The organism is Gordonia sp. (in: high G+C Gram-positive bacteria), from assembly GCF_047606305.1.
GTDB lineage: Bacteria > Actinomycetota > Actinomycetes > Mycobacteriales > Mycobacteriaceae > Gordonia.
Genome location: NZ_JASGER010000086.1, coordinates 1 through 56,850 on the forward strand (window position 1 = coordinate 1; position 56,850 = coordinate 56,850).

The window sequence follows — 56,850 nt, forward strand, 5'->3', positions numbered from 1 at the left end:
CGATGGCCGACCCGGCGGCCAGGCCACCGGCCGTGACCGCGGCGGCGACGAGGCGGAGGAGTCGGCGACGCGGGGTCGTCGAGGGGAGGGGCTGGGACATGGGGGCCTCCGGGGGCGTGATCGATGCGTCGATCCTGCCCACCGTCGGGTGCGCCGAGTGTCCAAGAACCGACACACTTCGGGCAGCAGAACGCGCCGGAACCCAGGGGGTGGTTCCGGCGCGCTCGACTGTCGGGGTGGGTTATCCCGACAGGCTGTTGAACAGGCCCTCGGAGATGCCGTAGGCCTTGATCTCGGTGTAGGCGTCGAAACCCTCGACGCCGCCCTCGCGGCCGATGCCGCTGGCCTTGAAGCCGCCCATCGGCGAGGAGAACCCGGCGCCGTTGCCGTTGACCTCGACCGTGCCGGTGAGGATCCGGCGGGCGACCCCGAGGGCGCGCTCGTCGTCGGCGCTGAACACCGAGCCGTTGAGCCCGTACTGGGAGTTGTTCGCGATGGCGATCGCCTCGTCGTCGTCGGCCGCGGTGTGGACGGTCAGGACGGGGCCGAACACCTCCTCCTGGGCAATCGTCGACGCCGGGTCGACGTCGGCGAACACGGTGGTGTCCACGTAGTAGCCACGGTCGAATCCGGCGGGCCGGCCACCCCCGACGAGCAGCCGGGTGCCGGCGGACTTGGCGGCGTCGACATACCCTTCGACGCGCTTGAGCTGGGTCGCGCTGACCAGCGGGCCGAGCTCGGTCGCCGGGTCGAACGGGTCGCCCACCGGCATGGACTTCACCAGTTCGGTGATCCGCTCGTAGAGCTCCTCGCTGCGGGACTTGGCGACGACGATGCGCGTCTTGTTGGAGCAGACCTGGCCGGTGTTGCGCAGGGACAGCGCCCGGATGGACGGGATGACCGCGTCGAGGTCGGCGTCGTCGAGGACCACCGCCGCCGACTTGCCGCCCAACTCGAGGGTGACGCGACGGATGTCGTGGCCGCAGAGTTCGCCGACGCGGCGGCCGGCCGGCGTGGAGCCGGTGAAGGACACCTTGTCGACGCCGGAGTGGCGGACGAGGTGCTCGCCGGCATCGCGGTCGGCCGCGACGATGTTGACCACGCCGTCGGGAAGACCCGCCTTCTCCAGCATCTCGGCGAGCAGGTAGGCCGAGAGCGGGGTGTCCGGCGCGGGCTTGAGCACCATCGTGCAGCCGGACAGGAGTGCGGGGGCGATCTTGAGCATGCTGGTCAGCAGGGGGGCGTTCCACGGCACGATCGCGCCGACGACGCCGATCGGCACACGGGTCACGAGGGCCTTGCCGTTGATCGCCTGGCGGGTCGAGCTCCAGTTCACCAGCGGCGCGTTGTCGATGAAGCTGTCCAACAGCATGCGGGTGCCGATGGACTGCATGCCGGTGGAGAGGGTGATCGGGCAGCCCATCTCGCTGGTGACCAGCTCGGCGACGTCGCCCTGGTGCTCTTCGAGCTGCTTGCTGACCTTGCGCAGCACGGCGATCCGCTCGTCGAGCGACATCCGGGGCCAGGGGCCCGAGTCGAAGGCGGTGCGCGCTGCGGCGACGGCGCGGTCGATGTCCTCCGGGGCGCCCTTGGGAACGGTCGCGATGACCTCTTCGGTCGCGGGCGAGACCACGTCGAAGGTCGCGCCGGTGGCGGGGGCGACCCACTTGCCGCCGATGTAGAACTTGTCGTAATTGCCTTGCCAGACCACGGTCACTCCTTCGTCGAAAACAAACGCTCACGCTATGAGCTGGCTCACAAAATACCGTACAATATAAAATGCGTTATCGGGAGTCCTTGGTGTGACCCAACCACAGCAGCGGGGATCCGACCAACTCGATCGGCGGCTGGCTCAGCGCGCTCGTCGACACCGTTCCGCACGGTCCGTGCCGGTCGAAGACCGTCGCCGTGCTCACCGCCAGCCCGTCGCCTTCCACCCGGCCCACCGACGCCAGTCCGACCGACGGCCCGACCACCGGGCGGGCCAGGAGCAGCGACACGTCGGGGTTGATGAACGCCAGTCCCTGCGGCCCGACATTGGTGGTGGCGTTCACGACGTCGGAGATCGCCGCGGTGTTCTGGAACGCGGTCGGCTCCTCGCCCTCGACGATCGGGATCTCGAAGTGCCAGAGGTTCAGCGGCTCGCGGTCGGTGGGCGGGCGACCGGGCACCCAGGGGCCACCCGGGGTCTGGTACATCCGCTCGACGTCGTCCGGGTGGTCCTGTCCGTCGGTCGTCGGCGGCACCACCGTCGGCCAGTGCGGGGCGATCCCGCTGGGGGCGGCCGCCGGATCGGGGCGCAGGAACAGGGTGCCGGCGCGGGCGACGGCCCGGCCGGCCTGGAGCAGCTCGGCGTCGACGAGCAGGAGCCGCCGCGAGGAGTGCACGACGCGGGTGCGGGTGGTCGTCGGCACCATCTTGGCCGCCCGGAACAGGTCGAGGGTCCAGCGCACCGGCCGCAGGTCGTCACGGCCCACCTCGATCGCCGCCGCCTCGGCGGCCCGTGCCAATGCCCCGCTCACCGCGAGCCCGCGCATGTGGTCGGCACCCCAGCCACTCCCGGCGCGGGGAGTCGGGAGGAGGGCGCCGGAGGGGTCGCGCCGAAAGCAGGGGCTGCGGGCCATGTCTACTGAGTACCACCAAAGTGAGGTAGGACACGCTGGCTTGTGTATTATATATAATCACTGACCGATGGCCGGACCGCCGACTCGGCGCCCGCACGGCCCAGACGACCAACCCGAAGGGAGCGGTGGCGCATGGCGCTGACCAAGGACGAAGAGGAAATGGTCGCGCTCGTCCGCGACTTCATCGATCGGCGGGTCGTCGGCCACGTGCGGGAGTTCGACGAGCCCGACGTCTACCCCGAGGAATTCATCGAGGAGATGAAGGGACTCGGCTTCTTCGGCCTCCTCGCTCCGGCCGAGTACGGCGGCGTCGACGTGTCGATGGCCTGCTTCGCCCGCGTCTGCGAGGAGCTGGCCCGCGGTTGGATGAGTCTGGCCGGTGCGATCGGCGGCCATTCGGTCATCACCTACCTCATCAAGACCTTCGGCACCCCGGAGCAGAAGGACAAGTACCTCGCGAAGATGGCCGAGGGGGCCATCCGCGCCACGATGGCCCTCACCGAACCCGGCGGCGGCAGCGACCTGCAGGCGATGCGCACCTACGCCGCGCCCGGGCGCCACGAAGCTAGCGGAGCTGGCCCATCAACCGACGGGTACACGATCAGCGGTTCGAAGACCTGGATCTCCAACGCCGCCCACTCGGGCCTGTTCGGCCTGCTCTGCCTCACCGATCGCGAGGCCAAGCCCGCTCACAAGGGCATGAGCGTGATCCTCGTCGAGCCCGGTGACGGCTTCACCATCTCCAAGAAGCTGCCCAAGCTCGGCTACCGCGGAGTCGAGGCGTGTGAGCTCGTCTTCGACGGCCTGCAGGTCCCGGCCGACGCGGTGCTCGGCGGCGAGCCCAACAAGGGGTGGGGCCACATGATGCGCGGCCTGGAGGTCGGGCGCATCCAGGTCGCCTCGCGCGCACTCGGCGTCGGCCAGGCCGCACTGGAGGCGGCCACCAAGTACGCCCAGGAGCGCGAGTCCTTCGGCAAGCCGATCTGGAAGCACCAGTCGGTCGGCAACATGCTCGCCGACATGGCCACCAAGCAGCAGGCCGCACGACTGCTCACCGTCGACGCCGCCGACAAGCTCGACCGCGGCGAGCGCGCCGACATGGAGGCCGGCATGGCCAAGCTGTTCGCGTCGGAGACCGCCATGCAGATCGCCCTGGACGCGATCCGCGTGCACGGCGGCTACGGCTACTCCAAGGAGTACGACGTCGAGCGGTACTTCCGCGACGCCCCGCTGATGATCGTCGGCGAGGGCACCAACGAGATCCAGCGCAACGTCATCGCGGCGCAGCTGATCGCCCGGAACAAGATCTGAGGAGCCCGATGAGCACGCAAGGACTGCGTCGCGCGGCGATCGTCGCCCCGCTGCGCACCCCGGTCGGCACCTTCGGCGGCGCCCTCAAGGACCTGCCCGTCGAGGATCTGGGCGCCACCGCGGTACGGGCGGTGGTCGAGCGCTCGGGCATCGACACCGCCCGGATCGACGACGTGGTGTTCGCCCAGTCGTATGCCAATTCCGAGGTGCCCTGCGTCGGGCGGTGGCTGGCGCTGCACGCCGGTCTGCCCATCGAGGTGCCCGGCATGCAGCTCGACCGCCGCTGCGGCGGCGGCCTCCAGGCCCTGATCACGTCGGCGATGATGGTCCAGACCGGTGGCGCCGACGTGGTGCTGGCCGGCGGGGTCGAGTCGATGAGCCGGATCGAGTACTACTCGACGACGCAGCGGTGGGGGTCACGGGCGGGCAATTCGATGCTCTACGACCGCCTCGACCGCGGCCGCGAGCGTTCCCAGCCGGAGGAGCGGTTCGGGAAGATCTCCGGGATGATCGAGACCGCCGAGAACCTTGCGCAGGACTACGACATCAGCCGCGAGGCCGCCGACGCCTACGCCGCGCGCAGCCACCAGCGGGCGGCCGCCGCGTGGGATGCCGGGAAGTTCGACGAGGAGGTCGTGCCGGTCACCGTGCCCAAGCCCAAAGGGGATCCGGTGACCTTCACGCGCGACGAGGGCATCCGGCCCGACACCACCGTCGAGTCCCTGGCCCGACTGCGCACCGTCACGCCGGGCGGCACCGTCACCGCCGGCAACGCCAGTCAGCAGAACGACGCGGCCGCCGCATGCCTGGTCGTCGCCGAGGACAAGCTCGACGAGCTCGGCCTCACCCCGATCGGCTTCCTCACCGGCTGGGCCGCCGCGGGCTGCGACCCCGCCCGCATGGGCATCGGCCCGGTACCCGCCGTCACGCGACTGGCCCAGCGGGCGGGCACCACCGTCGGCGAGCTGCTCGACGGCACCGACCTGGTCGAACTCAACGAGGCCTTCGCCGTCCAGGTGCTCGCCGTCCTCAAGGGCTGGGGGTGGGACGACCAGGACAGGGTGAACGTCAACGGGTCGGGCATCTCGCTCGGCCACCCCATCGGTGCGACCGGCGTCCGGATGGTGACCACGATGCTGCACGAACTCCACCGGCGCGGCGGCGGCACCGGTCTGGCGACCATGTGCATCGGCGGCGGGCAGGGCCTGGCGGCGACCTTCGAGGGCGTCTGATGACCGACCAGCCCCTGCACGGCATCCGCATCCTCGAAATCGGCGGCTACATCTCGCTGCCCTTCGCGACGTCGCTGCTGTGCTCGCTCGGCGCCGAGGTGGTGAAGGTCGAGAAGCCGATCAGCGGCGACGACTTCCGCCGCCACGACAACGAAGAGGGCTTCTACTTCCGCCAGTTCAACTCGGGCAAGCGCAGTCTGTCGATGGACCTCAAGCGACCCGAGGCCATCGAGGTCCTCAAGGCGCTCATCCCGCACTACGACGTGGTCCTGGAGAACCTGCGTCCGGGCAAGCTCGACGCCATGGGGTTGTCCGAGGCGGAGATCCGCCGGATCAACCCGGGCATCGTGTTCGGCCAGGTCAACGGGTTCGGCGACACCGGCCCGCTCGCCAACCGCCCGGCCTACGACACCATCGGCCACGCCTACGGCGGCCTCTACTCGCAGTTCGGCGACGAGGGCCACCCGACGCTCGCCGGCGGCTTGTCCGCCGACCAGGTGTCCGGCCTGGTCACCGCCTGCGGCGTGCTGGCCGCGCTCGTCGGGAAGATGAAGACCGGTCGGGGGCAGAGCATGCAGACCTCGATCCTGGAAGCAGTCACCACGCTGACGACCGACAGCATCACCCAGTACTTCGACACCGGCAAGAACCCGCACCGCACCAGTCGGCACCCGCAGGCGCAGAACTTCTGCGTTGAGACCGCGTCGGGCGAATTCGTCGCGATGCACCTGTCGTCGTCGCAGAAGTTCTTCGAGGCGCTGTGTCGCGCGATGGACCGCCCCGCCCTCGCCGTCGACGAGCGGTTCACCCCGTACCGCCACCGCGAGGCGAACTACGCGGCCCTCGCCGGTGAGGTCGCCGCCGTCTTCCGCACGCAGCCGATGAGCCACTGGGTGCAGGTGCTCACCCGCGAGGACGTCCCCTTCGCACCCGTGCTGCGCATGTCCGACTTCGTCGACAACGAACAGGTCAAGCACCTCGAGCTCCTCGAGGACAAGAAGGACGGACTGCAACTGGTGCGGCCCCCCTGGCGCTTCGACGGCAGCCGCCCCCATCGCGACCCGCACACGCCGCGGGTCGGTGAGGACAGCCGCGAGGTCGTGGCGCAAGCCGTTCCCGCCGAGCGGATCGACGAGCTGGTCGCCGCCGGCGTGATCTACGTCGACCCCGAGCACGACACCCCCAAGGAGAAGAAATGAAGCCGTACCGTTCGATGCTGTTCGTCCCGGGCCACAAGGGATCGTGGGCCGACAAGGGCGTCGCCTCCGGCACCGACGCCGTCATCCTCGACCTCGAGGACTCGGTCCCGCCGGCCGAGAAGGTCGCCGCCCGCGACGTCGTCGCCGAGACCATCGACCGGCTCACCGAGCAGGGTGTGCGCCCGGACCTGTGGGTGCGCGTCAACCCGGAGGAGACCGGGCTGATGGCCGGCGACCTGGAGGCGGTGGTCCGCCCGGGCCTGACCGGCCTGTTCCTCGCCAAGATCTACAACGCGCGCGACATCGTGCGCCTCGACGCGGTGCTGAGCCACGTGGAGAAGCTGCGCGGCCTGCCCGACGGCCACGTCAAGCTGCTCGCCTGCTTCGAGACCTCCGAGGCGATGGGCACGTGCGAGGCCGTCGTCGCCGCCAGTGACCGGATGGTCTCCGCACTCGGCGCCACCGGGCCCAATGCCGATGCCGGACGCTCGCTGGGTGTCGAGTTCACCCCCGAGGGCCGCGAGACGCTGTACATCCTGAGCCGGATCAACCTGGCCGCCCGCCAACACGGCCTGAACCACCCCGTCGTGGGCGTGTGGCAGGACATCCGGAACCTCGACGGGCTGCGCACCTTCTGCGAGGACAACCGCCGTCTCGGTTATCGCGGACTGGTCGCCATCCACCCGTCGCACGTCGAGGTCGCCAACGAGGTCTTCGGACCCAGCGACGAGGAGGTCGCGACCGCGCGTCGCCTGATCGCCGCCTATCGCGAGGCCGAGGCTTCGGGCAGCTCGGCCGTCGACTTCGAGGGCCAGCACGTCGACATCGCGCACGTGAAGACCGCCGAGGAGGTGATCGCCCTGGCCGATGCCATCGCCGGTGTGGCGTGACGGCATCGGCCGATGAGGTCGGCATAATGTATTAAGTTCGCTAACGCGGGAAGGTGAAGGCGATGGCAGAGATCAACGGGACGGCCCCCCGGCCCTCGGGCGCACGGCAACAGCTGTCCGAGGATGTGGCGGCCTACGTCCGCGAGCTCATCATCTCCGGCAACGTCCTGCCGGGCGACTTCCTGCGCACCGAGCCGATCGCGGCCGCCGTCGGCGTCAGCAACACCCCGGTCCGCGAGGGTCTGCTGATCCTCGCCGGCGAGGGATTCGTCGAACTCGTGCCCCGCCGCGGGTTCGTGGTCAGCGCCTTCAGCCCGCAGGACGTCCGCGACCTGTTCTGGGCGCAGGCGGCCTTCGCCGCGGAGCTGACCCGACGGGCCGCCGAGAACGTCACCGACGAGCAACTCGACCACCTGCGCGCGGTCCTCGCTGAACACGAACGGGCACTGAAGGACGGCGACGACGAGGCGACCGTCCGCTGCGGCCACGACTTCCACCGGACCATCAACATCGCCGCCGATTCGCGGCGTCTCGCGATGATGCTCGGCGGCATCGTGAAGCAGTTGCCCAACCGCTTCTACAACGACATCGAAGGGCACAACGACGACACGATGGCGGCGCACCCGCGGATCATCGAGGCGCTCGCCGAGCGCAACGGTGATCTCGCGGCCGAGCTGATGCGCGCACACATCATGTCCGGTGCCGATGAACTCATCGCCCAGCTGGCCAAACAAGGACTGTGGGCGGAGAGTCACTGACCCAAACGGAGTCAACCGTGACCGACCACCAACGCCGACCGGATTCCGGCGGCGCCCTCGACGACTGCCCGCCCCTGGAACGGGCGGTGGTCTCCTTCATCCAGGACCTGACCTACGACGACCTCGACGCCGCGGCGCTGACGGGAGTCGGACGGCTGTTGCGCGATCAGCTGTCGCTGCAGATCGGCATCTCCCACATGCCGTGGTCGGCGCAGATCCTCGCCTACATCGAGGCCCAGCAGCGCCCCGGCACCAGCAGTGTGGCGGCGTCGACGGAGACGATGAGCGCGATCGACGCGGCTTTCGTCAACGGGTCCTACGGCCACGGCTTCGAATACGACGACGCCCACGGCCCGAGCGAGAGCCATCCGGGCAGCTGCGTCATCCCGGCCGCACTGGCGATCGGCGAGGAGCTCGGCTCGACGATGCGCGAGGTCATCACCGCCATGGTCGCCGGCTACGAGGTGTATGCCCGCCTCGGCGTCCTCGCCTCGCCGGAGTTGCTGAGCCGCGGCTACCAGCCGCACGCGGTGCTCTCGGTCTTCGGCGCCGCGACCGTCGCCGCGAAACTCCGCGGGCTCGACGCGGAGACGACGCTGCACGCGTTGGCGATCGCGCTCAGTTACGCGTCCGGCACCACCGAATACTCGTCGACCGGCGGCTCCATCAAACGCGCCCACGCCGGAATCGGCACCCGCGGCGGCATGTCGGCCGCCGACATGGCGATCGCCGGCATCACCGGTCCGCGGGCCTTCCTCTCCGGGAACAAGGGCTTCTTCCGGGTCTTCTGCGGTCGACCGGCCGCCGACGACGGGCCGGAGCGCTTCACGGTCGATCGGCGCTTCGAGATCGCCGACAACTGGCTCAAGGCCTACTGCGCCTGCTACTGCACCCACGCGTACATCGATGCGCTGCGACCGTTCAGCGCCCGCGCCGCCGACGTCGCCGACGTCCGACTGCGCATCCACCCGGCCTTCGACGTGGTGGTCGGCAACAAGAACGCCAACGCCTTTGCCCCGCGCAACATCGAGCACGTCCAGTACAGTCTGCCGACCCAGGCGGCCTTCGCCCTGCTGGGCATGGGCAACGGCTACCGGGTCCACCGCGATTACCTGGCCGGCGACGTCGACATGACGCCGGTGCTGGCGCTCACCAAACGCATCACCATCGAACCGTCGGAGGAGCTGGCGCAGCGGGACGGGAGCCGCTTCGTCGGCGACGCGACGGTGACCTTCGCCGACGGGTCGCACGAGGACGTGTTCGTCCCCGGTGCGATCGGCACGGACACCAATCCGATGCCCGAGGACGAGCAGGACGCGAAGTTCCTGGAGCTGACCGTCGACACCCTCGGTGAGGCGGGGGCGCGCACGCTGCTGTCGACGTTGCGCGAGTTGGACCCGGCGATGACCGCCGCGCAGGTCATGGCGCTCTGCCGTCCGACCGCCTGACCACCGGCGCGCCGCACCAGCGCGCCGCGGGCACGTGCGACTAGCGGCGTGCGGTCAGAACCGTCTCGGCGCGCCGCTGCGCCTTGGCACACCGGGCGACGGCGCGCGCCCGCTCCGGGCCGTCGGTCGAGGCGAGATGGGCGTGCAGGCGCGCCTTGGCGGCGTACCAGGCGGACACCACGTCGGGCGGGGCGTCGGGGCCGGGGCGTGCGAGGGCCAGCTGCGTCATCTCGCTGACTATGTTCACCACTCGCCTCCGATTACTGTGACCAGTTTCATATAAAATATTATCCATAATCAGAGTTGTCAACCCCTCGCTCGCACCGAAAACCATGCCCGAGCTGGCGCCTCGGAAATGTCCACAAACCTGGACAGTGATTCCAATCGGCCGAGCCTAGGTTGTAAGCCAGATCACCACACGACTGAAGGAGACCGTCCATGGCCGACCAACTCAACCCGATCGTCGACGTCCACAACCGTGGCCTGGAGGCGCACGACAAGGACCTGTTCCGCACCGTCTTCGCCGACGATGTGAAGGTGGAGATGCCCGGGTCGTCCTTCGAGGGCGTCGACGGGTTGCTGCAGACCATCGAGGTCTTCTACACCGCCTTCCCCGACATCAAGCTGACCCCGCGCCAGGTGTGGGCCGACGAGAACGGCGTCGTCGCCGAGCAGGTGTTCACCGGCACCCACACCGGCCCGCTGGCCACCGCCGAGGGCGAGGTGCCGCCGACCGGCAAGCCGGTCACCTTCGGCCTCATCGACACGTTCCTGGTCAAGGACGGCAAAGTGACCGACCACCGTGTCTACTACGACAACCTCTCGTTCCTGAGCCAGCTCGGACTCGCCGGCGGCTAGGCCGCCGGCCCACAGACATCGGTCCCCCTGCCGCGGCCGCGGCAGGGGGGACCGATTCCATTCGTCGCCGGGTCAGTCGTCGAAGACGATCACCCCGCGCAGGTTCTTGCCGGAGTTCATATCCGCGTAGCCCTGGTTGACCTCGTCCAGGCGGTAGCGCGACGTCACCAGCTCGTCCAGGTGCAGGTAGCCCTGCTTGTACAGGTCGAGCTGGGCCGGGATGTCGGCGAGCGGATTGCTGGAGCCGAACAGGGAGCCCTGCAACCGCTTCTGCATCAGGATCAGGTGGTGCAGGTCGATGTCGCCGTCCTTGACGGTGGCGTCGCCGATGCCGGTGGCGACGGTCGTGCCGCCCTTGCGGGTGGCCTCCAGTGCCTGGCCGATGTGCTTGCCGGTGGTGATGCCGACGGTGACGATCGTCTGGTCGGCGCCCTGGCCGTTGGTGATCGATCGGGCGTAGTCCGCGGCGGCGTCGATGTCCTCGAAGGCGTGGGTGGCCCCGAGCTTCATCGCCCAATCCCGCTTGAACTCGACGGGGTCGACCGCGATCACCGCGCGGGCCCCCGCGTGAGCGGCTCCCTGCACGGCGTTGATGCCGATTCCGCCGATGCCCATGACGATGGTGACGTCGCCCGGCTGCACCTCACCGGAGTTGACCGACGCGCCCCATCCGGTGCCGACGCCGCAACCGGCCAGACAGGCCACCTCGAAGGGGATCGACGGGTCGTACTTGATCGCCGAGATGGCCGACACGGTGACGTGCTCGGCAAAGGTGCCCAGGCTCGCCAGCGCGCCCACCGGCTGACCGTCGAGGGAGAGTCGGTAGGTGCCCGGATCCTCGAAGCGCGACCCGGTGGACAGGAAGGCGCCGAGGTCGCACAGGTTTTGCATGCCCTGCGAGCACCACTTGCACCGCCCGCAGACCGGGAGGAAGGAGAAGACCACGTGGTCGCCGATCTCGAACCCGTCGGTGTCCGGGCCGATGGCCTCGACGACGCCGGCACCCTCGTGACCGAGCACGATCGGGAAGACGCCGGGAGTCTGCGTGCCCTTGGCGAAGTGGTCGTCGGAGTGACACAGGCCGGCGGCGCGCATCTTCACGCGGATCTCGCCCTTGCGCAGGTCGTCCATCTCGAGCTCGAGGATCTCCAGCTCGCCCGGTGACGTCTTCAGCACCGCCGCTTTCGTCTTCATCTCTTACCTCCACTTTCGCGAGGCGGTGTTGGCGCCTCTGTTTATCGGGTTCTCACGCGCGTCCGTTCAGGGTGCGATCACCACGAGAGACTCGGCCACGCACGCGGGCTTGGCGGCGCCCTGTGCGGTCACGACGTACTTGATCGTCGCGACGGCACCGGACGGGTTCTCGGTCACGTCGAGCAGGGTCGCGGTCGCGCTGAGCGTGCTGCCGACCGGGACGGGGGAGGGGAAGCGGACCTTGTTGACGCCGTAGTTGATCCGCGCGCCGCCGAAGGCGAAGTCGAGCAGCCCGGCGCCCAGGACGGGGAGCAGCGACAGGGTCAGGTAGCCGTGGGCGATCGTGGTGCCGTACGGACCGTCCTTGGCGCGCTCGGGATCGACGTGGATCCACTGGTGGTCGCCGGTGGCGTCGGCGAACAGGTTGATGCGCTCCTGGTCGACGACGAGGGATTCGCCCGGGCCCACCTCCTCGCCGATCGCCGCGCGCGCCTCGTCGACGGATCCGAATGTGCGTCCCATGGGTGGTCCTTCCTCAGCGGGGTGTCAGTTCGAGAACGGTGCCGGCGCCGCCGTCGATGCCGCGCGGGCCGAACAGTTCCACAGTCTTGCCGGTCTCGGTGGCGCGCGAGCGCAGTGTGGCCGATTGCCCGCAGAACAGGGGCGCGGCGTTGCGGTGCGCCAGGGAGGCCAATGGGGCATCGCCGGCGAGGCGATGGGTCTGCGCGAGTGCGAGGGTCATCAGCGGACCGTGGACGACGAGGCCGGGATAGCCCTCGACCCCGGTCGCGTACGGCCAGTCGTAGTGGATCCGGTGCGCGTTCGCGGTGGCGGCGGAGAACCGCATGAGCAGCGTGGGGTCCGTGCGGAAGTCCCACTGGTCGACGCCCGACGCGACGATCGGCGGGCCGACCGGGGTGGCTTTCGATGCCGGGCCGGGGTCCGCTTTCGGGCCGTCACCGGGTGCGGCGGCCTCACGGTAGATGATGTTCTGCTTCTCGACGACCCCGGGCGAGCCGTCGGGGGCGAAAAGCGTCGTCGACGTCACGACGACGACGAGCTTGCCGCTGCGCCCATCCTTCTCGGTGACCGACTCGACGGTGGCCTCGCGTCGGATCTCGTCGCCCACGCGCAGGGTGCCGCCGAACTCCACCGACCCGCCGGCGAACATGCGGCGCGGGAGCTCGACCGGTGGCAGGAAGGAGCCGCGGAACGGGTGGCCGTCGACGCTCAACTGCGACGAGGGCGACCACCGGGGCAGGGCCACCCAGTGCCACAGCGGCGGCAGGGGGTCACCGGGGGCGGGGGCCGGCAGACCGTCGTCGAACAGCGCCGCGAGCGCGGCCACCGGACCGGGGTCCAGGTGCTCGACGGTGGTGACGGTGTGCGGCTCCCAGGTCATCACATGTACCGCCCGCCGGTCACTTCCAGGACCGTGCCGGTCATGTAGGACGACAGGTCGCTGGCGAGGAACACCGCGACCTTGGCGATCTCGTCGGGCTCGCCCGCGCGGCCCATCGGGATCTCGGCCATCTTGGAGTCCCACGCCTCCTTGGGCATCGCCTCGGTCATCGCGGTGCGGATGAGGCCCGGTTGGATCGAGTTGATGCGCACCCCCTTGGCGGCGACCTCCTTGGCCGCGGCCTTGCTCATGGCCGCGATGCCGGCCTTGGCGGCCGAGTAGTTCGTCTGGCCGAAGTTGCCGACCTTGCCCGAGATCGAGGACATGTTCACGATCGCGCCGCTGCCCTGTTCGCGCATGATGTCCGCGGCGAGCTTGGTGCCCAGCCAGGTGCCCTTGAGGTGCACCGAGATCACCTGGTCGAACTGCTCCTCGGTCATCTTCCGCATCGAGGCGTCACGGGTGATGCCGGCGTTGTTGACCAGGACGTCGAGCGACCCGAAGCGGTCGACCGCGGTCTTGAGCATCGCGGCGACGTCGTCGGCGGAGGTCACGTTGGCGGCCACGCCGACGGCGACGTCGGGTCCGATCGCGGCCGCGGCCGTCGCGACCTGGTCGGCGTTCATGTCGGCGAGGACCACCTTGGCGCCCTCGTCGACGAAGCGCTGGGCGATGGCCAGGCCGATGCCCTGCGCCGCGCCGGTGATCACCGCGGTCTTGCCTTCGAGAAGTCCGGTCATTGTCGATGCCTTTTCTGTCGTGTGTTCGTCAGGTCATTCGGCGCGCGCGAGGATTCGCTCGGCGCGGTCCAGGACGGGTTTGTCGACCATCTCGCCGTCGACTGCGGCCACGGCCCCGGCGGTGGCGAACGCGTCGACGATCTTGCGGGCCCACGCGATCTCGTCGGCGCCGGGGGCGAAGGCGTCGGCGACGACGGCGACCTGGCGCGGGTGGATGCAGAGCTTGCCGGCGAAGCCGAGGCGGCGGGCCTGGTGCGTCTCGGCGGTGAGTCGGGCGGCGTCGTCGACGGCGGCGGTGACCCCGTCGATCGGGCCCGCCAACCCGGCGGCCGCGGCGGCCAGCACCAGATTGCCGCGGGTCGCCGCCAGCGCCTGCTGATCGGTGGGGTCGATGCCGAGTTCGGCGGCCAGGTCGAAACTGCCCAGCGCCAGGCGGCGGATCCCGGGCAGGGTGGCGATCTGCGGGGCGCTCAAGACGCCGCGGGCGGTCTCGATGAGCGCGATCATGAGTGGGGCCAAGCCGCGGGCGTCGCCGATCCGGCGCAACTGCTCGGGGTCCTCGGCCTTGGGGACCATGATGGCGCACCGCAGGTCGTGCAGCGCCGCCAGATCCGACCGCAGCAGCCCGGAACCGGGGGCGTTGACGCGCACCACGGCGTCGTTGCCCTCGGCGATCCAGCGCGCGACGTTGCGTCGGGCCGTCTCCTTGTCCCCGGCGGCGACCGCGTCCTCCAGGTCGAGGACCACCAGGTCGGCACCGGCGGCGGCCGCCTTCTCGAAGCGCTCGGGCCGGTCACCGGGGACGAACAGGAAGGTCGCCGCGGTGTGCACCGCGTCGGCCAGGCGCTGGTCGGCCGAGGCGGGTCCGTCGATGTCGTGGTTGTGCTTGCGCGGGGGCATCAGCCGCGGGCCTCCTTCTTGGCCTGCTTGACCAGCCCGCCGCCGATGATGAGGCGCTGGATCTCGCTGGTGCCCTCGTAGAGGCGGAGCAGGCGGACGTCGCGGTAGATGCGCTCGACCGTCGTCTCACGCATGTAGCCGCTGCCGCCGTGGACCTGGACCGCCTTGTCGGCGACCTGCCCGACCATCTCGGTGCAGAACAGCTTGGCGACCGACGGCGCGATGCGCCGGTCCTCCTCGCCGACCCATTTGGCGGCGGCGTCGCGGACCAGTGCGCGACCGGCCATGATGCCGGTCTGCATGTCGGCGATGTGGCCCTGCACGAGTTGGAAGTCGCCGATCGGGGTGCCGCCCTGGGTGGTGACCGCGACGTGGCGCAGCGATTCGTCGAGGGCGCGCTGTGCCGACCCGACGGCCAGCGCGGCGATGTGCACCCGACCGCGGGCGAGCGAGATCATCGCGGCCCGGTAGCCGGTGTCGACGTCACCGCCGACGACCGCCGAGTCGGGCACCCGCACACCGGAGTAGGCGACGTTCGAGGTCCACGCGCCCTGCTGACCCATCTTCGCGTCGTGTGGGGCGACGGTCAGGCCCTCGGTGTCGGCGGGGACGAGGAAGACCGCGATCCCCGGGCCGTTCGCATCGGCCGGGCGGGTACGGGCGAAGGTGACGAAGAGGTCGGCGTTGGGGGCGTTGGTGATGAAGCACTTCTCACCGTCGATCACCCAGTCGTCGCCGTCGCGGACCGCCTTGGTGCGCAGGCCGGCGGGGTTGGACCCGGCGCCGGGCTCGGTGAGGGCGAAGGAGGCGACCACCTCGCCGGAGGCGATCTTCTCCAGCCATTGGGCCTTCTGCTCGTCGGTGCCGAAGTTGACGAGCACCTGGCCGGCGATGCCGTTGTTCGTGCCGAACATCGAGCGCAGCGCGAGACAGGTGTAGCCGAACTCCATCGCCAGCTCGACGTCCTGGGCGAGGTTGAGCCCCAGGCCGCCCCACTCCTGGGGGATGGCGTAGCCGAACAGGCCCATGTCCATCGCGGCCTGCCGGATGTCGTCGGGCATCTTGTCCTCGTCGGCGATCTCCTTCTCCCGCGGGACGACCTTGGTCCGGATGAAGTCGCGCACGGAGGCGTGGATGGCGGCAAAGTCCTCGGCGTCGACCTCGGGGCCGGCGACCGCCGGGCTCGTCTCAGGCATTCATCGTCTCCTCGTCGGGGGTGTGGGCGGTGCAGCGGATCGGTTCCCGCTGATCATCCCTGGTGGGCCGGTCAGTTTGTGTGATGGCCCCCACTATGTGTAAAGCATAATATACAATCTGGCGACAAGACCAGAGTGAGAACCGACCAATCCCGAGAGGACGACCATGCCAGGGCTGTATTTCGAAGAGTTTGAAAAAGGACAGGTCATCGACCACGAGGTGCGCCGCACAGTCACCGAGGCGGACAACATGTTGTTCTCCACGATGACGCTGAACATGGCGCCCCTGCACCTGGACGCCGAGTACTCCGCGCACTCGATCCACGGCCAGCGCCTGGTCAACAGCCTGTTCCTGCTGGGCCTCGTCTGCGGCATCTCGATGCACGAGACGACCTACGGGACGACCCTGGGCAACCTGGGCTTCACCGAGACGAAGTTCCCCAAGCCGACCTTCCACGGCGACACCATCCGGGTGCGCACCGAGATCGTCGACAAGCGCGAGTCCAAGAGCCGCGACGACTCGGGCATCGTCACCTTCCGCCACCAGGGCATCAACCAGCGCGACGAGGTCGTGTGCGACACCCTGCGCGTCGGCCTGATGATCAAGAAGTCCTCGCTCTCCGACGAGGACGCGTAGTCACATGTCCGACGAGCTCGATTGGGTTCCCGGCCCTGACGTCGTCGCGCGCAGCCGCCTCTTCGCGGCGCTGCGCAAGTGGGGCTACGGCGACGACCGGTCGGGCTTCGCCCAGCTGAACCGGCGGGCCATCGACGACCCCGAATGGTTCTGGCGCGTCGTCGTCGAGGACCTGGGCGTCGACTTCACCGCGCCGTTCGACAAGGTCCTGGACGAATCCGACGGCAAGCCCTTCCCGAAGTGGTTCACCGGTGGGCGGATCAACCTCGCGCACCTGTCCAGCCACCGCCACGCCCAGGGCCCGCTGCGGGACAAGACCGCGGTCGTCTACGAGGGCGACAACGGTCAGCGGCGCACGCTGACCTACGCCGAACTGGACCGGAAGGTCCGCGAACTCGCCGCCAACCTCGCGCAGTTCGGCGTCGGCAAGGGCGACCGGGTCGTGCTGTTCATGCCGGTCGTCCCGGAGGCGCCGGTCGCCTTCCTGGCGATCGCCATGCTCGGCGCCGTCGCGGTCCCGACCTTCAGCGGATACGCGGCCGATGCGCTCGCCACCCGCATCCAGGATTCGGAGGCCAAGGTCCTCATCACCGCCGACGGGACGACCCGGCGCGGCAAGACGGTCCCCATGAAGGCGACCGCCGACGAGGCGCTGGCGCTCTCGCCGAGCGTGACCGACGTCGTCGTGGTGCGCCACCTCGGCGAGGACGTGCCGATGACCGAGGGGCGCGACCACTACCTCGACGACTTGCCGGCGGCCCCGCCGGTGACGACCGCGGCGACCGAGTCGAACGACCCGCTCTGCCTGGTCTACACCTCGGGCACCACCGGCCGGCCCAAGGGCATCGTGCACAGCCACGGCGGCTTCGCGGTCAAGTGCGCGGTCGACTTCGCCTACGGGTTCGACGTCGACTCCTCGGACACGGTCAGTTGGATCACCGACCTCGGCTGGCTCGTCGGCCCGATGATGTTCTGCGGTCCGCTGCAGCTGGGAGCCACGATCGTCATGATCGAGGGCCTGCCGGTGTACCCGACGGCCGACCGCATGTGGGATGTGCTGAACCGCAACGAGGTCACCGTCACCGGCATCGCCCCGACCGCCGCCCGCGCGATGCGCGCGGCCGGCGCGGAGGCGATCCGCGAGGTCCCCACGCTCAAGTCCTTCGTCTCGACCGGTGAGGCGTGGGACGAGCCGACGTGGTGGTGGCTGTTCACCGAGATCGGCCAGGGCACCCGCCCGATCATCAACTTCAGCGGCGGCACCGAGGTCGGCGGCGGCCTCATCATCGGTTACCCCGGCATGGCGGCACCGGCCGCGGCCTTCACCGATCCGCTGCCCGGGATCGACGTCGCGGTCCTCGACGATCAGGGCCGACGGGTCGTCGACCAGATCGGCGAGCTGGCCGTGCTCAACACGTTCCCCGGCATGACCCACGCCTTCTGGGGCGATCGGGACCGCTACCTCGCGACGTACTGGGACCGGTTCGAGGGCGTGTGGATCCACGGCGACCTGGCCAGCGTCGACAAGGACGGCTACTGGCGCATCCACGGCCGCTCCGACGACACCCTGAAGCTGTCCGGCCGTCGCGTCGGGCCCGCCGAGATCGAGGCGGCCGTGCTCAAGGACAACCGGATCGCCGAGGTCGCGGTCATCGGCGTCCCCGATGACGCGCGCGGCATGCGCGCGGTGGCCTTCGTGGTGCCCCGCGGGGCCGATGCCGACGTCGAGGATCTGCAGGCCACGGCCGCCCAGAACGCCGGCAAGGGCTTCGCGCCCGAGATCGTCGCCGTGCCGACCCTGCCGAAGACGAAGAACGGCAAGATCATGCGGCGCCTCATCCGTTCCCGGTTCCTCGGCGAACCGACCGGAGACCTGTCCGCGCTCGACCCGGCCACGCCGATCGACAACATCCCCACCCGATAAACCGACGACCCGACCGCCCGACGACCAGGAGACCACCATGGCGACCGACACCGATGCACCCGACCTCGACCTGATCCGCAAGACGGTCAGCGAGCTGGCCCGCAAGTACGACAACGACTACTGGCTCGACTGCGACCGCAACCACAAGTACCCGTGGGAGTTCGTGAAGGCCTTCGCCGCGGGCGGCTGGCTGGGCGCGATGATCCCCGAGGAGTACGGCGGCCTCGGCCTCGGCCTGCAGGAGTGCGGCGTGATGATGGAGGAGATCGCCGCCTCCGGTGCCGGCATGTCCGGTGGCTCGGCGATACACTTCTACGTCTTCCCGCCGGCCCCGATCATCAAGTACGGCTCGGAGGAGATGAAGAAGAAGTACCTCCCGCAGATCGCCTCGGGCGAGATGCTGCTGGCCTTCGGCATCACCGAGCCGACCGCCGGCGTCGACACCTCGCGCATCAAGACCAAGGCCGAGAAGGTCGACGGCGGCTGGAAGATCAACGGGCAGAAGGTGTTCATCACCAACGCCCAGAACGCCCACCGCATCCTGCTGCTGGCCCGCACCTCCCCGCGCGACCCGGAGCACCCGCTGCGCGGTATGACGATCTTCTGCGCCGAGATGGACCGCGACAAGGTGACCGTCCGCGAGATCGACAAGATGGGCCGCGCGGCGATCGACACCAACGAGCTGTTCATCGACGACCTCTTCGTCGCCGACGAGGACGTCGTCGGCGAGGTCGGCCGCGGCTTCAACTACATCATCGACGGTCTCAACCCCGAGCGGATCGTCGTCGGACTCGAGGGCGTCGGCATCGCCCGCGCCGCCCTCGAGATCGCCACCGAGTACGCCAAGAACCGCGTCGTCTTCGACCGGCCGATCGGCCAGAACCAGGCCGTCGCGCATCCGCTCGCCGACTCCTGGATCCGCATCCAGGCGGCCCGCCAGGTGGCGATGAACGCGGCGAGGCTGTTCGACGAGGGCAAGCCGTGCGGGCCGGAGGCCGCGGCCGCCAAGTACCTCGGCGCCGAGGCGGGCTTCGAGACCGCCAACCGCGGATTCTCCACGTTGGGCGGCTACGCGTACGCGAAGGAGTACCACATCGAGCGGCTGCTGCGCGAGGTCCGGCTGCTGCCGAATGCCCCGTTCTCCCAGGAGATGGTCCGCAACTTCGTCGCCCAGAACGTGTTGGGCCTGCCGCGGTCGTACTGATGCCCGGGCCCCTCGACGGTGTCCGCGTCCTCGTCCTGGCCGGGATGGGGCCGGTGCCCTTCGTGTCCATGCTCCTGTCGGACATGGGCGCCCACGTGGTGCGCGTGGACCGGCCGGCCAACCGCGCGGCCCGTGCCCTCGCGACCACCGAGGGCCTGACCCCCGACCGCGACGTCGTCAACCGGGGCGTCGACTCGATCGTCGTCGACCTCAAGTCCGACGAGGACAAGGCGCGGCTCCTGGCGCTCGTGGAGAAGGCGGACGTCTTCATCGAGGGGTACCGCCCCGGGGTCGTCGAGCGCCTCGGCATCGGCCCGGAGGCGGCGCTGGCGGCCAACCCGCGACTCGTCTACGCCCGGCTCACCGGCTACGGGCAGGACGGCCCGCGTTGCCGCGACGCCGGGCACGACATCAACTACGTGGCGCAGACGGGTGCGCTGGCCGCGATGGCCCGCCACGGGGAGGCCCCGCGACCGCCCATCAACCTGCTCGGCGACTATGCCGGCGGCGGCGCGATCGGCGCCTACGGCATCGTGTGTGCACTGCTGTCGGCGCGTGAGACCGGTCGCGGCCAGGTCGTCGACGCCGCGATGGTCGACGGGGTGGCCCTGCTGACCGCGCGCCTGCACAGCCTGCGCGGGTGCGGCCTGTACTCCGACGAGGCGGGTACCAACGACCTCGACTCGGGTGCGCCCTACTACGAGACCTATCGCTGCGCGGACGGTCGCTTCCTGGCCGTCGGGGCGCTCGAGCCCGACTTCTACGCGCTGTTCCTGGACGGGCTCGGCGTCGACACCTCGCGGTGGCCGGCACAGGACGACCGCTCCCGGTGGGGTGAGCTGCGCGGGCTCATCGGCGACGTCGTGGGGACCCGCACGCGCGACGAGTGGGCGAAGGTCTTCGACGGCACCGACGCCTGCGTGACACCGGTGCTCGACTTCGACGAGGCCGTGCACGCCGAGCACAACCGGGCGCGGCGCATCTACTCGAGCGTGGACGGGGTCCAGCACCCGCGTCCGGCGCCGCGGTTCAGCGGTACTCCTGCGCGGGAGCCGACGCGACCGCCGACGCGGCCCCTGGAAGTCGACGCGTTGGCCGCACGCTGGGCGTGACCGGTCAGGTCGCCTCGGGCCGGGTGGTGGCGGTCAGGGCGCCGGTCATCAACCGGAAGATGGTGTCGATGTCGTCGGCCGTCGACCGCCGCGGCCGCCGGGGCCACCGGCTGAGCTGTTCGGAGGTGTAGACGATGAACAGGTGCAGGTCGAAGGGGTCGATGTCCTCGCGCACCGCGCCGGCCTCCTGCGCCTGCACGACCAACCGGTCCCACAGCTCGGAGAACTCGGTCAGTTCGGGCCGCAGGCGCCGGCGGACGGCCTCGGGCAGGTTGCGGTAGTTGCGGATGTGGGCGGGGGAGACGCTGCCGATCTCGAGGCGGGCCTCGATGAAGGCGCGGATCGCCGTGAAGAGGCGCTCGCGCGGGTCCGCCGCCGCCGGCAGGTGGTCGAGCGCGCCGCGCACCCGTTCGTGGATGTGTGAGATGCCCCAGCCCAGGGCTTCCTCGACGAGCTGGTCACGGGAGTCGAAGTAGTAGTAGAGGCTCGCCCCGCGCAGCCCGGCCTCGTCGGCGATCGCGGTCAGCGTGGTGTTCTCGTAGCCCTGTTCGGCGAGGACCCGGCCGGCCGCGGCGATGATGCGGGCGCGCGTCGACTTGGACTTCGGGGTGGCTTGCTCGGCGCCGCTGCGCGTCATAGCGTGTAGTTCTCCAACAGCCGCCGCCCGATGATCATGCGCTGGATGTCGGCGGTGCCCTCGCCGATCAGCAGCATCGGCGCCTCGCGGTAGAGTCGCTCGATCTCGTACTCCTTGGCGAAGCCGTAGCCGCCGTGGATGCGGAAGGCGTCCTCGACGACGTCGCGGCAATACTCCGACGCCAGGTACTTGGCCATGCCGGCCTCCAGGTCGTTGCGCTGCCCGGCGTCCTTGATGCGCGCCGCACGCACGACCATCTGGTGGGCGGCCTCGACCTTCGTGCCCATCTCGGCGAGGCGGAAGAGCACCGCCTGGTGCTGGGCGATCGGCTTGCCGAAGGTCTCCCGCTGCTGGGCGTAGGAGGCGCCGAGCTCGAAAGCCCGGTGGGCGACGCCGACACCGCGGGCGGCGACGTTGACGCGGCCGACCTCGACGCCGTCCATCATCTGGTAGAAGCCGCGGCCGGGGGTGCCGCCGAGGATCTCCTCGGCACCGATCCGATAGCCGTCGAAGAGGAGCTCGGTCGTGTCGACGCCCTTGTAGCCCATCTTCTCGATCTTGCCGGGGATGGTCAGGCCGGGCGCGACCTCGCCGAAGCCGGGGGTCTTCTCGATGAGGAAGGTCGTGAGGTTCTGGTGGGGCCGGTCTTTCCCCAGGGGTGTGCGCACCAGCACCGCGACCAGCGACGAGCTGCCGCCGTTGGTGAGCCACATCTTCTGTCCGTCGATGGTGTAGCCGCCGTCGTCGTCGGGGGTGGCGGTCGTCGAGATCGCGGCGACGTCCGAGCCCAGCGCCGGCTCGGACATCGAGAACGCGCCGGTCAGCTCGCCGGCGGCCATTCGCGGCAGGTACTTCTGCTTCTGTTCGTCGGTCCCGTGTTGGAGCAGCAGGTAGGCGACGATGAAGTGCGTGTTGACGATTCCCGAGACGCTCATCCAGCCGCGGGAGAGTTCCTCGACGACCAGGGCGTAGGTCAGCAGGGACTCACCGAGACCGCCGAACTCCTCGGGAATGGTGATGCCGAAGATCCCCATCTCCTTCATCGCCGCCACGATCTCGGTCGGGTACTCGTCCTTGTGCTCGAGGTCGGTGGCGACCGGCAGGATCTTGTCGTCGACGAAGGCCCGGACGGTGGCGAGCATGTCCCGCTGCACGTCGGTGAGGTCGGCGGTCTCGCAGAGTCTGCTCATCGGTCGGGTGGTCCTTCCGGCTCGGGGTTCGGGGGAATGGCCCCGAGTATCGTCGATATTATATATTCTAGGCTAATCGTAGAAAAGTTGTCGTGAATCGATGGAGATTGCCATGCGCGAGGCCGTGATCTGTGAACCCGTCCGCACGCCGGTGGGGCGCTACGGCGGGATGTTCGCCTCGGTGCCCGCCGCCGACCTCGCGTCGACGGTGGTCAAGGCGCTCGTGGAGCGGACCGGGATCACGAGCGGGGACATCGACGACGCCCTGTTCGGCCAGTGCTACCCGAACGGGGAGGCGCCGGCGATCGGCCGTGTCGCGGTCCTGGACGCCGGGCTCGACGTCTCGGTTCCCGGCCTGCAGCTCGACCGCCGGTGCGGCTCGGGCCTGCAGGCGGTGATCGACGCGGCCATGCGCGTGCAGACCGGGATCTGCGACCTGGTGTTGGCCGGCGGCGCGGAGAGCATGAGCCAGGCCGAGCACTATGCGCTGGGCCTGCGCTTCGGTCTGCGCGGCGCCGACACTGCCCTGTCCGACCGCATCAACCGCGGTCGCGTGACCGCCGGCGGCAAGTTCCACCCGGTCGACGGCGGCATGCTCGAGACCGCGGAGAACCTGCGCGCCGAATACGACATCTCTCGTGCGGCCCAGGACGAGTTGGCCTACCACTCGCACCGCCGTGCCATCGCCGCACACGAGGAGGGCCGCTTCGCCGACGAGATCGTGCCGGTGACCGTGTCCACCCGCAAGGGGGAGGTCGTGCACGACCGCGACGAGCACCCGCGCGCGGACATCTCGATGGAGACGCTCGCCGGGTTGAACCCGGTGCGCCGCAAGGCGGACCCGGCGTCGACGGTCACGGCCGGCAACGCCAGCGGGCAGAACGACGGCGCCGCGGTCTGCATCGTCACCGCGCCGGAGAAGGCCGAGCAGCTCGGGCTGCGCCCGCTGGCCAGGCTGGTCACCTGGGCGGTGGCCGGCGTCGAACCGTCGCGGATGGGCATCGGCCCGGTGCCGTCGACGAACCTCGCGCTCGAGCGCGCCGGGCTGACCTTCGCCGACCTGGACCTCATCGAGCTGAACGAGGCCTTCGCCGCCCAGGTGCTGGCCTGCACCACCGCGTGGGGGCTGGGGGAGGGCGACTTCCAGCGACTCAACGTCAACGGCTCGGGCATCTCGCTGGGCCACCCGGTCGGTGCCACGGGTGTGCGCATCCTGGCCACGATGCTGCGCGAACTCGATCGTCGCGACGGGCGCTACGCGGTCGAGACGATGTGCATCGGCGGCGGCCAGGGGCTGGCGGCGGTCTTCGAGCGAACCGCCTGACGGCACGATCCGAGACAAGTTAGCATTATATTTTATTCTCCGATTGCGGCTCGTGCCGCACCTGAAAGGACAGCCGTGGCCGCCTACGACGATTTCGAGACCCTGGCGATCGATCGCCCCTCCGACGGGGTGCTGCGCATCCAGCTCACCGGTCCCGACCTGCACGCCGTCGGCCCCAAGGGGCACGCCGAACTCGCCGACGTGTGGCCGGTGATCGCCCGCGACGAGTCGGTGCGCGCGGTGCTGATCCGGGGCGAGGGGGAGCGGGCCTTCTCCGCCGGCGGCAGCTTCGACCTCGTCGAGCAGATGGCCGGCGAGTACGCCGACCGCACCCGGGTCCTGCGCGAGGCGCGCGACCTGGTCCGCAACCTCATCGACCTCCCCCAGCCGCTGGTCGCGGCGATCAACGGCCCGGCCGCCGGCGCCGGTCTGGTCACCGCGATGCTCGCCGACATCACCGTCGTCGGGCGCAAGACCAAGATCGTCGACGGCCACGTGCGCCTCGGCGTGGCCGCCGGGGACAACGCCGCGCTGACCTGGCCGCTGTTCGCCGGGATGCCCAAGGCGAAGTACCACCTGCTGCTCAACGAGCCGCTCACCGGCGAGGAGGCCGAGCGGATCGGCATGGTGTCGATGTGCGTCGACGACGACCAGGTGCAGGACAAGGCGATGGCGATCGCCGAGCGCCTCGCCGCCGGTTCGGTCCCCTCGATCCAGTACACCAAGCACGCGATCAACAACTGGTACCGCCAGAACTGGTCGATCTTCGACGCGTCGCTCGGCTACGAGTTCTACGGCTTCGGCGGTCCGGACGTGGCCGAGGGAGTGTCGTCGCTGCGCGAGAAGCGCGACCCGAACTTCCCCGACGGCCGATAGGCGCCTCGATGAGCAAGCCGCTCGACGGCATCACCGTCGTCTCCCTCGAGCAGGCGATCTCCGCGCCGCTGGCGACCCGCCACCTCGCCGACCTCGGGGCGCGCGTGATCAAGGTCGAACAGCCGGGCACCGGCGACTCCACCCGGCACTACGACTCGGTGGTCCACGGCATGAGCGCCCACTTCGTCTGGCTCAACTACGGCAAGGAATCGGTCGAGCTGGACCTGCGCACCGACGACGACCTCGGACTCCTGCACAAGATGCTGGCCGCGGCCGACGTGGTGGTGTCCAACCTCGGGCCCGGCGCGCTCAACCGGTTGGGCATCGCCCCGGACGAGCTGGCACGGGTCTATCCGCGGCTGATCATCGTGGACATCTCCGGCTACGGGAAGGGCGGGCCGCTGGACCACAAGCGCGCCTACGACATGCTCGTGCAGTCCGAGGGCGGGTCGTGCACGATCACCGGCACCCCCGGGCACCCGGCCAAGCCGGGCATCCCGATCGCCGACTGCGGCACTGCGATGTACGTCTACTCCTCGGTGCTCGCCGCGCTCTACGAGCGGGAGAAGACCGGTCGCGGGGCGATCATCGAGATCTCGATGCTCGACGTCGTGGCCGAGTTCATGGGGCCGGTGATCAACCAGTACATCCACGCGGGCATCGACGCCGAGCCCGTCGGCATGGGGTCGCCGATGATCGTCCCCTACGGCGCCTACCCGACCGCCGACGGCCAGACCGCGGTGCTGGGAACGACCAGCGACCGCGAGTGGCAGCGGATGTGCACGATGATCGACCGTCCCGACCTCGCCGCCGACGAGAAGTACGCGCACAACGCAGACCGGGTCGAGCACCGCGCCGCCCTCGACGAGGCCGTGGCGCAGTGGTCCGCGACGCGGACCCTGGACGACATTCGGGCCGCCGCCGACGAGGCGGGGATCGGCAACGCGCGACTCAACCGAGTCGGCGACCTCGTCGACCATCCGCAGCTGCGCGAGCGCGACCGCTGGCGGGACGTGCAGACCCCGGGCGGTCCGGCCCCCGCACTCAAGCACCCGGGGCTGGCGCGGGGCTGGGAGGCGACCGCCGGATCGGTGCCGGCCCTCGGCGCCGACACCGCGGCGGTGCGCGCCGAGTTCGAATGAGGTGAACCACTCCAACCACTGGCAGTGATCCAGCTAACAATATATTATATTGTCACCCCCCCACCGTAGGACTGACAGGACGACAGACATGACCGACGACCGCTACCACCGCTCCGAGCACTTCATCAACGGAGAGTTCCGACCTGCTCATTCGAACGCAAGGATCGAATTAGTGGACCCGGCGACGGAGGAGGTCTTCGGGTCGACGGCGTTCGGTGACGCCGCCGACGTCGACGACGCGGTCCGGGCGGCCAAGGCTGCGCTGCCGGCGTGGTCGGCGCTCGAGCCCAAGGAGCGCGGGGACTATCTGCGCAAGCTCGCCGATGCCATGGAGAAGCGCATCGACGTGATCGCCGAGACCGTCTCCAAGGAGAACGGCACGCCGATCTCGCTCTCCAAGGCGATGCAGGGGATGCCGCCGGCCAACTACCGCTACTTCGCCGGGCTGGCCGACGCCTTCGTCCCCGAGGAGCACCGCGAGACGATGGCGGGGGATGCCTTCATCCAGCGGATGCCGGTGGGGGTCGTCGGCGCGATCGTCCCGTGGAACGGCCCGCAGCCGTTGATCGCCTGGAAGATCGGTCCGGCGCTCGCCGCCGGCTGCACGGTCGTCGTCAAGCCCGCCGCCGAGACCTCCCTGGATGCCTTCTACTTCGCCGAGGCCGCACAAGAGGCGGGCTTCCCGCCGGGCGTGGTCAACATGATCACCGGCGGACGTGAGACGGGCGCCAAGCTGGTCGAGCACCCCGACGTCGCGAAGATCGCCTTCACCGGCTCGACGCGGGCCGGCCGACAGATCGCCGAGCAGTGCGGCAAGGACTTCAAGCACGTCACCCTCGAACTCGGCGGCAAGTCGGCCGGGATCCTGCTCGACGACGTCGTGCTCGAGGATTTCAAGCCGTTCGTCATGTCGGCGCTCACGCCCAACACCGGGCAGACGTGTCGCGCGCTGACCCGCATTCTGGCGCCGCGCGAACGCTACGACGAGATCGTCGACTTCATCGCCGACACCATGAAGTCGACGCCGCTCGGCGAGCCGTCCAACCCGTCGAACTTCTACGGGCCGCTGGTGAACAAGTCCCAATACGAGAAGGTCATGTCCTACCTCGACCTGGGCAAGTCCGAGGGCGCCGAGATCGTCACCGGCGGAGGTCGTCCGGAGGGGTTCGACAAGGGCTACTACGTCGCGCCGACCGTCTTCAAGAACGTCACCAACGACATGCGCATCGCCCGTGAGGAGATCTTCGGCCCGGTGATCGTCGTCATGCCCTACGACTCGATCGACGAGGCGATCGAGATCGCCAACGACTCCGAGTACGGCCTGGGCGGCGGGGTCTTCTCGCCCGACGAGGACCGGGCGACCGACGTCGCCCGCCGCATCGTCAGCGGTACCGTGTCGGTGAACGCCGCGTCCTGCCCGATGGACGTGCCGTTCGGCGGCATCAAGAACAGCGGGATGGGGCGCGAGCTCGGACCCGATGCGCTCGAGCCGTACACGGTGACCAAGACCATCTTCCGGACCCCGGTCGCCTCGGCCTGACGGGTCGACGACAGAGAGGCCGACCTTGTCGGAAAACGCATCGCGTCCGCTCGCCGGACTGCGGGTGGTGGAGTTCGCCAGTTTCGTGGCCGGCCCGTCGGCCGGGATGACGCTGGCCCAGCTCGGCGCCGACGTCATCCGGATCGACCCGCTCGGCGGCAACTCGGACTATCGTCGCTGGCCGGTCGACGCGGGGTCGCCCAACAGCCTCTACTGGTCCTCGCTCAATCGCGGCAAGCGCTCGGTGGCGATCGACGTCCGCACCCCGGCGGGACAGGAGCTGGTGCTGGCCCTGGCCACCGCCCCCGGTCCCGACTCGGGCCTGTTCGTCGACAACAACGTCGGGCGACCGTGGCTGTCGTACGAGTCCCTCGCCGCGCGACGGGCCGATGTGATCGCCGTCCACTTCGAGGGCCACTCCGACGGCCGCGGTGCAGTCGACTACACCGTCAACACCGAGGTCGGCGTCCCCGATCTGACCGGGTCGCCCGACGGTGCGCCGGTCAACCACGTGCTGCCGGCGTGGGACATCATCGCCGGGCAGAGCGTGACGACGGCACTGCTCGCCGCCCTGCACCGGCGCGAGCGGACCGGGCAGGGCTCGCAGGTCAACATCGCGCTGGCCGACGTCGCCGCGGCGTGGGTCGCGAACCTGGGTTGGCTGACCGAGGTCTCCCAGCGCGGCGACCGCGTGCGCCACGGCAACTACATGTACGGCAGCTTCGGCGTCGACTTCACCACCTCCGACGGCGGTCGCGTGATGGTCGTGGCGCTGACGCCGAGGCAGTGGAAGAACCTCACCGAGACGACCGGCACCACCGAGGTGCTCGCCGCGCTCGCACAGGCGCTGGGCACCGACTTCTTCACCGACGAGGGTCGGTACACCCACCGCGAGGCGATCGCCGCGATCCTGCGGCCCTGGTTCAGCGGCAAGACGCTCGACGAGGCGAAGGCGGCCCTGGACGCCGGCGGTGTCCTGTGGGGCCCCTACCAGTCCATGCGCGACTTCGCCGACGGCTTCCGCGCCGACCCCGCGTCGGCCCCCGTCCTGGTCGACCTCGACCAGCCGGGCATCGGCTCCGTCATCTCGGCGAGCGCGCCCATCCGGGTGGACGAGCAGTACTCCGGCGCGGAGCCGGCCCGCGAGCTCGGTGCCGACACCGTCGAGGTGCTCTCCTCCGTGTTGGGTCTGTCCGTCGGCGAACTGGCCAAGCTCAAGGACACCGGCACCATCTAACCTTCGCCGAGTGTGCGGTGATTTCCGCCGAGTGTGCGCAGAATTTCGCCGAGTGGGCGGTGATTTCCGCCGAGTGGGCGGTGAATCCCGCCGAGTGGGCGATCACATCGGCCTAGGGTCGAGTCATGGACGTGTTGATCGCGGTCTGCCTGATCATCGCGGCGGTCATCCATCTGCTGCCGTTGCCGGGCGTGCTGGGTGCGGGCTGGCTGGAGCGCCTGTACGGCATCGCGATCGACGATCCCGATCTGCTCGTCATGATGCGGCACCGCTCCCTGCTGTTCGGTGTCCTCGGTGGTGTCCTGATCGCCGGTGCGGTCCACCAGGAGTGGCGGGGTCTTGCGATCGTGGCCGGGCTGGTGAGCGCGGCCGGCTTCCTCGTCATCGCGACGATGGTCGGCGGTTACAGCCGCGGGGTGCGGCGAGTGGTGCTCGCCGACGTCGTGGCGGTGGTCGCGCTGGTCGTCGCGGGAGTGGTCCTGCTGCTGCGTTGAGCTGCCTTGACGGACCCTCGAGCGCGTGAAAACCTAACAACAGACCGAGCGATCGCTCGGTAGAAAGCGGAGCGAGTTCATGCCGATCGACCTGTCGTACTCCCCGGAGGTCACCGACCTCGTCGCGCGGACCGAGGGCTTCATCGCCGAGCACGTGTTGCCGGTGGAGATGGAGTTCCACGGCGACATCGAGGCGGCCGGCGGCGACGACCTGCGCCGCGACCTGAATGCCAAGGCCAAGGAGGCCGGACTCTTCGCCCCGCACGCGCCGGTCGAGTACGGCGGCCTCGGCCTCAACATGGCCGACCGGTCGCCGGTCTTCACCGCGGCCGGGCACTCCGTCTTCGGGCCGGCCGCCCTACACATCGGCGCGCCCGACGAGGGCAACATCCACATGCTCGACCACATCGCCAGCGCCGCCCAGCGCGACAAGTACCTCGGACCGCTCGCGACCGGCGAGATCCGGAGTGCCTTCGCCATGACCGAGCCCGCCCCCGACGGTGCCGGCGCCGACCCCAACTGCCTGTCGACGACGGCGGTGAAGGTCGACGGCGGGTGGAAGATCAACGGCCGCAAACGGTTCATCACCGGCGCCGACGGCGCGGGTTTCTACATCATCATGGCCCGCACGGCGGGCAAGGTCGGCGACCGCGGCGGCGCCACGATGTTCCTCGCGCCCGGCGACACCAAGGGCATCAGCGTCGACCGTCACCTGGACACCATCGACAAGGCGATGATCGGCGGCCACTGCGAGATGACCTTCGCCGACGTCTTCGTTCCCGACGAGGACGTCCTCGGCGAGGTCGACGAGGGCTACCGCTACGCGCAGGTGCGCCTCGGCCCGGCCCGCATGACCCACGTCATGCGCTGGATGGGTGTCGCACAGCGCGCCCACGCGATCGCCGTCGACTACGTCCGCGAGCGCGACGGCTTCGGCGGCAAACTCGCCGAGCTCGGCATGATCCAGCAGATGATCGCCGACAACGAGATCGACCTCGCCGCCGCGCAAGCACTGCTCATGCGCGCCTGCTACGAACTCGACCAGGGCGAGCACGCCTCCGACTCGACGTCGATCGCCAAGACCTTCGGCGCCGAGGCCTTCTCCCGGATCGTCGACCGTTGCATCCAGATGTGCGGCGGCCTCGGCGTCTCCGCCGACCTTCCGCTCGCCCGTCTCGCCAACGAGCTGCGCCCTTTCCGCATCTACGACGGTCCGTCCGAGGTCCACCGCTGGGCGATCGCCAAGCGCGCCGTCGGCCGTGCCCGCAAAGCCGCCGAGCGGAAGGGCTGACCCGTGGCCGACCACCCCGGGCTCACCGCCGCGTCCCTCCGCAAGCTGTTGGCCGCCAATGGCGTCGACGTCGTCGGCGACCTGAGGATCGCGCTGATCAGCGGCGGCCGGTCGAACCTGACCTTCGACGTCCGCGACGACGAGCACCACTGGGTCGCGCGCCGACCGCCGATGGGCGGACTCACCCCGTCGGCGCACGACATGGAGCGGGAGTGGGCGGTGACGTCGGCGCTCACGGGCACCGACGTCCCCGTCGCGCCGACCGTCGCGATCGACCGTGCCGGCGAGGTCATCGGTGCCCCGTGCACCGTCGTCGACTTCGTCGACGGGCTGGTGATCCGCTCGACCGACGACCTCGACGTGTGGACCGACGACCAGGTCGCGGCGAACTTCACCGCGCTCGTGCAGACGCTCGCGAACCTGCACGCCGTCGACTACTACGCCGTCGGCCTCGGCGACTTCGGGCGGCCGGAGGGATTCGCCGGCCGCCAGGTGAAGCTCTGGGCCCGACAGTGGGGCCTGGTCAAGACCCGCGACCTGCCCGACGTCGACACCCTTGTCGCCAAGCTGAGCGACCGCGTGCCGTCGCAGGCGCGCGCCGCGATCGTCCACGGCGACTTCCGCGTCGACAACACGATCATCGCCCGCGACGACCCGGCGAAGGTCGACGCCGTCGTCGACTGGGAGATGGCCGCGCTCGGCGACCCGCTCACCGACGCGGCGCTCATGTGCGTCTACCGCCAGCCGGTCTTCGCGAAGGTCCTCGGTTTCGAGGCCGCCTGGACCAGCGACCGCTATCCGAGCGCGGACGACATGGCGCAGGCCTACGCCACCGCCACCGGCATGGACCTGGGGGACTGGGACTTCTACCTGGGCCTGGCGAACCTCAAGTTGGGGGTCATCGCCGAGGGCATCACCCACCGCGCGCTCGCCGGCGGCTCGTCGGGGGCCGAGGGCGCCGAGAAGGCCGCCGAGGCCACCGCGACCTTCATCGCATCGGGGCTGGACGCGGTCTCGTAGTCGCGGCTACCGGAAGGTCGCGATCCCGCCTTCGCGGTCGGACAGGTGCAGGTGCTCGTTGATCGAGAGCACCGTGACCCCCGACCGTCCCACCAAGCACTTGGTGATGGAGGCGTTCATCATCGACGCGGCCAGCTTCGGCCAGTGCTCGGCGCCGATGCCCAGGTGCTGGGCCAGCCACAGCGTGATCGACCCGGCCGACGACACGACCAGCACCGTCTTGCCCGACCCCGCCTCGTCGACCGCCCGCCGCCCGGCCTCGGCGATCCGGCGGGCGTAGTCCGCGAACGACTCGGGGGCCGCGAGTTCCCCGCGCACCCACGCGAGCAGCGTCGCGTCCAGGGACTGCTGGAAGGCGCGACCGTCCGCGTAGTCGGCGGTACTCGTCGAACCCATCAGACCCGACAGGTCGTACTCGTCCCACGCGTCGTCGACCCGCGCCTGCGGGCGTTCGTCGAAGGCGTCGAGCACCCCGGCGAGGGTCTGCCGCTGGCGCGCGAGACCGCCGCTGATCGCCGACGTGAAACCGGGGACGAGCCCGGCCAGCACGGTGCCGGTGACCCCGGCCTGCATCTGCCCGGTCGCCGTGAGGCTCCCCGGCTCGCGACCGTCGTCGACCCCGTCGACGCCATAGGCCGACGGCGACGCCTGACCGTGTCGTACCAGGTAGAGCGAACCCATGACCCCCAGCGTAGGGCCCGGGGCCGGTCGACCCGCGCCATATGCCCGGCGGGTGACCTGTACCACGATCGACCCCGATTGAGGCGTCCCCGTATTGCGCGCCCGACGTTCGCGCTGCTAGCTTGGCCACCATGTCGTCGCATGCGAGCCGCGCCCCGGAGGTCACCTACGTGACCACCGCTTTGGGCTGCCGTCTGCCGCTTGCGCGAATGCTGTGTTGTTGCCGAATGCACTGAGCTCGACCTCATCCCGCCCGATTCCCGGGCACTGAACCGCATTCACCCCCCGACGCTTGAAGCGCTGCCGTGCGCGCGTCGGCACCCCAAGGAACAACCATGACCAGCATTCTCGATCGCCCCACGACCACCCCCGCGCGCCTGGCGCCCGGCCAACGGATCCCGCACGCCCGCTCGCCGCGGCCGATCGGCGTCCCCGTCCCGGCGCGGACCCGCCGCGAGGAACTGCACATCGCCACCCCCGACCTCGCCCTGTCGGAGAAGCCCGCCGCCCAGGTGCTGCGCGCCATCCGCCTGGCCGCCCCCGTCTTCCGCGACGAGATCGCCGACAGCACGGGGCTGTCCATCTCGACGGTCAACCGACAGGTCGGCGCCCTCCTCAAGGCCGGCCTGATCCGCGAGCGCAGCGACCTCGCACCCGCCGGCGCCGTCGGCCGTCCCCGCCTGCCGGTGGAGATCGCCGTCACCGAGCACCTGACCATCGGCGTGCACATCGGCTACAAGGTCACCTCGATCACCGCGCACGACCTGCTGCACCGCGTCGTCGGCGCCATCTCGGTGCCCACGCCCGCCGACGCCGAGGCGGAGAACGCCCTTACCGCCCTGGCGCACAGCGTCCGCGGCTTCCTCGCGCGCTGGCGCGGCCGGGAGATCCGCTGGGTCGGCATCACGCTCGGCGGCCGTGTGCACGACGGCGGCGTCGTCGACCACCCGCGCCTGGGCTGGTCGCAGGCGCCGGTCGGGCAGGTCTTCGCCCAGACGCTCGGCTTTCCGGTGTCGGTGGCCTCGCACGTCGAGGCGATGGCGGCCGCCGAGCTGGTCGCCAACCCCGCGCAGCGGTCCAGCTTCCTGTACTTCTACGCCCGCGAAATGGTCGGCGTCGCCTTCAGCGTCGACGGTTCGGTGCACACCCCGAGCGGTGGCCCGCCGGTGATCGGGCACTTCCCGATCGGCCAGACGGTCCTGCTCGACCCGCACCGCACCGGGCAGCTCGAAGCGGCCACCAGCGACACCGGCATCGTTGCCGCCGCGCGCGCCGCCGGACTCGACGTCACCGAGATCGCCGACGTCCATGCGGCCGCCGGCGACGGGAACGAGCTGGCCCGCGACATCCTCACCGAGCGTGCCGAGGTCCTCGGCCGCGCGGTGGCGCTGATCGCGGACATCTTCAACCCCGACCACGTCGTCCTCGGCGGGCAGGCGTTCACCGACGCGCCGCAGACGCTGCCCGTCGTCGCCCGCGTCATCCGGGAGACCAGCGTGACGGCCAAGCGTGACGTGCGCGTCTCGCGAGCCGGGGTCACCGTGCAGCAGCAGGCCGCGGGTGCGACCTCACTCGACGCGCTCTACTCCGACCCGCTTGGGGCAATCGGCATCACCGGGTAGCGCCGCTGGGCACGCTCGGCGGAAAACTGGGCACGCTCGGCGAGAATCTGGGCACGCTCGGCGGAAAACTGGGCACGCTCGGCGAGAATCTGGGCACGCTCGGCGAGAATCTGGGCACGCTCGGTCAGGTCAGTCGGTGGTGCGGCGGTAGTACGCGCGGATGGCGATGGGCGCGATGATCGCGGTCAGCACCAGCGACCAGATCAGGGTCGCGAGCTCGGGGTGCTGCAGCGGCCACGGCGCGGTCGGCGGTGCCGCCGGGCCGTTGCCCCACAGCACGCGCATCGCCTGCACGAGCGCCGAGATGGGATTCCACTCGGCGATCGTGCGCAGCCACGTCGGCATGCCGGCGGTCGGGACGAAGGCGTTGGACAGGAACGTGATCGGGAACAGCGTGGTGAACATGAAACCGTTCACCGCCTCGACGGTCTTGAGCCAGGACCCGACCCACAGGCCGAACCAGATCATCGCGAAGCCGAAGAGCAGGACCAGCGCGAAGCCGAGCAGCGCCTCGGGCACCGACGTGCGGATGCGCCAGCCGATCAGCAGGCCGGTGATCGCCATGACGACGATGCCGATCGACGAGTGCAGCAGCGCGGCGATCGCTCGGCCGACGATGACCGACGACTGGTGGATCGGCAACGACCGGAAGCGGTCGATGATGCCCTTGTCCAGGTCGGAGGTGACGCCGTTGGCCACGATGAACCCGGTGAAGGCGATGGTCTGGCCCATGATGCCCGGCAGCAGGAACTCCTTGTAGTTGCCGCCGTTGGGCATGCTCACGGCCGAGCCGAAGACGAAGGCGAACAAAAGCACGAACATCACCGGTTGGAAGGTGACGTCGGCCAGCATCTCGGGCATGCGCTTGGTGTGGATCAGGTTCCGCTTGACCATGATCCAGGACTGGCGCCACAGACTGGTGGGCGCGATGTCGAGGGGGACGGTTGCGGTCATGACGGGGACTCCTCGTCCGATTCGGTGCGTTTGCCGGTGAGTGAGAGGAAGACGTCGTCCAGGCTCGGTCGGGCCAGGCCCAGGTCGTCGACCTCGATGCCGGACTCGTCGAGCCAACCGGCCGCGGTGGTCAGGTCGCCGAGGCCGTCGGCCGCGACCGTCAGCCGGCGCGGACCCTCCTCGACGTGGACCTCGTGGCCGGTGCGCTTGAGCACGTCGGCCGCCGCGCCCAGGTCCTCGGCGCGGGAGACGGTGAGCACCAGGCTCGCCGCGCCCGCCCGCTCCTTGAGCTGCAGCGCGGTGCCGTGCTCGATGATGCGGCCGTGGTCCACCACGACGATGTCGTCGGCGAGCTGGTCGGCCTCCTCCAGGTACTGGGTGGTGAGCAGCAGCGTCGTGCCGTCGTTCACCAGGTCGCGCAGCACCTCCCACAGCTCCGATCGCGCATGCGGGTCGAGCCCCGTCGTCGGCTCGTCGAGGAACAGCACCGGCGGGGCGGCGAGAAGGCTGACCGCGAGGTCGAGGCGTCGTCGCATGCCGCCCGAGTAGTCCTTGACCGGCTTGTTCGCGGCGTCGGTGAGGGAGAACTGCTCGAGCAGCTGGTCGCCCCGCGCGGTCAGCGCCTTGCGGCCGATGCCGTACAGCCCGCCGATCATGTTGATGTTCTCGCGGCCGGTGAGGATCTCGTCGACGGTCGCCGCCTGACCGGTCAGGCCCATGCTGCGGCGCACCTCGTCGGGGTGCTTCAGCACGTCGTAACCGGCGACGCGGGCGGTGCCGCTCGTCGGCTCGGACAGCGTCGTCATCATGCGGACGGTCGTCGTCTTGCCGGCGCCGTTGGGACCGAGCAGTCCCAGGACGGTGCCGCGCGGGACCTCGAAACTGATCCCGTCCACGGCGGTGAAATCGCCGAATCTCTTGACCAGGTCGATGGCCTCGATGGCGATGTCCGAACTCGGGGTGGCGGTCATAGCTCCCGACCGTAGGCGAGCCCCCTGACAAGCGCCAGAGATTTACTCAGCGGCCGCGCGCCGGCTTCGACGGGTTCTTGGGCGGGCCGAGCGTCGACGCCCGCAGGCGCCGGTACCCGCGCACCGCCAGCGGCGGGATCGATCGGACCCGGAACCGGTCGTCGCCGGACAGGGCGTTGGCGAGGTCGTGGTCGACGAGGATGGTGCCCGGACGCGCCGAGCCGCACAGCCGGGACGCGATGTTGACCGGTTCGCCGAAGACGTCGCCGTGCCGGGCCAGCACCTCGCCGCGGGCCATCCCGACGCGCAACTCGGGCACCGGCGGGACGCCCGCGATCGTCGCCTGGATGTCGATCCCGGTCTGCGCCGCAGCGGCGGGGTCGGGGTTCACGAACATCACCGCGTCGCCGAGGGTCTTGACGACCTGTCCGCCGTGGTCGGTGATGACGGCGTGCGCCCGGTCCTCGAAGGCGGCCAGCAGCTTCTCCAGCTCGTGCATGTCGATGCGCCGGGACAGGCTGGTGAACCCGACGATGTCGGCGAACCCCACGACCTCGGTGGTGCGCACGCCGGCCAGCCGCTGCGACTCGGCGTCGGCCGGGTCGATGTTCTCGAAGTCCCGCTCGAGGTCGAGGTGCATGTGCCGCCGCCACACGAGCTGCTGGATCGCGCCGATGGCGCGCACCATGTCCTCGAGCGGCCAGGTGATGGCCTCGTTCTTGGACAGTTCGAGCAGGGTGTCGGCCTGCCAGTCGGCCAGCCGGGCCATCGTCTGGCCGATCGCCCGGGCCATCGCCACCTGTTCGTCCTCGGGGATGACCTTCGACGACTCGATGAGCAGTTTGAGCGAGTCGACGTCGCGCTGGGTGAAGATCTTCTCGTCGGTCTGCCGCCGGGCGAAGCCGAAGGCGTTCCACAGGCGCTCGACCCGTTCCGGCGGGGCGTCGAGCTCGGCGATCAGCTCGTCGCGGCTGTAGCGGGGCTCGTCGGTCATGGCTCAAACGTTAGCCATCTGTGCCAGGCAGCAACACACCCTTCATTAGGTAGGCCATCTGCGCGGCGAACTCCGGGCGCGACGTCCCGCGGCGCAGGCGCACCGCGTCGTTCACGATCGACAGCGCCGCGTGCACCCCGACCGCCGCCTCGGCCGGACCGGTCGGATCGGGTCCACCGGCGAGCGCCGGGTCGGCCTGCGGCAGCAGGTCGATCCAGCGGGCGACGTAACGGCGCTGGTTCTCCAGCAGCTCGCGCGCCGACGGGTCGGTCGCCAGCGCCGGGGCGTTGTTGAACGACACCGACAGGTCGGGGGTCGCGGTGATCACCGTGACGTAGGAGTCGACGAGGGCGGCGAGGATCTCACCGGGCTCGTTGGAGGAGGCGTAGGCGGCCATCACCCCGGCCTCCAGGCGGGCGGAGCTGCGCTGGCCGATGCCGACGAGGATCGCCGCCTTCGACGGGAAGTGGTTGTAGACGCTCGGCCCGCTGATGCCCACGGCCGCGCCGATCTCGTCCACCCCGACGTCGGCGTAGCCGCGCTCGGCGAACAGGTTCGAGGCGGCGTCGAGGATCTCGTCGCGGCGGGTCTCTGACGGCATCGGCGGCACCTCCGGCGGTCGGGGAGGCGCCTGCGACGGCCGCAGCCGCAGCAGTCGCTCGCCGCGTCCGACGAGCTCGTCGATCTCGCGCGCGGGGGAGAGCCGCGTCTTGTGGACGGCACTCGAGCCGGCGACCGACAGCAGGGCCCAGGTGAGCTGGGAGCGCTCCCACCCGGCCAGGTCGGGGTCGTCGCCGAAGAGCACCTCGGCCCAGCGGCGCAGCACCGCCCGGGTGCGCAGCGCGACCTCGCGGTTCTGCTCGTCGCTCAGATAGGCGCCGGTCCAGCGCCACAGCGACGCCGAGTCGGGCCGCTTGCAGATGGTTTCGACGAGGGCGCGCAGGGCGTCGTCGGATGGGGCCATTCGGCCGGAAAGCGCCCGGTCGGTGCAGATTTCCAGGTCGTCGACGCCGGACAGGACCGCCGCCCCCAGCAGGTCCTGTTTGTCGTCGAAATGTCGGTACAGCGATGGTGCGGTGACCCCGGCGGCGCGGGCGATGTCGGCCATCGAGACGTGCGGGTACCCGCGCTGCACGAAGAGCTCGGCAGCGTGGTCGATGAGCTGTCGACGGCGGTCGGCCGGACGGCTCGCGCGGGGGGATTGCACGGTCATGGTGAACAGACCATAGCCCACAGAAGCCACAAGATGAACATTTTGACCAGCAGGTATAGCCAAATAAGTTATTGCGCGTTAGTCTCCTTGCGTAACCAACGATGGTTCGTGTGAAAGGAACATCCGTGCCTGAGCAAGCATTCATCTACGAGGCGGTCCGCACGCCTCGTGGCAAGCAGCGCGGCGGCGCGCTGCACAGCGTTAAGCCGGTCGACCTGGTCTCGCGCCTGATCGACGAACTCCTCGCCCGCCACGGCAGCCTCGACCCCGCCGACGTCAACGACGTCGTCCTGGGCTGTGTCGGCCCGGTCGGCGAGCAGGGCGCGGTCATCGCCCGCACGGCCGCCCTCGTCTCCGGTCTGCCGGAGTCGGTTCCGGGCACCCAGATCAACCGCTTCTGCGCCTCGGGCCTGGAGGCCGTGAACCTGGCCGCGGCCAAGGTGGCGTCGGGCTTCGACGACCTGGTCCTGGCCGGCGGCGTCGAGTCGATGTCGCGCGTTCCGATGGGCAGCGACGGTGGCGCCCTCTTCATGGACCCCACCACCGCCTACGACAACTACATCGCCCCGCAGGGCATCGGCGCCGACCTGATCGCCACCATCGAGGGCTTCTCCCGTGACGACGTCGACACCTACGCGGCCGAGTCGCAGGCCCGTGCCGCCAAGGCGTGGGAGTCGGGCTACTTCGCCAAGTCGGTCATCCCGTTCAAGGACATCAACGGCGTCGTCCTGCTCGACCACGACGAGCACATCCGCCCGGGCACGACCGTCGAGTCGCTCGGCAAGCTGAAGCCTGCCTTCCAGGGCCTGGCCGACATGGCCGGCTTCGACGACGTGGTCATGCAGAAGTACCCGAACGTCGAGAAGGTCAACCACGTCCACACCGGCGGCAACAGCTCCGGCATCGTCGACGGCTCCGGCCTGGTGTTGATCGGCTCCGAGGAGGCGGGCAAGCGCAACGGCCTGACCCCGCGCGGCCGGATCGTCTCCTACGCCGAGATCGGCACCGAGCCCTCGATCATGCTCACCGGCCCGACACCGGCCACCGAGCTGGCCCTGAAGAAGGCCGGCCTGACCGTCGAGGACATCGACGTCTTCGAGCTCAACGAGGCCTTCGCGTCGGTCGTCATGAAGTGGATGAAGGACCTGAAGATCCCGCGCGAGAAGGTCAACGTCAACGGCGGCGCCATCGCGATGGGCCACCCGCTCGGCGCCACCGGCGCCATGATCCTGGGTACCTGCCTCGACGAGCTGGAGCGCACCGGCGGCCGCTACGGCCTGGTGACCCTCTGCATCGGCGGCGGCATGGGCGTCGCGACCGTCATCGAGCGCGTCTAAGCGCAGACCAGACCTGAAGAGAGAAGAACCATGAGCGACAACATGTTCAACTGGGAGAAGGACGCCGACGGCGTCGTCATCCTGACCATGGACGACCCGAACCAGGGCGCCAACACGATGAACGACCTGTTCGTCACCTCCATCGCGGCCACCGTGGACCGCCTCGAGGCCGAGAAGGACGACATCACCGGTGTCGTGCTGACCTCGGCGAAGAAGACCTTCTTCGCCGGCGGCGACCTCAAGGACATGAGCGCCGAGCGCAAGGAGAGCAAAGAGGAGATCGCCACCGCGATCACCGAGCGCGCCAACGGCATGAAGGCCGTCATGCGCCGCCTGGAGACCCTCGGCAAGCCGGTCGTCGCGGCCATCAACGGTGCCGCCCTCGGCGGCGGCCTCGAGCTGGCGCTGCACTGCCACTACCGCGTCGCGGCCGACACCAAGGGCTCCAAGATCGGCCTGCCCGAGGTCACCCTCGGCCTGCTGCCCGGCGGCGGCGGCGTGGTCCGCACCGTGCGCCTGCTCGGCATGCAGAACGCCCTGATGGGCGTCCTGCTGCAGGGCACCCAGTTCAGCCCGGCCAAGGCCAAGGAGACCGGTCTGGTCGACGAGGTCGTCGGCACCGTGGAGGAGCTGGTCCCGGCCGCGAAGAAGTGGATCAAGGCCAACCCCGAGGCCCAGCAGCCCTTCGACGTGAAGGGCTACAAGATCCCGGGCGGTGCCCCCACCAACCCGGCGGTCGCCGCCAACCTCCCGGCCTTCCCGGCGCTGCTGCGCAAGCAGATCAAGGGCGCCAACATGCCGGCTCCGCGCGCCATCATGGCCGCGGCGATCGAGGGCGCCTACGTCGACGTCGACACCGCCGACCTCGTCGAGACGCGCTACTTCGTCTCGCTGGTCACCGGCCAGGTCGCGCAGAACATGATCAAGGCGTTCTTCTTCGACCTGCAGCACATCAACGGCGGCGGCTCGCGGCCCAAGGGCTTCGACAAGTACACCGCCAAGAAGGTCGGCGTCATCGGCGCCGGCATGATGGGCGCGGCCATCGCGTACGTCAGTGCCAAGGCCGGCTGTGAGGTCGTGCTGAAGGACATCAACATCGACGCCGCGAACAAGGGCAAGGACTACTCGGTCAAGCTCGAGGAGAAGGCACTCTCGCGCGGCAAGACCACCGAGGAGAAGTCCAAGGCGCTGCTCGACCGGATCCACCCGACGGTGGACGCGGCCGACTTCAAGGGCGTCGACTTCGTGATCGAGGCCGCCTTCGAGTCGGTCGAGGTCAAGGAGAAGGTCTTCCAGGAGATCGAGGACGTCGTCGAGCCCGACGCCGTGCTCGGGTCGAACACCTCGACGCTGCCGATCACCATCCTCGCCGAGGGTGTCAAGCGGCCCGAGGACTTCATCGGCATCCACTTCTTCTCGCCGGTCGACAAGATGCCGCTGGTCGAGATCATCAAGGGTGAGAAGACCTCCGACGAGGTGCTCGCGAAGGTCATCGACTACACGCTGCAGATCCGCAAGACCCCGATCGTCGTCAACGACAGCCGCGGGTTCTTCACCAGCCGCGTCATCGGCACCTTCATCAACGAGGCCGTCGCGGCCGTCGGCGAGGGCGTCGAGCCGGCGTTCATCGAGCAGGCGGGTTCGCAGGCCGGTTACCCGGCGCCGCCGCTGCAGCTGATGGACGAGCTGACCCTGACCCTGCCGCAGAAGATCCGCAAGGAGACCGAAGCGGCGGCCAAGGCCGAGGGCAAGGAGTTCCCGGAGCACGGCTCGTACGCCGTCATCGACTGGATGGTCGACCAGGGCCGTACCGGCAAGAAGGACGGCAAGGGCTTCTACGACTACACCGACGGCAAGCGCGGCCTCATCTGGCCGGAGATCCGCACTCACTTCAAGTCCGGCAGCAAGGAGATCCCGCTGGAGGACATGAAGGAGCGCATGCTCTTCGCCGAGGCCCTCGAGACCGTGAAGTGCTTCGACGAGGGCGTGCTGACCTCGGTGGAGGACGCCAACATCGGCTCGATCTTCGGCATCGGTTTCCCGCCGTGGACCGGTGGCGTGATCCAGTACATCAACCAGTACGAGGGCGGCGTGCAGGGCTTCGTCGACCGTGCCAAGGACCTGGCGTCCAAGTACGGCTCGAACTTCGAGCCCCCGGCCTCGCTGGTTGATAAGGCCAAGAAGGGTGAGAAGCTCACCAACGAGACGCTGACCAAGGTCAAGGCCAAGGCCTAAGCGTCCCGCAAGCCGAGAAGGCCCCGCACCGTTCGCCGGTGCGGGGTCTTTTCGTTGCGACGAAACCCCGACTGTCGAATATTCGATTGCCCGCCCGCGTCGACGGTGGGAGAGTTCTCGCCCGGAAGCAGTCACGCGCACGCGGCCCGGCCGGGGTACCGCAACCGGGTCCCGCACGTCGCGCAGCTGAATCCTCCAAGTGGCACGGCTCGCCAAGAGCCCAGAAGGTTCGAGTCCTCTCAAGACTGGAGCGCCGTCCGCGGGGGCACGAGGACCGAGGGTCCTGCGGTGCCCGGCTGCTGCCGGACACCCCACCGTCGGCCTCGCCCGCGGGCGGTGCCCGCCGCTGTGCCTCGACAAACCGAATACAGCAGAACTTTGCGCACACGAGGAAAGGAGGCGCGCAATGTCCATCTTCAACCGAAACCGTTGGGTCGTGAACCCCGGCGAGACCGCCCTGGAATACCGGGACGGACGGCTCGAGCGCGTCCTGAACCCGGGTGCGCACCGCGTCGATGCGCGCAGCACCGTCGTGCGCGTCGACACCCGCGAGCGCATCGTGCGCGTCGCGCCGCAGGAAGTGCTGACCGCCGACGGCGTGCCGGTGCGCGTATCGCTGGCGATCCGGCTGGCGGTCGTCGACCCGGTGCGGTACGCCGAGCGGGCCGAGGACCCGATCGACGCGGTGTACGTGGCCGCGCAGATCGCCCTGCGCACCGCGTGCGCGTCGGTGGCGGTCGACGACCTGGTCGGGCGCAGCGACGTCGTCGACGGTGACGCCCTGACCGCGGCCGCGGCTGCCGCCGGTGAGCCGGTCGGCATCGCGGTCCGTGCCGTGCTGATCCGCGACGTGATCCTGCCGCACGAGATCCGGGCGGCGGCCATGGAGCTGATCACCGCGAAGTCGCGCGGTCAGGCAAAGCTGGAGGCCGCGCGGGCCGAGACCGCCGCGCTGCGCAGCCTGGCCAACGCCGGCCGCATGCTGGACCAGCACCCGGCGCTGGCGCGCATGCGCCTGGTCGAGTCGGTGCCCTACGGCACCAAGGTCGTGCTGTCGGTCGGCGACGCCGCCGACGACGTCGACTGACGGGACCGCTGCGCCCGAGGAGGACGGGCCCGCACCGAAGGGTGCGGGCCCGTTTTCCGTCGGGCACCCCCGGGCCGGTCTACCGTGCGGGAATGGACCGACGGGACTTTCTCACGGCGCTGGTCGGCGCCGGGGTACTCGCCGGGTGTTCCCCGTCGCACAGCGCGACCCCCCGACCCCGCCTGCCACTTGCCGGCCGGCCGCCGGCCGTGCGGGTGCCGGTCGCCGAGCTGCCCGTCACCCGGCTGCCCGGCCCGGGTCGCTACCTCGCGCTGACGGTCGACGACGGGGCGAGCCCGGAGGTCGTCGCCGCCTACTGTCGCTTCGCCCGCGACACCGGCGCGCGGTTCACCTTCTTCGTCACCGGCCACTACGCCTCGTGGCGGGAGAACCGCGACCTGCTGCGCCCCCTCGTCGACACCGGGCAGGTCCAACTCGGCAACCACACGTGGACCCACCCCGACCTGACGTCGCTCACCGAGCAGGCGTGCGCCGACGAGCTGCAGCAGACCAAGGTCTTCCTGCGCAACGAATTCGGCGTCGACGGCACCCCGTACTACCGCCCGCCCTTCGGCTACCGCAACGACGCCGTGGACAGGGTCGCCGCCGACCTCGGCTACACGGTGCCGACGCTGTGGGAGGGTTCGCTGTCGGACTCGGGACTGATCACCGAGCAGTTCCTGGTCGGCCAGGCGCGCGAGTACCTACAGGCGCAGCACGTGGTCATCGGCCACGCGAACTTCCCGACCGTCACCCACGTCTACGACGAGATCATGCACATCATCGTGCGCCGCGGGCTGCAGATGGTGACGCTTGCGGACTACTTCCTGCCGCCACCAGCGCCGCACACGCCGTCGTCATCACCGTTGCCGACGCCGTCGCTATGAGCACCAGCGACGTCACCGAGTGGGCCCAGAGCAGGATCGCGCCTGCTTCCAGCGCCGCCGCCACCCACACCGTCACGCCGATGACCGTGCGCGACGCTGCGATCACCGCCAGCAGGAGCAGGGCCAGGACCGACAGGATCGCGCCGCTCGCGGCGAACAACCAAAGGTTCCCCGTCAACGGCCGGTACTCGTCGCCGACGATCCGCGGCACGAGCGGGGAGACGAGCCACGTCGAGGCGACCGTCACCACCCCGATGGCCGTCACCACCGCGAGCGCGATCCGCAGCGACCGGCCCCGACCGGGCGCGGCCAACCGCGGGTACACGACCGTCCCGATGGCCTGCGGAAGCCAGAACGCGGCCTTCGTCGCGACCGCCCCCAGCGCATAGACCCCGGCGTCGGCGTCCGACAGCACGACCCGGGCGAGCAGGAGGTCGAGGGAGACGGCGAGCAGCAGGGCGAGCTGGACCTGGGAGGCGCCCAGTACCTGCCTGACATTTTCTGCCGCTGTGGAGACGGTCGACGGGATATTCCCATCCCTCCCGCCGTGGGCCGCAGAAATTGTCAGGACAGCCGCCACCAACGTCCCCGCGGCACCCACCCACAGCGCGACGGTCGCCGACGCGCCGGCCAGCAGCGCGACGATCATCGGCCCCGACCGGAGCACCCCGACCATCCCCAGCACCCAGCCGAGGCGCCGGAACTCGCCGCGACCCTGCAGAAAGCCCTGGGCCGCCGCGGTCAGCGTGATCAGCGGAGCCATCACCAACCCGGCGGCCGCGGCGGCCACCGGGATGCGGGTCAGCGGCACCAGCACCGCCCCCGCGACCACCGAGATCAGGGCCACCAACAGTGCCGTCTGCCAGGCCAGCCGGGTCAGGCCGGTGCGCCCGTGCACGACCTCCCGCGCGATGACCGCCTGCACGCCCATCGACGGTGCCGCGACCACCACCATGGCGGCCATGACCACCCCGAAGACCCCGTAGTCGACGGCGCCGAGCGACCGGCTCGCCGGGATCGCGACCAGGTAGGCCGCCACGTTCGCGACCATCGACCCGACGGTCACCGCGCCGACCGATGCCGCCGCAGAACCACCGCCCGTCTTCACGCCTTCAGTGTGCCTGGTCACCAACCCGCGGCCGCGCTTTGGCATCGCCCCCGTCGATAGGCGACGATAGTGGGCGTGTACGACCAGGAATTCGTGACGAACCCCGACTCCGACGACGTCGGATCGCGCATCGACCCGGTGCTCGCGCGCAGCTGGCTGCTGGTGAACGGCGCCCAGTACGAGCGCTTCGAACCGGCGTCGCGCTCGCGCGCCGACATCGTCGTCCTCGACATCGAGGACGCGGTGGCGCCGAAGGACAAGGTCACCGCGCGCGACAACGCCGTGCGCTGGATCAACGAGGGCAACGCGGACTGGGTCCGCGTCAACGGTTTCGGCACCCCCTGGTGGGCCGACGATCTGGCCGCGCTGTCGAAGACCAAGATCGGCGGCATCATGCTGGCGATGGTCGAGTCGATGGACCACGTCACCGAGACCGCCAGCCGGGTGCCGGGCGTGCCGATCGTCGCGCTGGTCGAGACGGCCCGCGGGCTCGAGCGCATCGGCGAGATCGCGTCGGCCAAGGGCACCTTCCGCCTGGCCTTCGGCATCGGCGACTTCCGCCGCGACACCGGCTTCGGCGAGAACCCGCAGACCCTCGCCTACGCGCGGTCGCGGTTCACCATCGCGGCGAAGGCCGCGCACCTGCCCAGCGCCATCGACGGCCCGACCGTCGGCTCCAGCGCGCTCAAGCTGTCCGAGGCGACGGCGGTCAGCGTCGAGTTCGGCATGACCGGCAAGATCTGCCTGACCCCCGAGCAGTGCGCCCCGGTCAACGAGGGGCTCTCCCCGTCGCAGGACGACATCTCCTGGGCGCGCGAGTTCTTCGCCGAGTTCGACCGCGACGGCGGCGAGATCCGCAACGGCTCCGACCTTCCCCGTATCGCCCGCGCGACCAAGATCCTCGACCTCGCGCGCGCCTACGGCATCACCTCGAGCAGCTACTCCACCGACGAGTCCGGTCACTCGGCCGCACCGTCGGACACCTACCACTACTAGGGGCCGGTCGTGTCGCGCCCGCTGCTCGCGACCAGTGCGGCGAGCAGTGCACTGGTCATCGGGGCCGGGCTGCGCGGCGGTCCGCTGCTGATGCGCGACGCGGTGTCGACGCCGCGCTCCTTCCTCACCGACGCCGCGTTGGGCCTGGGCGAGACCCCGGCGCGCGCCGTTCCCCAAGACGCGCTGATCGCGCTGGCGAGTCACGTCGTGCCGGGCACCGTCGTCGTCATCGCGCTCACCTGGCTCGCGCTGGTGCTGGCCGGTGTCGGGGCGGGGCTGCTGGCCGGGCGGGTCGTCGGCGGCGGGTGGGGGCCGTCCTGCGCGGCCGCCCTCGTCGCGGTCTGGAACCCGTACGTCGCCGAGCGCCTCATGCAGGGGCAGTGGAGTCTGCTCGCCGGGTATGCCGTGGTCCCGTGGATCGTGCTGGCCGGTGGGCGTATCCGACGATCCGAACGGTCGGGGTGGGCGCTGCTGTGGGCCGCGGTCGTCGGTGCGGGGCTGACCCCGACGGGGTCGTTGCTCGCCGCGGTCGCGGTGCTCGTCGCGGTGATCGCTCCGGCGGTGTGGGTCAAGGATGGTCGACGGTCCGCCGCGGCGCTCGCACCGGTCGTCGTGGGGGCGCTGCCGTGGCTCGTCGCGACGGCGGCGAATACGACGTCGGCGCCCGCGGACCCCGGTGCCGCCGGCGTCTTTGCGCTGCGCGCCGAGCCTGGATTGGGCCGGGTCTTCACCGCGCTCGGGATGGGCGGGATCTGGAACGCCGATGCCGTTCCCGCGAGCCGCACCACCTGGTGGGCGGCGGTCGCGACGGTGCTGTTCCTGGGGGTTGTGGGGGTGGGTTGGTATGTCGTCGTGCGGGGTTGCCGGCACACGGCCACCGAATATCGGTGGTCGAGTGAATTCGAGCGCAGCGAGAATCTGTATCGAGACCCCGCAACCCGAAATGCCGGCGCACTGCTCGCCCTGGCCGCCGCGACCCTGGTCGTCCTCGCCTCGACGGCGCCCGGACTGGCGATGATGCGCGCGCTGATCGAGCACGTCCCGGGCGCCGGACTCCTCCGCGACACCCAGAAATTCCTGGCCCTACTCCTGCCCGCAGTCGCGATCGGCGCCGCCGCGGCGGTCCGCGGACTGACCAAGCTGATCCCCGGCGGATTCGCCGTCGCGGCAGTCGCGCTGTTCGTCGTCGCCCCCCTGCCCGACGCGGCGCTGCGCCTGCACCCCGTCGACCTCCCGAAGGATTGGCAAACGGTCGCCGACACGGTCCCTGCCGACCGGGGTGCTGTCGCGCTCTGGCCGACCGGCATGACGCGCGACTACTCCTTCGCGCCGACGCAGAGCCTCGATCCGGCCCGCCGACTCCTGCGCGCACCGGTGCTGGAGACCGGTGAACTGACCGTCGACGGGAAGCGGGTCGACGCCGATCCGTCGAGCCGCGCGGCGCGGGTGCAGCGCGCGCTCCAGCGCGGCGCAGGGTCGGCGGAACTCGCCGGGATGGGCGTCGGCTGGGTGCTCGTCGAAGAGCCCGATCGCAACGGGACCCCCCGCGGAATCACCTCCGTCGCCCCGGTCTTCACCGGTGACTGGCTCCAGCTCTACCGCGTCGAGAACCCGGTGATCGTCGACGGGGCGTCGGCGGCGCGGCGGGCGATCGTGCTCGGTGCGCACCTGCTCTGGTTGGCGGCGCTGGTGGCGGCGGTCAGCGCAGCCGCGCGAAGACTCGCTCGAAGCCGTCGGCGGTAGCCGACCACGAGTACCCGGCCGCCCGTTCGCGCGCGGCGGCACCGAGCTCGACGGCGAAGCCGGGATTCTCCAGCAGCTTGCGCGTCGCGGCGATCAGCTCGTCGCGACCGTCCACCAGCATGCCGGTCACCTCGTCGTCGATGGAATCGGTGAGCCCGGCCGATGCCCGGTAGCCGATGGTCGGCACACCGTGTTGGGCGGCCTCGACCACCGCGATGCCCCAGCCCTCCTTGCGCGAGGGCATGAGGTGCACGCGCGCGCCGGCGAGCAGGCGGTGTTTGCGCTCTTCGGAGACGTGGCCGTGGAAGGTGACGCGGTCGCCCACCCCGACCTTCCGCGCGTGCTCGCGCAGCTCGTCGGACCACCAGCCGCCGCCCACGACGTCCATCGTCACGTCGGGCATCTCCTCGGCGAGCGCGGCCAGGACGTCGAGGGCGTGCTCGATCTGCTTGTGCGGGACCAACCGGGAGAGCACGACGATCCGCCCGCCCGGATCTTGGGCACGGTCGGCGGGATTATGGGCACGGTCGGCGGATTTCTGGGCACGGTCGGCGGGATTCTGGGCACGGTCGGCGATGGGGGGCGGGTCGATCCCGGCGCGCACCACGTCGATCCGGTCGGCGTCGACGCCGAGGTCGACCAGCTCCGCGCGCGACGGCTCGGACACCGTCACGTACCGCCGTCGCCGATGAACCCACGGGGACAGGCGCGACTCGATCCACCAGCCCAGTCGGGACAGGACCGGACCGGCGACCGGCCACTGCTCGCGGTGGCAGTGGTGCACCAGCACGACCGTCCGCCGCGACAGCAGCGAGGCGAAGAAGGGCACGCCGTTCTGGGTGTCGACGACGGCGTCGGGGGCGAAGCCGCGCAGCGGCCCCACCCCGAGGCGCGCGCCCGCCAGTGTCAGCAGGGCCCGCGGGTAGACCGTCAGTCGTCCGCCGCGCCGGATGATGCGCACCCCGTCGACGACCGTCTCGTCGTCGCACCCGGGGAAGGCCGCCGTGAGCAGCGCGACCCGCATGCCCCGAGCGGCCAATTCGGCGCCGACGCGCTGCACGTAGCGCTCGCTGCCGCCGCCCTGCGGGTGGTCCAGGTCGCGCCAGCAGAGCAGGGCGACGGCGGGGGCGGTGGAGGTCGGCATAACGCCGACCAGGATACGCGGGGGTCGGCGGTACCCTCGTGGTCGTGACCGACGACGCCGACCTCGTGCCGGGCTCCCCGAGCTGGTGGGCGCGCCGCGAGACGCCGAAGACGCCGTCGACGAGCCGTCGGGGGCGGCCGTCGCGCCCGCTGGACGAGATCTGCGACGTCGCACTGCGGCTGCTCGACGAGGGCGGCGCCGAGGCGCTGTCGATGAGGACGCTGGCCAAGGAGCTCGACTCCTCGACGGCCACGCTCTACCGACAGCTGCCCGGCGGCAAGGAGGAGCTCGAGGCGCTGATCGTCGACCGTCTGATGGGCGAGATGATGCTCGAGCTCGCCGAGGACCTGAAGGGGTCGTCGGCGCGGCCGGGGGTCGAGCACCTGGCCGAGCGCATCCGCATCGGTGCGCGCACCAGCTACCGCGTGCTGCGGCGTCACCCCGCGGCGGCGCGCCTGTTCCTGCTGCGCCGGCCCGCCGGCCCGGTCGCGATCTATCGCGCCGAGATGGGCATCCGGCAGATGATCCGCGACGGCCTGTCGCCGTCGGATGCCGCCGACACCTATACGACGCTCGGTCGGCTCGTCGTCGGTGCCGCGGTGCAGGGGACGCCCGAGGACAAGGCCGAGGTCGAGGAGATGCGCGAGTACAACGCCGCCCTCGACCCCGCGCACTTCCCCGCGGTCGCGCAGGTGCCCGACTATCCGCGCGAGATCGACGTGGAGTTCGAGTACACGCTCGGCTTGATCGTCGACGGTGTGGTGGCCCGGGTGGGGCGGGGTTGATGCGCGTCGACGCACCGATGCGCCGGCTCGCGACCTTCCGTCGCGCGCGCGGGCTGCTGCGCGACTTCCGGTACGAGCAGTCCGACCCGGCACGGTTCTACGGTGCGCTGGCGCGGGACACCGCCGCGATGGTCGACGCGGTCGTCGACGGCGGGATCGAGGGAGCGGTCGTGCTCGACGTCGGCGGGGGACCGGGGTATTTCGCCGACGCCTTCGCCGAGCGGGGTGCGCGGTACCTGGCCGTCGACCCGGATGCCGGGGAGTTGCACGCCGCCGGGTTGGCCCACCGCACGACCGTCCGCGCGGCGGGGGAGGCGCTTCCCTTCGCCGACGGCTCGGTGGACGCCTGCCTGTCGTCGAACGTCGTCGAGCACACGCCCCGACCGTGGGAGATGGCCGACGAGATGATCCGCGTGACGAGGCCGGGCGGGACCGTCGTCATCAGCTACACGCTCTGGTGGGGTCCGTTCGGCGGCCACGAGATGGGGCTGTCGCACTACCTGGGCGGTCATCGGGCCGCGGCGCGCTACGCCCGGCGGCACGGGCACCCGCCGAAGAACCTGTACGGGGAGTCGCTGTTCACGGTGACGGCGGCGGACGGTCTGGCCTGGGCGCGCCGGGCCCGGGGGGCACGGTTGGTCGCGGCCTTCCCGCGCTATCTGCCACGCTGGATGTGGTGGGTGCTGCGCGTGCCCGGTCTGCGCGAGGTGGCGGCGACGAACCTGGTGATGGTGTTGACGGTCGACTGAGATCTGCACGCTGGTGGGTTGTCGGCGCGATAGTCACGTCGGCGGTGTGGAATCGTGCGGATCTCAGCAGCCAGGCCGGGTAGCGTGGCGGGCATCACAACCGCTAGGCTGAGCCTTCAGACAACGCGTGTAGTCAGAACGAAAGGTCCCCATGTCCAAGCTGAGCGACATCCGCGATCAGGTCTCCGACACCTTCGGGGCGGTGAAGGTGCTGCAGTCCTCCGGCGCCATCGACCTGAAGAAGCCGAAGCAGTTCGCCGAGGCGGTCAAGCTGGGCAAGCTCATCGGACCGGTCGCGACCGTCGTCGGGCACGTCGCCAAGGAGGACCCGAACCAGCCGGCGATCGTCGACGAGGCCGGCACGATCACGTTCGCCGAGTTCGACAAGCGCGCCAACGCGATCGCCAACCAGCTGCACGCCGACGGCCTCAAAGAGGGTGACGTCGTGGGCATCATCGCCCGTGACCACCGGGGCCTGCTGACCGTCATCGCCGGCTCCGGCCGCGCCGGGGTCCGCCTGGCCATGATGAACACCGGCTTCTCCAAGCCGCAGTTCAACGAGGTCGCCAAGCGTGAGGGCCTCAAGGCCGTGTTCTACGACGAGGAGTTCAGCGAGCTCGTCGAGGACTTCCCCGCGGACAAGCGCTACCTGACGTGGAAGGACTCGAAGAAGAAGCCGCCGAAGGGGGTGCGGGTCCTCGAGGAGATCGTCACGACCGGCGACACGTCGGCGGTGCCGCTGCCCAAGGAGTTCGCCGGCTTCGTGATCCTCACCTCCGGCACCACCGGCCTGCCCAAGGGTGCGCATCGCGCCAAGCTGTCGCCGTTCGCCAGTGCGCTGATCCTCGACCGGATCCCGTTTCCGCAGCACAGCGCCGCGGTCATCGTCAGCCCGATCTTCCACGCGACCGGCTGGGCCATGTGGGGCGTCTCGACGGCGCTGGCCAACACCGCGGTGCTGATGCGCCGTTTCGACCCGGAGAAGACGCTCAAGGCGATCGCCGACAACAAGGCCCAGGTCCTCGTCGCGGTCCCGACCATGCTCTACCGGATCCTCGCCCTGGGCGACGACGTCATCAAGAAGTACGACACCAGCTCGCTCACGACGGTCGTCGTCGCGGGGTCGGCGCTGCCGCCGGCGCTGTGCGAGCGGTGGCAGGACACCTTCGGCGACACGCTCTACAACCTGTACGGCTCCACCGAGGTCGCCGTCGCGTCGGTCGCCCAGCCCAAGGACCTGCGGCTCTCGCCGGGCACCATCGGCAAGCCGCCGGTCTCCAGCTACCTGCGCCTCTACGACGACAACGACAAGCAGATCAAGGCCAAGAACACCCCGGGGAGGCTCTTCGTGCGCAACGGCGCGCCGTTCGAGGGCTACACCGACGGTCGCAACAAGCAGGTCATCGACGGGTACATGTCCAGCGGCGACATGGCGCTGGTCGACGACCACGGGCTCTGGCACATCGCCGGCCGCGACGACGACATGATCGTCTCCGGCGGTGAGAACCTCTACCCGCAGGAGGTGGAAAACCTGCTCGCCGCGCACGACGACGTCGCCGACGTGGCCGTGATCGGCGTCGACGACGAGGAGTTCGGCAAGCGGCTGCGCGCGTTCATCGTGCCCGCCGAGGGCGCCAAGCCCACCGCCGAAGACATCCGCGCCCACGTGAAGTCGAACCTCGCCCGGTACAAGGTGCCGCGCGACGTGGTCTTCGTCGACGACCTGCCGCGCAACCCGACCGGCAAGCTCGTCAAGCGGCTCCTGCCGACCGGCCCGCTCGACGACTGAGCGAACACCCGGACAACGAAGAACCCGACTGCCCAGCACGGCAGTCGGGTTCTTCTGTGTCCGTCAGATGCGGAGGTCGGCTCAGAACCAGCCCCACATCCAGCGACGGTAACGGCGGTCGTAGTAACGACGACGGAAGCGGCGCGGGCGCGGGCCGTAAGGGCCGTGGCCGTAGGGGCCGTGGTTGTACGGGGGGCGCGGGCCGGGACCCGGGCGGTAAGGGCCATGGTGACGCATAGCGTGTCCTTTCGTTGGGGGTCGAACTCTTCAACCGACACGAACGTATCGGGCGGACCGCAACAAGAGCTTTGGGCAAACTGGACATTCCCTGGGAGTCCGATCACGCGTTGATCACGATGCGCAGGCGACTTTCAGGCATGGTGGTCCTATGCGCAAACTGATCGTGATCGTCGGGGCGGCCCTGTTGGCGATGGGGATGGTCGGCTGCGACGTCCGGCCCGGCGCCGGACCGTTGAAGTCGACGAAGGTGGAGACGATCGTCGCCGTCGTCGACGGAAAACCGGCCAAGGGCTATCACCTCGACCCGTCGTCGTCCGATCGGGTGATCGACTGTTCCTACGCCCAGATCAGTCGCGCGGCGACGACCATGGGCGTCTTCGGCGGGTGCGGCGCATCGGCCGATGTGGCTGACGTCTGCTGGCAGGGCACCGGCGGCAAACTGCTGTGCGGCACCGCGCCGTGGGAGAAGAAGCTCAACGAATGGGTGGTCGGCTCCGGGCGGTTGCCGGTGAACGCCGAACCGCTCGCCGAGCCCGAACCGTGGGGCGTCGAGCTGGCCGACGGTCGCCGGTGCCGCGCGCGAGTCGGCGGGGCATGGGGAGGTCGGGCCGACGGGATGGTCGGCGCGTACTCGTGCACCGGGGACCTGCGCGACGTGATCCTGCAGGGCGTCGACGCCAAGACCGCCTTCGATCGGTCGACGCCGTTCTGGACCGTCGCGGTCGGCGAGCTCGGCTCGGGGTCGCCGGACTTCGGCCCGCCGAAGCGGGTCCAGGTCCGCGTCGCTTACTTCGCGGGGTCGCAGGTCGCCGGCTGACGTCTCGTGTGAGGGCGCAGTCCACAATTGACGACTGTCCGCAGTCGCCAGTCAAATGAGCGGCGAGCCCCGCGTCTGCTCAGGTCAGCGACCTAGGTTCCGTGGTTGTGACGGATGGGGAGGCATACAGTGGCAGTCATGACGGAGGTACTGGGCTTGCCGCGCGGCCGCGCGTTGACCCGTGCCGACCTGAAAGCAATGCCTGATGACGGGCACCGGTACGAACTCATCGACGGGATTCTCGTCGTGAGTCCATCGCCGCTCACCATCCATCAGCGGATCAGCGGCAATCTGTACCAGCTGCTCCGCCAATGCTGTCCGAGCGATCACGAGGTCATGTACGCCCCCCTCGATGTCGTTTTGGCTGACGACACGGTGATCCAGCCCGACCTCGTCGTCGCGCCGATCGATGACTATGGCACCGCCGGCATGGCCGTCGCACCGACGCTCGCCTTCGAGATCCTCTCGCCGTCGACTCGTGCCGTCGATCTGCTCCTCAAGAAGGATCGGCTGCGCCGCGCCGGGTGCATGAACTACTGGGTGGTGGACCCCGAAGGCCCATCGATCACCGCGTGGGCGTTGCGCGACGGTGACTACGTCGATGCGGGTAATGCCGTGGGCAGGGAGACACTCAGCCTGACCGATCCGTTCGAGATCGCGGTAGTCCCGGCGGAGTTGACCCGTCGCGGCTAGCGTGACGAGAAACCCGACTTCCGGAGGTCAACCCGCGATGAGTTCTGATCAAGACGCCCTGAAGCTGATGCTCGACGAGGCGGAGATCCGCCGCCTGCTCACCCGGTACGCGACCGCCGTCGATGAGCGCGACTGGGAGCTGTACCGAACGGTGTTCACCCCCGACGCGTACATCGATTACACGTCGGCGCCGCACGGGGAGGCCGGGACGCTCGACGAGACAGTCGACTGGCTGTCGAAGAACCTGACCCTGCTGCCGATGACCATGCACTGCGTGATGAACATCGACACCACGTTCGACGGTGACCGCGCGACCGTGCGCGCCCAGTTCTACAACCCGCTGCAGATCCCGGGCGTGGACGGGCCGTCGTTCTGCGGCGGGTACTACAACCACAGCCTCGTGCGCACCGAGGACGGCTGGCGCAGCGAGAAGCTTGTCGAGGACAACATCTGGTTCGAGAACAACCCGTTCGTCACCGAGGACTGACATTTTCTGCGCCTGAGCGGGTCGTCGAAGGGATATTCCCGTCGGACCTCGTGTGAGGCGCAGAAAATGTCAGCCGTATTCGCCCGGCCCCACCCGCAACCCTGCTAGACAAGATTGAAAATCTGTCAACCGAAGGGCGGCGGTCGTGCCAGCGATTCCCTGTGCACCCGGCGACATCACGCCCGCGTGGCTCGGCGAGGTACTCGGCATGGCGATCGCCGACGTCGACGTCGAGCCGGTGGGAACCGGTCAGACGGGTGCGACCTACCGCGTCCGACCGACACGGACCGATGGACGGCCGACCGCCCCGCTCATCGCGAAACTGCCGTCGCAGGAGGCGGATGTGCGCGAGCGGGTGTCGCTGAGCTACCGGGCCGAGCACTCCTTCTACGCGAACGCGGCGGACACGGTCGCCGTGCCGCTGCCGGTCGTGCACCACTGCGAGGTCAGCGAGGACTGCACCGAGTTCGTCCTGCTCATGGACGACCTTGCGCCGGCGGTCCAGGGTGATCAGCTCGACGGGTGCGGGCCGGCGCGCGCACGGCTGGCCGTCGAGGCGTTGGCGGGTCTGCACGGGCCCCGCTGGTGCGACCCCGCGTGGGTCGAGTTCCCCGGCGTCACCATGCCCAAGCCGACACCCGACTTCGCCGGCGGCATGGGCGAGCTCGCGCGCATGGCCACCGACATCACGCTGGACAAGATCGGCGACCGGCTCGACGACGAGGCGCGCGCGACGATCAGCGCCGCCGCCGACCGCATCACTCCGTGGCTCGGCCTCGAACCCGACCGCTTCGCGCTGCTGCACGGCGACTACCGACTGGACAACATGTTGTTCACCCCCGGCGACTCGTCGATCACCGTCGTCGACTGGCAGACGCTCACCGTCGGCCTGCCCGCCCGCGACCTCGCCTACTTCGTCGGGACCAGCCTGCTGCCCGATGTGCGGCGCAAACACGAGCGCGACCTGGTCGACCGCTACCACGCGGCGCTGCTCACCCACGGCGTCGGCGACTACACCGCGCAGGACTGCTGGCGCGACTATCGGTTGGGCATGCTGCAGATCCCCCTCATCACTACCCTCGGCTACGCGTTCTCCGCGGTCACCGAGCGCGGCGACGAGATGGCCGCGACGATGCTGGCGCGCGGGGCACGGGCGCTCGGCGACCACGATTCGTTGGCGCTCGTCGACGAGGCGGTCGGCTGATGGCGGTGCTCGACGAGCTCGGCTGCTACCTGTTGGCGGGCGCCGGCGCCGACAATCCGGCGACGCTGCTCGACGAGGCGCGTCGGGCCGAGGAGCTCGGACTGGGCACCGCCTTCATCTCCGAGCGCTGGAACGTCAAAGAGGCGGCGTCGTTGACCGGCGCGGCATGCGCGGTGACCGATCGGATCCAGATCGCCACGGCCGCGACCAACCACAACACCCGGCACCCGCTCATCACCGCGTCGTGGGCGACGACGATGCATCGGCTCTCCGGCGGTCGGTTCACGCTCGGCATCGGGCGCGGGATCGCCGCGGTCTACTCCGGGTTCGGCATCCCATCGGTGACCACCGCGCAGATGGAGGACTTCGCCGACGTGATGCGGCGGCTGTGGCACGGGGAGGTCATCGTCGGGCACGACGGCCCGATCGGGACGTACCAGGTGCTGTTCCTCGACCGCGACTTCCGCGAGGACATCCGACTGGCGATCGTCGCGTTCGGCCCCAAGACTCTGGCGCTGGGCGGCCGCGCTTTCGACGACGTCATCCTGCACACCTACTTCACGCCGGAGACGCTGCAGCGGGCCGTCGCGAAGGTCAAGCGCGCCGCCGAGGAAGCCGGTCGTGATCCCGATTCGGTGCGGGTCTGGTCGTGCCTGGCCACCGTCGGCGATCACCTGCCCGAGCAGGTGCGATTGAAAAAGACGGTCGCGCGGTTGGCGACCTACCTGCAGGGGTACGGCGACCTTCTCGTATCGACCAACGGGTGGGACCCGGCGGTGCTCACGCGCTTCCGGGCCGACCCCGTCGTGTTGTCGGTGCCGGGCGGGATAGACCACAAGGCGACGCCCGAGCAGATCGAGCACATCGCGACACTCATCCCCGACGAGTGGCTCGAGCCGGCGGCGACCGGTTCACCGGCGCAGTGTGCGGCGCGGGTGCGCGAGGAGTTGGGTCACGGCGCCGACGCGGTCATCATGCACGGCGCGACGCCCGATGAGCTCGAGCCGGTGATTGCGGCGTACCGCGCATGACTGCCGAGCGACTCAGCGAGCACGTCGAGGTGCTGCGCGGTAGTGACGACGGCACCTTTCCGCGCGGCAATCCGCTGCTGGTCCGCGGCGGTGACACCGTCGTGCGCATCGATGCGTCGCTGGACCATCCGGCCACCCCCAACGCCGACCTCATCGTGCTCAGCCACTACCACGAGGACCACGTCGTCGGGCTCGGCGAGACGTCGGCGCCGGTGATGGTGCACGAGCGCGACCTCGCGTGTGTGCAGTCGTGGGAGGAGTTTGCACGGGTCACCGGGCTGGAGTCGGCGCCGATGGGCGAGGAGCTGCGCCAGCGGTTCCGCTGGTCCGAGCGGCCCGATGCCGTCGGGTTCAGCGACGTCGCGGTGATCGACGTCGGCGGCGGGGTGCGCATCCGGGTGGTGCCGCTGCCGGGGCATACCGCCGGGCACTGCGGGTTCCTCATCGAGCCCGACGGGGTGCTGTACATCGCCGACGTGGACCTGATGGCGTTCGGACCGTTCTACGCAGACATCGGGTCGGAGCTGTCCGACGTGCGCGGGTCGTTGGCGCGGTGCGCGGAGATCGACGCGGGCGTCTACACGACCTTCCACCACAAGGGACCGTACGACGACCGGCCGGAGTACCTGTCGGTCCTCGGCACGCACGCCGCCGCACTCGATGCGCGGGACGAGCGGATCCTCGCCCTCGTCGCCGGCGGTGC

The 56,850-nt window shown here is 70.0% G+C and carries 53 protein-coding genes (1 of these 53 only partly in view); 35 read left to right on the forward strand and 18 right to left on the reverse strand.

Going from position 1 to position 56,850, the window contains the following annotated elements; translation table 11 throughout:
* Positions 1-241: 241 nt before the first annotated feature.
* Together QM634_RS12485 and QM634_RS12490 are read right to left on the reverse strand one after the other, a co-directional pair.
* Positions 242-1,711, reverse strand: coding sequence for an aldehyde dehydrogenase (locus QM634_RS12485; protein WP_415043101.1), 1,470 nt, complete (start codon positions 1,709-1,711; stop codon positions 242-244).
* Between the two features lie 73 nt (positions 1,712-1,784).
* Positions 1,785-2,624 carry an acyl-CoA thioesterase domain-containing protein gene (locus QM634_RS12490; protein ID WP_415043102.1) on the reverse strand — a complete coding sequence of 280 codons (840 nt, stop codon included), beginning with the start codon at positions 2,622-2,624 and terminating at the stop codon, positions 1,785-1,787.
* Positions 2,625-2,756: 132 nt separating this feature from the next.
* On the opposite strand from QM634_RS12490, the gene QM634_RS12495 reads away from it, so the two are divergent.
* The 6 genes from QM634_RS12495 (at position 2,757) to QM634_RS12520 (ending at position 9,462) form a co-directional block, all read left to right on the forward strand.
* Complete coding sequence (locus QM634_RS12495) at positions 2,757-3,935, forward strand: acyl-CoA dehydrogenase family protein (protein WP_415043103.1); 1,179 nt, start codon at positions 2,757-2,759, stop codon at positions 3,933-3,935.
* 8 nt (positions 3,936-3,943) lie between these two features.
* Positions 3,944-5,167 carry an acetyl-CoA C-acetyltransferase gene (locus QM634_RS12500; protein WP_415043104.1) on the forward strand — a complete coding sequence of 408 codons (1,224 nt, stop codon included), beginning with the start codon at positions 3,944-3,946 and terminating at the stop codon, positions 5,165-5,167.
* Entirely contained in the window at positions 5,167-6,366 is a 1,200-nt protein-coding gene (locus QM634_RS12505; RefSeq protein WP_415043105.1) for a CaiB/BaiF CoA transferase family protein, read from the forward strand. Before QM634_RS12500 ends, QM634_RS12505 begins: the two co-directional genes overlap by 1 nt.
* Positions 6,363-7,256 (forward strand): HpcH/HpaI aldolase/citrate lyase family protein, encoded by an 894-nt coding sequence (locus QM634_RS12510; protein ID WP_415043106.1) that lies wholly within the window; start codon positions 6,363-6,365, stop codon positions 7,254-7,256. The genes QM634_RS12505 and QM634_RS12510 overlap by 4 nt, the downstream gene beginning before the upstream one ends.
* A 62-nt stretch (positions 7,257-7,318) precedes the next feature.
* Positions 7,319-8,014 carry a GntR family transcriptional regulator gene (locus tag QM634_RS12515; RefSeq protein WP_415043107.1) on the forward strand — a complete coding sequence of 232 codons (696 nt, stop codon included), beginning with the start codon at positions 7,319-7,321 and terminating at the stop codon, positions 8,012-8,014.
* Positions 8,015-8,031: 17 nt separating this feature from the next.
* The gene (locus QM634_RS12520; RefSeq protein WP_415043108.1) at positions 8,032-9,462 is read left to right on the forward strand and encodes an MmgE/PrpD family protein; all 1,431 of its coding nucleotides are present in this window, start codon (positions 8,032-8,034) and stop codon (positions 9,460-9,462) included.
* A gap of 40 nt (positions 9,463-9,502) precedes the next feature.
* Here QM634_RS12520 and QM634_RS12525 read toward each other — a convergent pair whose 3' ends face one another.
* Positions 9,503-9,691 carry a hypothetical protein gene (locus tag QM634_RS12525; protein WP_415043109.1) on the reverse strand — a complete coding sequence of 63 codons (189 nt, stop codon included), beginning with the start codon at positions 9,689-9,691 and terminating at the stop codon, positions 9,503-9,505.
* A gap of 209 nt (positions 9,692-9,900) precedes the next feature.
* Here QM634_RS12525 and QM634_RS12530 point away from each other — a divergent pair, with 209 nt between their 5' ends.
* The gene (locus QM634_RS12530) at positions 9,901-10,320 is read left to right on the forward strand and encodes an ester cyclase (RefSeq protein ID WP_415043110.1); all 420 of its coding nucleotides are present in this window, start codon (positions 9,901-9,903) and stop codon (positions 10,318-10,320) included.
* A 72-nt stretch (positions 10,321-10,392) separates the two neighbouring features.
* On the opposite strand, the gene QM634_RS12535 is transcribed toward QM634_RS12530, so the two are convergent.
* The 6 genes from QM634_RS12535 to QM634_RS12560 all read right to left on the reverse strand — a co-directional run bounded on the left by QM634_RS12535 (position 10,393) and on the right by QM634_RS12560 (position 15,752).
* The gene (locus QM634_RS12535; protein ID WP_415043111.1) at positions 10,393-11,514 is read right to left on the reverse strand and encodes an NDMA-dependent alcohol dehydrogenase; all 1,122 of its coding nucleotides are present in this window, start codon (positions 11,512-11,514) and stop codon (positions 10,393-10,395) included.
* A 66-nt stretch (positions 11,515-11,580) separates the two neighbouring features.
* Positions 11,581-12,036 carry a MaoC family dehydratase gene (locus tag QM634_RS12540; protein WP_415043112.1) on the reverse strand — a complete coding sequence of 152 codons (456 nt, stop codon included), beginning with the start codon at positions 12,034-12,036 and terminating at the stop codon, positions 11,581-11,583.
* Positions 12,037-12,049: 13 nt separating this feature from the next.
* A complete protein-coding gene (locus QM634_RS12545) occupies positions 12,050-12,916 on the reverse strand; it encodes a MaoC family dehydratase N-terminal domain-containing protein (RefSeq protein ID WP_415043113.1) in 867 nt (288 codons plus the stop codon).
* A complete protein-coding gene (gene fabG, locus QM634_RS12550; RefSeq protein ID WP_415043114.1) occupies positions 12,916-13,656 on the reverse strand; it encodes a 3-oxoacyl-ACP reductase FabG in 741 nt (246 codons plus the stop codon). The genes QM634_RS12545 and fabG overlap by 1 nt, the downstream gene beginning before the upstream one ends.
* A 33-nt stretch (positions 13,657-13,689) precedes the next feature.
* Positions 13,690-14,556, reverse strand: a complete 867-nt coding sequence (locus QM634_RS12555) for an HpcH/HpaI aldolase/citrate lyase family protein (RefSeq protein ID WP_415043115.1) — start codon at positions 14,554-14,556, stop codon at positions 13,690-13,692.
* Positions 14,556-15,752, reverse strand: a complete 1,197-nt coding sequence (locus QM634_RS12560) for an acyl-CoA dehydrogenase family protein (protein ID WP_415043116.1) — start codon at positions 15,750-15,752, stop codon at positions 14,556-14,558. The genes QM634_RS12555 and QM634_RS12560 overlap by 1 nt, the downstream gene beginning before the upstream one ends.
* 166 nt (positions 15,753-15,918) lie before the next feature.
* Between QM634_RS12560 and QM634_RS12565 the strand changes: the two genes are divergently transcribed.
* From QM634_RS12565 to QM634_RS12580, 4 genes are read left to right on the forward strand one after another with little or no spacing between them, the layout of a single operon-like run.
* Complete coding sequence (locus tag QM634_RS12565) at positions 15,919-16,389, forward strand: MaoC family dehydratase (RefSeq protein ID WP_415043117.1); 471 nt, start codon at positions 15,919-15,921, stop codon at positions 16,387-16,389.
* 4 nt (positions 16,390-16,393) lie between these two features.
* The gene (locus QM634_RS12570) at positions 16,394-18,313 is read left to right on the forward strand and encodes an AMP-binding protein (protein WP_415043118.1); all 1,920 of its coding nucleotides are present in this window, start codon (positions 16,394-16,396) and stop codon (positions 18,311-18,313) included.
* Between the two features lie 37 nt (positions 18,314-18,350).
* Positions 18,351-19,517 (forward strand): acyl-CoA dehydrogenase family protein, encoded by a 1,167-nt coding sequence (locus QM634_RS12575; protein WP_415043119.1) that lies wholly within the window; start codon positions 18,351-18,353, stop codon positions 19,515-19,517.
* Entirely contained in the window at positions 19,517-20,629 is a 1,113-nt protein-coding gene (locus tag QM634_RS12580; RefSeq protein WP_415043120.1) for a CaiB/BaiF CoA transferase family protein, read from the forward strand. The genes QM634_RS12575 and QM634_RS12580 overlap by 1 nt, the downstream gene beginning before the upstream one ends.
* A gap of 4 nt (positions 20,630-20,633) precedes the next feature.
* On the opposite strand, the gene QM634_RS12585 is transcribed toward QM634_RS12580, so the two are convergent.
* Positions 20,634-21,266: a TetR/AcrR family transcriptional regulator gene (locus tag QM634_RS12585; protein ID WP_415043121.1), complete on the reverse strand. Its 633-nt coding sequence runs from the start codon at positions 21,264-21,266 to the stop codon at positions 20,634-20,636.
* Positions 21,263-22,456, reverse strand: coding sequence for an acyl-CoA dehydrogenase family protein (locus QM634_RS12590; protein WP_415043122.1), 1,194 nt, complete (start codon positions 22,454-22,456; stop codon positions 21,263-21,265). The genes QM634_RS12585 and QM634_RS12590 overlap by 4 nt, the downstream gene beginning before the upstream one ends.
* A gap of 112 nt (positions 22,457-22,568) precedes the next feature.
* Between QM634_RS12590 and QM634_RS12595 the strand changes: the two genes are divergently transcribed.
* The 8 genes from QM634_RS12595 to QM634_RS12630 all read left to right on the forward strand — a co-directional run bounded on the left by QM634_RS12595 (position 22,569) and on the right by QM634_RS12630 (position 31,380).
* Positions 22,569-23,780 (forward strand): acetyl-CoA C-acetyltransferase, encoded by a 1,212-nt coding sequence (locus QM634_RS12595; RefSeq protein WP_415043175.1) that lies wholly within the window; start codon positions 22,569-22,571, stop codon positions 23,778-23,780.
* 75 nt (positions 23,781-23,855) lie between these two features.
* Complete coding sequence (locus QM634_RS12600; protein WP_415043123.1) at positions 23,856-24,656, forward strand: enoyl-CoA hydratase/isomerase family protein; 801 nt, start codon at positions 23,856-23,858, stop codon at positions 24,654-24,656.
* An 8-nt stretch (positions 24,657-24,664) separates the two neighbouring features.
* Positions 24,665-25,798, forward strand: coding sequence for a CaiB/BaiF CoA transferase family protein (locus tag QM634_RS12605; protein WP_415043124.1), 1,134 nt, complete (start codon positions 24,665-24,667; stop codon positions 25,796-25,798).
* Between the two features lie 88 nt (positions 25,799-25,886).
* Complete coding sequence (locus QM634_RS12610) at positions 25,887-27,338, forward strand: aldehyde dehydrogenase (RefSeq protein WP_415043125.1); 1,452 nt, start codon at positions 25,887-25,889, stop codon at positions 27,336-27,338.
* Between the two features lie 25 nt (positions 27,339-27,363).
* Positions 27,364-28,575: a CoA transferase gene (locus QM634_RS12615; protein ID WP_415043126.1), complete on the forward strand. Its 1,212-nt coding sequence runs from the start codon at positions 27,364-27,366 to the stop codon at positions 28,573-28,575.
* A gap of 125 nt (positions 28,576-28,700) precedes the next feature.
* A complete protein-coding gene (locus tag QM634_RS12620; protein WP_415043127.1) occupies positions 28,701-29,069 on the forward strand; it encodes a hypothetical protein in 369 nt (122 codons plus the stop codon).
* A 79-nt stretch (positions 29,070-29,148) separates the two neighbouring features.
* Entirely contained in the window at positions 29,149-30,360 is a 1,212-nt protein-coding gene (locus tag QM634_RS12625; RefSeq protein WP_415043128.1) for an acyl-CoA dehydrogenase family protein, read from the forward strand.
* A 3-nt stretch (positions 30,361-30,363) separates the two neighbouring features.
* Positions 30,364-31,380: a phosphotransferase family protein gene (locus QM634_RS12630; RefSeq protein ID WP_415043129.1), complete on the forward strand. Its 1,017-nt coding sequence runs from the start codon at positions 30,364-30,366 to the stop codon at positions 31,378-31,380.
* A gap of 6 nt (positions 31,381-31,386) precedes the next feature.
* Here QM634_RS12630 and QM634_RS12635 read toward each other — a convergent pair whose 3' ends face one another.
* Positions 31,387-32,061: a histidine phosphatase family protein gene (locus QM634_RS12635; protein ID WP_415043130.1), complete on the reverse strand. Its 675-nt coding sequence runs from the start codon at positions 32,059-32,061 to the stop codon at positions 31,387-31,389.
* A 335-nt stretch (positions 32,062-32,396) separates the two neighbouring features.
* On the opposite strand from QM634_RS12635, the gene QM634_RS12640 reads away from it, so the two are divergent.
* The gene (locus QM634_RS12640; RefSeq protein WP_415043131.1) at positions 32,397-33,683 is read left to right on the forward strand and encodes an ROK family transcriptional regulator; all 1,287 of its coding nucleotides are present in this window, start codon (positions 32,397-32,399) and stop codon (positions 33,681-33,683) included.
* A gap of 129 nt (positions 33,684-33,812) precedes the next feature.
* Here the strand turns inward: QM634_RS12640 and QM634_RS12645 are convergent, their stop codons facing one another.
* Genes QM634_RS12645 through QM634_RS12660 form a run of 4 tightly spaced genes read right to left on the reverse strand, consistent with a single transcriptional unit; the run spans position 33,813 to position 37,815 of the window.
* On the reverse strand, positions 33,813-34,637 hold the full coding sequence (locus tag QM634_RS12645; RefSeq protein ID WP_415043132.1) for an ABC transporter permease: 825 nt from the start codon (positions 34,635-34,637) through the stop codon (positions 33,813-33,815).
* Positions 34,634-35,608, reverse strand: coding sequence for an ATP-binding cassette domain-containing protein (locus tag QM634_RS12650; protein ID WP_415043133.1), 975 nt, complete (start codon positions 35,606-35,608; stop codon positions 34,634-34,636). Before QM634_RS12650 ends, QM634_RS12645 begins: the two co-directional genes overlap by 4 nt.
* 46 nt (positions 35,609-35,654) lie before the next feature.
* Positions 35,655-36,602, reverse strand: a complete 948-nt coding sequence (locus tag QM634_RS12655) for an adenylate/guanylate cyclase domain-containing protein (protein WP_415043134.1) — start codon at positions 36,600-36,602, stop codon at positions 35,655-35,657.
* A 10-nt stretch (positions 36,603-36,612) separates the two neighbouring features.
* Positions 36,613-37,815, reverse strand: coding sequence for a TetR/AcrR family transcriptional regulator (locus QM634_RS12660; RefSeq protein WP_415043135.1), 1,203 nt, complete (start codon positions 37,813-37,815; stop codon positions 36,613-36,615).
* A gap of 125 nt (positions 37,816-37,940) precedes the next feature.
* Here QM634_RS12660 and QM634_RS12665 point away from each other — a divergent pair, with 125 nt between their 5' ends.
* The 4 genes from QM634_RS12665 to QM634_RS12680 all read left to right on the forward strand — a co-directional run bounded on the left by QM634_RS12665 (position 37,941) and on the right by QM634_RS12680 (position 43,361).
* The gene (locus tag QM634_RS12665; RefSeq protein WP_415043136.1) at positions 37,941-39,152 is read left to right on the forward strand and encodes an acetyl-CoA C-acetyltransferase; all 1,212 of its coding nucleotides are present in this window, start codon (positions 37,941-37,943) and stop codon (positions 39,150-39,152) included.
* 30 nt (positions 39,153-39,182) lie between these two features.
* Positions 39,183-41,387, forward strand: coding sequence for a 3-hydroxyacyl-CoA dehydrogenase NAD-binding domain-containing protein (locus QM634_RS12670; protein ID WP_415043137.1), 2,205 nt, complete (start codon positions 39,183-39,185; stop codon positions 41,385-41,387).
* A gap of 406 nt (positions 41,388-41,793) precedes the next feature.
* Positions 41,794-42,474: a slipin family protein gene (locus QM634_RS12675; protein WP_415043138.1), complete on the forward strand. Its 681-nt coding sequence runs from the start codon at positions 41,794-41,796 to the stop codon at positions 42,472-42,474.
* Between the two features lie 92 nt (positions 42,475-42,566).
* On the forward strand, positions 42,567-43,361 hold the full coding sequence (locus tag QM634_RS12680; RefSeq protein ID WP_415043139.1) for a polysaccharide deacetylase family protein: 795 nt from the start codon (positions 42,567-42,569) through the stop codon (positions 43,359-43,361).
* On the opposite strand, the gene QM634_RS12685 is transcribed toward QM634_RS12680, so the two are convergent.
* Positions 43,255-44,469: a polysaccharide biosynthesis protein gene (locus tag QM634_RS12685; protein WP_415043140.1), complete on the reverse strand. Its 1,215-nt coding sequence runs from the start codon at positions 44,467-44,469 to the stop codon at positions 43,255-43,257. The genes QM634_RS12680 and QM634_RS12685 overlap by 107 nt on opposite strands.
* Positions 44,470-44,544: 75 nt before the next feature.
* Here QM634_RS12685 and QM634_RS12690 point away from each other — a divergent pair, with 75 nt between their 5' ends.
* Together QM634_RS12690 and QM634_RS12695 are read left to right on the forward strand one after the other, a co-directional pair.
* Entirely contained in the window at positions 44,545-45,465 is a 921-nt protein-coding gene (locus QM634_RS12690) for an HpcH/HpaI aldolase/citrate lyase family protein (protein ID WP_415043141.1), read from the forward strand.
* 9 nt (positions 45,466-45,474) lie between these two features.
* Positions 45,475-47,208, forward strand: coding sequence for a hypothetical protein (locus QM634_RS12695; protein WP_415043142.1), 1,734 nt, complete (start codon positions 45,475-45,477; stop codon positions 47,206-47,208).
* Here the strand turns inward: QM634_RS12695 and QM634_RS12700 are convergent.
* On the reverse strand, positions 47,165-48,352 hold the full coding sequence (locus tag QM634_RS12700; protein WP_415043143.1) for a glycosyltransferase family 4 protein: 1,188 nt from the start codon (positions 48,350-48,352) through the stop codon (positions 47,165-47,167). The genes QM634_RS12695 and QM634_RS12700 overlap by 44 nt on opposite strands.
* 44 nt (positions 48,353-48,396) lie before the next feature.
* Here QM634_RS12700 and QM634_RS12705 point away from each other — a divergent pair, with 44 nt between their 5' ends.
* The 9 genes from QM634_RS12705 to QM634_RS12745 form a co-directional block, all read left to right on the forward strand.
* On the forward strand, positions 48,397-49,137 hold the full coding sequence (locus QM634_RS12705; RefSeq protein ID WP_415043144.1) for a TetR/AcrR family transcriptional regulator: 741 nt from the start codon (positions 48,397-48,399) through the stop codon (positions 49,135-49,137).
* A gap of 17 nt (positions 49,138-49,154) precedes the next feature.
* Positions 49,155-49,886: a class I SAM-dependent methyltransferase gene (locus tag QM634_RS12710; protein ID WP_415043176.1), complete on the forward strand. Its 732-nt coding sequence runs from the start codon at positions 49,155-49,157 to the stop codon at positions 49,884-49,886.
* Between the two features lie 151 nt (positions 49,887-50,037).
* A complete protein-coding gene (locus QM634_RS12715; protein WP_415043145.1) occupies positions 50,038-51,675 on the forward strand; it encodes an acyl-CoA synthetase in 1,638 nt (545 codons plus the stop codon).
* Between the two features lie 388 nt (positions 51,676-52,063).
* Positions 52,064-52,732: a hypothetical protein gene (locus tag QM634_RS12720; protein ID WP_415043146.1), complete on the forward strand. Its 669-nt coding sequence runs from the start codon at positions 52,064-52,066 to the stop codon at positions 52,730-52,732.
* Between the two features lie 138 nt (positions 52,733-52,870).
* Positions 52,871-53,425, forward strand: a complete 555-nt coding sequence (locus QM634_RS12725; RefSeq protein WP_415043147.1) for a Uma2 family endonuclease — start codon at positions 52,871-52,873, stop codon at positions 53,423-53,425.
* Positions 53,426-53,462: 37 nt separating this feature from the next.
* The gene (locus tag QM634_RS12730) at positions 53,463-53,912 is read left to right on the forward strand and encodes a nuclear transport factor 2 family protein (RefSeq protein WP_415043148.1); all 450 of its coding nucleotides are present in this window, start codon (positions 53,463-53,465) and stop codon (positions 53,910-53,912) included.
* Positions 53,913-54,120: 208 nt separating this feature from the next.
* A complete protein-coding gene (locus QM634_RS12735; RefSeq protein ID WP_415043177.1) occupies positions 54,121-55,116 on the forward strand; it encodes a phosphotransferase family protein in 996 nt (331 codons plus the stop codon).
* On the forward strand, positions 55,116-56,147 hold the full coding sequence (locus QM634_RS12740) for a TIGR03857 family LLM class F420-dependent oxidoreductase (protein ID WP_415043149.1): 1,032 nt from the start codon (positions 55,116-55,118) through the stop codon (positions 56,145-56,147). Before QM634_RS12735 ends, QM634_RS12740 begins: the two co-directional genes overlap by 1 nt.
* Positions 56,144-56,850: the 5' portion of an MBL fold metallo-hydrolase gene (locus QM634_RS12745; protein WP_415043150.1), read on the forward strand. 154 nt of this gene lie beyond the right edge of the window; 707 of the gene's 861 nt are visible here — the first part of the coding sequence; it begins with the start codon at positions 56,144-56,146; the stop codon falls past the right edge of the window. The genes QM634_RS12740 and QM634_RS12745 overlap by 4 nt, the downstream gene beginning before the upstream one ends.

Bases quoted from the DNA above. Each gene is read 5' to 3' on its own strand.
- QM634_RS12735 (WP_415043177.1), top strand. From the start codon at position 54,121: ATGGCGATCGCCGACGTCGACGTCGAGCCGGTGGGAACCGGTCAGACG.
- QM634_RS12580 (WP_415043120.1), top strand. From the start codon at position 19,517: ATGCCCGGGCCCCTCGACGGTGTCCGCGTCCTCGTCCTGGCCGGGATG.
- QM634_RS12495 (WP_415043103.1), top strand. From the start codon at position 2,757: ATGGCGCTGACCAAGGACGAAGAGGAAATGGTCGCGCTCGTCCGCGAC.
- QM634_RS12565 (WP_415043117.1), top strand. From the start codon at position 15,919: ATGCCAGGGCTGTATTTCGAAGAGTTTGAAAAAGGACAGGTCATCGAC.
- QM634_RS12625 (WP_415043128.1), top strand. From the start codon at position 29,149: ATGCCGATCGACCTGTCGTACTCCCCGGAGGTCACCGACCTCGTCGCG.
- QM634_RS12535 (WP_415043111.1), bottom strand. From the start codon at position 11,514: ATGAAGACGAAAGCGGCGGTGCTGAAGACGTCACCGGGCGAGCTGGAG.
- QM634_RS12650 (WP_415043133.1), bottom strand. From the start codon at position 35,608: ATGACCGCCACCCCGAGTTCGGACATCGCCATCGAGGCCATCGACCTG.
- fabG (WP_415043114.1), bottom strand. From the start codon at position 13,656: ATGACCGGACTTCTCGAAGGCAAGACCGCGGTGATCACCGGCGCGGCG.
- QM634_RS12675 (WP_415043138.1), top strand. From the start codon at position 41,794: ATGTCCATCTTCAACCGAAACCGTTGGGTCGTGAACCCCGGCGAGACC.
- QM634_RS12660 (WP_415043135.1), bottom strand. From the start codon at position 37,815: ATGACCGTGCAATCCCCCCGCGCGAGCCGTCCGGCCGACCGCCGTCGA.
- QM634_RS12640 (WP_415043131.1), top strand. From the start codon at position 32,397: ATGACCAGCATTCTCGATCGCCCCACGACCACCCCCGCGCGCCTGGCG.
- QM634_RS12740 (WP_415043149.1), top strand. From the start codon at position 55,116: ATGGCGGTGCTCGACGAGCTCGGCTGCTACCTGTTGGCGGGCGCCGGC.
- QM634_RS12590 (WP_415043122.1), bottom strand. From the start codon at position 22,456: ATGAGCAGACTCTGCGAGACCGCCGACCTCACCGACGTGCAGCGGGAC.
- QM634_RS12720 (WP_415043146.1), top strand. From the start codon at position 52,064: ATGCGCAAACTGATCGTGATCGTCGGGGCGGCCCTGTTGGCGATGGGG.
- QM634_RS12655 (WP_415043134.1), bottom strand. From the start codon at position 36,602: ATGACCGACGAGCCCCGCTACAGCCGCGACGAGCTGATCGCCGAGCTC.
- QM634_RS12560 (WP_415043116.1), bottom strand. From the start codon at position 15,752: ATGCCTGAGACGAGCCCGGCGGTCGCCGGCCCCGAGGTCGACGCCGAG.
- QM634_RS12700 (WP_415043143.1), bottom strand. From the start codon at position 48,352: ATGCCGACCTCCACCGCCCCCGCCGTCGCCCTGCTCTGCTGGCGCGAC.
- QM634_RS12575 (WP_415043119.1), top strand. From the start codon at position 18,351: ATGGCGACCGACACCGATGCACCCGACCTCGACCTGATCCGCAAGACG.
- QM634_RS12490 (WP_415043102.1), bottom strand. From the start codon at position 2,624: ATGGCCCGCAGCCCCTGCTTTCGGCGCGACCCCTCCGGCGCCCTCCTC.
- QM634_RS12530 (WP_415043110.1), top strand. From the start codon at position 9,901: ATGGCCGACCAACTCAACCCGATCGTCGACGTCCACAACCGTGGCCTG.
- QM634_RS12585 (WP_415043121.1), bottom strand. From the start codon at position 21,266: ATGACGCGCAGCGGCGCCGAGCAAGCCACCCCGAAGTCCAAGTCGACG.
- QM634_RS12500 (WP_415043104.1), top strand. From the start codon at position 3,944: ATGAGCACGCAAGGACTGCGTCGCGCGGCGATCGTCGCCCCGCTGCGC.
- QM634_RS12725 (WP_415043147.1), top strand. From the start codon at position 52,871: ATGACGGAGGTACTGGGCTTGCCGCGCGGCCGCGCGTTGACCCGTGCC.
- QM634_RS12545 (WP_415043113.1), bottom strand. From the start codon at position 12,916: ATGACCTGGGAGCCGCACACCGTCACCACCGTCGAGCACCTGGACCCC.
- QM634_RS12610 (WP_415043125.1), top strand. From the start codon at position 25,887: ATGACCGACGACCGCTACCACCGCTCCGAGCACTTCATCAACGGAGAG.
- QM634_RS12510 (WP_415043106.1), top strand. From the start codon at position 6,363: ATGAAGCCGTACCGTTCGATGCTGTTCGTCCCGGGCCACAAGGGATCG.
- QM634_RS12730 (WP_415043148.1), top strand. From the start codon at position 53,463: ATGAGTTCTGATCAAGACGCCCTGAAGCTGATGCTCGACGAGGCGGAG.
- QM634_RS12715 (WP_415043145.1), top strand. From the start codon at position 50,038: ATGTCCAAGCTGAGCGACATCCGCGATCAGGTCTCCGACACCTTCGGG.
- QM634_RS12515 (WP_415043107.1), top strand. From the start codon at position 7,319: ATGGCAGAGATCAACGGGACGGCCCCCCGGCCCTCGGGCGCACGGCAA.
- QM634_RS12620 (WP_415043127.1), top strand. From the start codon at position 28,701: ATGGACGTGTTGATCGCGGTCTGCCTGATCATCGCGGCGGTCATCCAT.
- QM634_RS12645 (WP_415043132.1), bottom strand. From the start codon at position 34,637: ATGACCGCAACCGTCCCCCTCGACATCGCGCCCACCAGTCTGTGGCGC.
- QM634_RS12505 (WP_415043105.1), top strand. From the start codon at position 5,167: ATGACCGACCAGCCCCTGCACGGCATCCGCATCCTCGAAATCGGCGGC.
- QM634_RS12595 (WP_415043175.1), top strand. From the start codon at position 22,569: ATGCGCGAGGCCGTGATCTGTGAACCCGTCCGCACGCCGGTGGGGCGC.
- QM634_RS12570 (WP_415043118.1), top strand. From the start codon at position 16,394: ATGTCCGACGAGCTCGATTGGGTTCCCGGCCCTGACGTCGTCGCGCGC.
- QM634_RS12555 (WP_415043115.1), bottom strand. From the start codon at position 14,556: ATGCCCCCGCGCAAGCACAACCACGACATCGACGGACCCGCCTCGGCC.
- QM634_RS12605 (WP_415043124.1), top strand. From the start codon at position 24,665: ATGAGCAAGCCGCTCGACGGCATCACCGTCGTCTCCCTCGAGCAGGCG.
- QM634_RS12540 (WP_415043112.1), bottom strand. From the start codon at position 12,036: ATGGGACGCACATTCGGATCCGTCGACGAGGCGCGCGCGGCGATCGGC.
- QM634_RS12670 (WP_415043137.1), top strand. From the start codon at position 39,183: ATGAGCGACAACATGTTCAACTGGGAGAAGGACGCCGACGGCGTCGTC.
- QM634_RS12525 (WP_415043109.1), bottom strand. From the start codon at position 9,691: ATGACGCAGCTGGCCCTCGCACGCCCCGGCCCCGACGCCCCGCCCGAC.
- QM634_RS12710 (WP_415043176.1), top strand. From the start codon at position 49,155: ATGCGCCGGCTCGCGACCTTCCGTCGCGCGCGCGGGCTGCTGCGCGAC.
- QM634_RS12680 (WP_415043139.1), top strand. From the start codon at position 42,567: ATGGACCGACGGGACTTTCTCACGGCGCTGGTCGGCGCCGGGGTACTC.
- QM634_RS12635 (WP_415043130.1), bottom strand. From the start codon at position 32,061: ATGGGTTCGCTCTACCTGGTACGACACGGTCAGGCGTCGCCGTCGGCC.